This window comes from Synechococcus sp. RS9909, assembly GCF_014279595.1.
Lineage (GTDB): Bacteria > Cyanobacteriota > Cyanobacteriia > PCC-6307 > Cyanobiaceae > Synechococcus_C.
Window position 1 is genome coordinate 603168 of sequence record NZ_CP047943.1, and the last position, 56207, is coordinate 659374.

48 protein-coding genes, 4 tRNA genes and 3 rRNA genes (1 of these 55 only partly in view) are annotated in these 56207 nt (G+C 63.7%); 30 read left to right on the forward strand and 25 right to left on the reverse strand.

The features are described from left to right. The first annotated feature begins 36 nt into the window (after window positions 1-36). Together petB and petD are read left to right on the forward strand one after the other, a co-directional pair. Window positions 37-693, forward strand: coding sequence for a cytochrome b6 (petB, locus tag SynRS9909_RS03040; protein ID WP_007100534.1), 657 nt, complete (start codon window positions 37-39; stop codon window positions 691-693). 77 nt (window positions 694-770) lie between these two features. Next, window positions 771-1253: a cytochrome b6-f complex subunit IV gene (gene petD / locus SynRS9909_RS03045; RefSeq protein ID WP_007100533.1), complete on the forward strand. Its 483-nt coding sequence runs from the start codon at window positions 771-773 to the stop codon at window positions 1251-1253. A 47-nt stretch (window positions 1254-1300) separates the two neighbouring features. On the opposite strand, the gene SynRS9909_RS03050 is transcribed toward petD, so the two are convergent. Next, window positions 1301-2770 carry a glycoside hydrolase 100 family protein gene (locus tag SynRS9909_RS03050; RefSeq protein WP_007100532.1) on the reverse strand — a complete coding sequence of 490 codons (1470 nt, stop codon included), beginning with the start codon at window positions 2768-2770 and terminating at the stop codon, window positions 1301-1303. A gap of 694 nt (window positions 2771-3464) precedes the next feature. Between SynRS9909_RS03050 and SynRS9909_RS03055 the strand changes: the two genes are divergently transcribed. The 5 genes from SynRS9909_RS03055 (at window position 3465) to rrf (ending at window position 8826) form a co-directional block, all read left to right on the forward strand. Next, a 16S ribosomal RNA gene (locus tag SynRS9909_RS03055) occupies window positions 3465-4949 on the forward strand. A 185-nt stretch (window positions 4950-5134) separates the two neighbouring features. Further along, window positions 5135-5208: transfer RNA gene (locus tag SynRS9909_RS03060), tRNA-Ile, on the forward strand. A gap of 9 nt (window positions 5209-5217) precedes the next feature. Continuing rightward, window positions 5218-5290: transfer RNA gene (locus SynRS9909_RS03065), tRNA-Ala, on the forward strand. Between the two features lie 445 nt (window positions 5291-5735). Further along, window positions 5736-8601, forward strand: a 23S ribosomal RNA gene (locus SynRS9909_RS03070). A 108-nt stretch (window positions 8602-8709) separates the two neighbouring features. Next, a 5S ribosomal RNA gene (rrf, locus tag SynRS9909_RS03075) occupies window positions 8710-8826 on the forward strand. Together the 16S, 23S and 5S rRNA genes with 2 tRNA genes alongside form the textbook arrangement of a ribosomal RNA operon. 103 nt (window positions 8827-8929) lie before the next feature. On the opposite strand, the gene mtnC is transcribed toward rrf, so the two are convergent. The 4 genes from mtnC to SynRS9909_RS03095 are packed head-to-tail and all read right to left on the reverse strand — an operon-like array spanning window position 8930 to window position 11437. Continuing rightward, a complete protein-coding gene (gene mtnC / locus SynRS9909_RS03080; protein WP_007100531.1) occupies window positions 8930-9682 on the reverse strand; it encodes an acireductone synthase in 753 nt (250 codons plus the stop codon). Beyond that, the gene (gene mtnB / locus SynRS9909_RS03085; RefSeq protein ID WP_007100530.1) at window positions 9679-10308 is read right to left on the reverse strand and encodes a methylthioribulose 1-phosphate dehydratase; all 630 of its coding nucleotides are present in this window, start codon (window positions 10306-10308) and stop codon (window positions 9679-9681) included. The genes mtnC and mtnB overlap by 4 nt, the downstream gene beginning before the upstream one ends. A 41-nt stretch (window positions 10309-10349) precedes the next feature. Continuing rightward, entirely contained in the window at window positions 10350-11222 is an 873-nt protein-coding gene (locus SynRS9909_RS03090) for a DNA-formamidopyrimidine glycosylase (RefSeq protein WP_038000817.1), read from the reverse strand. A 5-nt stretch (window positions 11223-11227) separates the two neighbouring features. Continuing rightward, window positions 11228-11437, reverse strand: coding sequence for a photosystem I reaction center subunit IV (locus tag SynRS9909_RS03095; protein WP_007100528.1), 210 nt, complete (start codon window positions 11435-11437; stop codon window positions 11228-11230). Between the two features lie 116 nt (window positions 11438-11553). Between SynRS9909_RS03095 and SynRS9909_RS03100 the strand changes: the two genes are divergently transcribed. Both SynRS9909_RS03100 and SynRS9909_RS03105 read left to right on the forward strand, forming a co-directional pair. Further along, window positions 11554-12594, forward strand: coding sequence for a hypothetical protein (locus SynRS9909_RS03100; protein ID WP_007100527.1), 1041 nt, complete (start codon window positions 11554-11556; stop codon window positions 12592-12594). Between the two features lie 54 nt (window positions 12595-12648). Continuing rightward, a complete protein-coding gene (locus tag SynRS9909_RS03105) occupies window positions 12649-14148 on the forward strand; it encodes an ATP-dependent DNA helicase RecQ (RefSeq protein ID WP_007100526.1) in 1500 nt (499 codons plus the stop codon). Between the two features lie 2 nt (window positions 14149-14150). Here SynRS9909_RS03105 and SynRS9909_RS03110 read toward each other — a convergent pair whose 3' ends face one another. Together SynRS9909_RS03110 and SynRS9909_RS03115 are read right to left on the reverse strand one after the other, a co-directional pair. Beyond that, window positions 14151-15152 carry a LysM peptidoglycan-binding domain-containing protein gene (locus SynRS9909_RS03110; protein ID WP_007100525.1) on the reverse strand — a complete coding sequence of 334 codons (1002 nt, stop codon included), beginning with the start codon at window positions 15150-15152 and terminating at the stop codon, window positions 14151-14153. Between the two features lie 57 nt (window positions 15153-15209). Continuing rightward, on the reverse strand, window positions 15210-16610 hold the full coding sequence (locus SynRS9909_RS03115) for an aldehyde dehydrogenase family protein (protein ID WP_007100524.1): 1401 nt from the start codon (window positions 16608-16610) through the stop codon (window positions 15210-15212). 113 nt (window positions 16611-16723) lie between these two features. On the opposite strand from SynRS9909_RS03115, the gene SynRS9909_RS03120 reads away from it, so the two are divergent. Continuing rightward, the gene (locus SynRS9909_RS03120; RefSeq protein WP_007100523.1) at window positions 16724-18427 is read left to right on the forward strand and encodes an alpha-amylase family protein; all 1704 of its coding nucleotides are present in this window, start codon (window positions 16724-16726) and stop codon (window positions 18425-18427) included. On the opposite strand, the gene SynRS9909_RS03125 is transcribed toward SynRS9909_RS03120, so the two are convergent. Beyond that, window positions 18424-20010: a glycerol-3-phosphate dehydrogenase/oxidase gene (locus tag SynRS9909_RS03125; protein WP_007100522.1), complete on the reverse strand. Its 1587-nt coding sequence runs from the start codon at window positions 20008-20010 to the stop codon at window positions 18424-18426. The genes SynRS9909_RS03120 and SynRS9909_RS03125 overlap by 4 nt on opposite strands. 14 nt (window positions 20011-20024) lie before the next feature. Further along, complete coding sequence (glpK, locus tag SynRS9909_RS03130; protein WP_038001565.1) at window positions 20025-21557, reverse strand: glycerol kinase GlpK; 1533 nt, start codon at window positions 21555-21557, stop codon at window positions 20025-20027. A 57-nt stretch (window positions 21558-21614) separates the two neighbouring features. Between glpK and SynRS9909_RS03135 the strand changes: the two genes are divergently transcribed. Further along, the gene (locus tag SynRS9909_RS03135; protein ID WP_007100520.1) at window positions 21615-23048 is read left to right on the forward strand and encodes a glycoside hydrolase family 13 protein; all 1434 of its coding nucleotides are present in this window, start codon (window positions 21615-21617) and stop codon (window positions 23046-23048) included. 583 nt (window positions 23049-23631) lie between these two features. On the opposite strand, the gene SynRS9909_RS03140 is transcribed toward SynRS9909_RS03135, so the two are convergent. The 5 genes from SynRS9909_RS03140 to SynRS9909_RS03160 all read right to left on the reverse strand — a co-directional run bounded on the left by SynRS9909_RS03140 (window position 23632) and on the right by SynRS9909_RS03160 (window position 27391). Continuing rightward, window positions 23632-25722, reverse strand: a complete 2091-nt coding sequence (locus SynRS9909_RS03140; protein WP_007100519.1) for an ATP-binding protein — start codon at window positions 25720-25722, stop codon at window positions 23632-23634. Continuing rightward, window positions 25719-26285, reverse strand: coding sequence for a response regulator (locus SynRS9909_RS03145; protein WP_007100518.1), 567 nt, complete (start codon window positions 26283-26285; stop codon window positions 25719-25721). The genes SynRS9909_RS03140 and SynRS9909_RS03145 overlap by 4 nt, the downstream gene beginning before the upstream one ends. A 38-nt stretch (window positions 26286-26323) precedes the next feature. Next, window positions 26324-27196 (reverse strand): LysR substrate-binding domain-containing protein, encoded by an 873-nt coding sequence (locus SynRS9909_RS03150; protein WP_007100517.1) that lies wholly within the window; start codon window positions 27194-27196, stop codon window positions 26324-26326. 31 nt (window positions 27197-27227) lie between these two features. Beyond that, window positions 27228-27299: transfer RNA gene (locus tag SynRS9909_RS03155), tRNA-Thr, on the reverse strand. A 10-nt stretch (window positions 27300-27309) separates the two neighbouring features. Then, window positions 27310-27391: transfer RNA gene (locus tag SynRS9909_RS03160), tRNA-Tyr, on the reverse strand. An 80-nt stretch (window positions 27392-27471) separates the two neighbouring features. On the opposite strand from SynRS9909_RS03160, the gene aroQ reads away from it, so the two are divergent. From aroQ to SynRS9909_RS03175, 3 genes are read left to right on the forward strand one after another with little or no spacing between them, the layout of a single operon-like run. After that, complete coding sequence (gene aroQ / locus SynRS9909_RS03165) at window positions 27472-27921, forward strand: type II 3-dehydroquinate dehydratase (RefSeq protein WP_007100516.1); 450 nt, start codon at window positions 27472-27474, stop codon at window positions 27919-27921. Between the two features lie 6 nt (window positions 27922-27927). After that, a complete protein-coding gene (locus SynRS9909_RS03170) occupies window positions 27928-28557 on the forward strand; it encodes a tRNA-(ms[2]io[6]A)-hydroxylase (RefSeq protein ID WP_007100515.1) in 630 nt (209 codons plus the stop codon). A 60-nt stretch (window positions 28558-28617) separates the two neighbouring features. Beyond that, window positions 28618-28872 (forward strand): hypothetical protein, encoded by a 255-nt coding sequence (locus SynRS9909_RS03175; RefSeq protein WP_007100514.1) that lies wholly within the window; start codon window positions 28618-28620, stop codon window positions 28870-28872. 8 nt (window positions 28873-28880) lie between these two features. Here the strand turns inward: SynRS9909_RS03175 and SynRS9909_RS03180 are convergent, their stop codons facing one another. Beyond that, on the reverse strand, window positions 28881-29438 hold the full coding sequence (locus SynRS9909_RS03180) for an acireductone dioxygenase (protein ID WP_007100513.1): 558 nt from the start codon (window positions 29436-29438) through the stop codon (window positions 28881-28883). Window positions 29439-29539: 101 nt separating this feature from the next. Here SynRS9909_RS03180 and SynRS9909_RS03185 point away from each other — a divergent pair, with 101 nt between their 5' ends. Genes SynRS9909_RS03185 through SynRS9909_RS03195 form a run of 3 tightly spaced genes read left to right on the forward strand, consistent with a single transcriptional unit; the run spans window position 29540 to window position 31769 of the window. After that, window positions 29540-30295, forward strand: a complete 756-nt coding sequence (locus SynRS9909_RS03185; RefSeq protein WP_007100512.1) for a phosphatase PAP2 family protein — start codon at window positions 29540-29542, stop codon at window positions 30293-30295. Between the two features lie 27 nt (window positions 30296-30322). Continuing rightward, a complete protein-coding gene (gene cobI, locus SynRS9909_RS03190) occupies window positions 30323-31105 on the forward strand; it encodes a precorrin-2 C(20)-methyltransferase (protein ID WP_007100511.1) in 783 nt (260 codons plus the stop codon). After that, window positions 31098-31769, forward strand: a complete 672-nt coding sequence (locus SynRS9909_RS03195) for a DUF4079 domain-containing protein (protein ID WP_007100510.1) — start codon at window positions 31098-31100, stop codon at window positions 31767-31769. The genes cobI and SynRS9909_RS03195 overlap by 8 nt, the downstream gene beginning before the upstream one ends. Here the strand turns inward: SynRS9909_RS03195 and SynRS9909_RS03200 are convergent. Genes SynRS9909_RS03200 through SynRS9909_RS03210 form a run of 3 tightly spaced genes read right to left on the reverse strand, consistent with a single transcriptional unit; the run spans window position 31738 to window position 35433 of the window. Continuing rightward, entirely contained in the window at window positions 31738-33765 is a 2028-nt protein-coding gene (locus SynRS9909_RS03200; protein ID WP_038001555.1) for a glycosyltransferase, read from the reverse strand. The genes SynRS9909_RS03195 and SynRS9909_RS03200 overlap by 32 nt on opposite strands. An 8-nt stretch (window positions 33766-33773) precedes the next feature. Beyond that, on the reverse strand, window positions 33774-34805 hold the full coding sequence (dusB, locus tag SynRS9909_RS03205; RefSeq protein ID WP_007100508.1) for a tRNA dihydrouridine synthase DusB: 1032 nt from the start codon (window positions 34803-34805) through the stop codon (window positions 33774-33776). A 46-nt stretch (window positions 34806-34851) separates the two neighbouring features. After that, entirely contained in the window at window positions 34852-35433 is a 582-nt protein-coding gene (locus SynRS9909_RS03210) for a hypothetical protein (protein WP_007100507.1), read from the reverse strand. Between the two features lie 52 nt (window positions 35434-35485). On the opposite strand from SynRS9909_RS03210, the gene SynRS9909_RS03215 reads away from it, so the two are divergent. Beyond that, entirely contained in the window at window positions 35486-35974 is a 489-nt protein-coding gene (locus SynRS9909_RS03215) for a DUF1823 family protein (protein ID WP_007100506.1), read from the forward strand. A gap of 30 nt (window positions 35975-36004) precedes the next feature. Here the strand turns inward: SynRS9909_RS03215 and SynRS9909_RS03220 are convergent, their stop codons facing one another. Beyond that, a complete protein-coding gene (locus tag SynRS9909_RS03220; RefSeq protein ID WP_007100505.1) occupies window positions 36005-36388 on the reverse strand; it encodes a L,D-transpeptidase in 384 nt (127 codons plus the stop codon). A gap of 130 nt (window positions 36389-36518) precedes the next feature. On the opposite strand from SynRS9909_RS03220, the gene der reads away from it, so the two are divergent. Genes der through proC form a run of 6 tightly spaced genes read left to right on the forward strand, consistent with a single transcriptional unit; the run spans window position 36519 to window position 41276 of the window. Next, window positions 36519-37886, forward strand: coding sequence for a ribosome biogenesis GTPase Der (gene der, locus SynRS9909_RS03225; protein ID WP_007100504.1), 1368 nt, complete (start codon window positions 36519-36521; stop codon window positions 37884-37886). Between the two features lie 3 nt (window positions 37887-37889). Further along, window positions 37890-38804, forward strand: coding sequence for a CbiQ family ECF transporter T component (locus SynRS9909_RS03230; RefSeq protein ID WP_007100503.1), 915 nt, complete (start codon window positions 37890-37892; stop codon window positions 38802-38804). A 17-nt stretch (window positions 38805-38821) separates the two neighbouring features. Further along, a complete protein-coding gene (locus SynRS9909_RS03235; protein ID WP_038001551.1) occupies window positions 38822-39088 on the forward strand; it encodes a PipX family protein in 267 nt (88 codons plus the stop codon). Window positions 39089-39145: 57 nt separating this feature from the next. Then, a complete protein-coding gene (locus tag SynRS9909_RS03240; RefSeq protein WP_007100501.1) occupies window positions 39146-39811 on the forward strand; it encodes a YggS family pyridoxal phosphate-dependent enzyme in 666 nt (221 codons plus the stop codon). 56 nt (window positions 39812-39867) lie between these two features. Beyond that, window positions 39868-40440 carry a cell division protein SepF gene (locus SynRS9909_RS03245; protein WP_007100500.1) on the forward strand — a complete coding sequence of 191 codons (573 nt, stop codon included), beginning with the start codon at window positions 39868-39870 and terminating at the stop codon, window positions 40438-40440. 53 nt (window positions 40441-40493) lie between these two features. Further along, window positions 40494-41276, forward strand: coding sequence for a pyrroline-5-carboxylate reductase (gene proC, locus SynRS9909_RS03250; RefSeq protein ID WP_007100499.1), 783 nt, complete (start codon window positions 40494-40496; stop codon window positions 41274-41276). Window positions 41277-41290: 14 nt separating this feature from the next. Here the strand turns inward: proC and SynRS9909_RS03255 are convergent, their stop codons facing one another. From SynRS9909_RS03255 to hpf, 5 genes are read right to left on the reverse strand one after another with little or no spacing between them, the layout of a single operon-like run. Further along, window positions 41291-42490, reverse strand: a complete 1200-nt coding sequence (locus SynRS9909_RS03255; RefSeq protein ID WP_186593783.1) for a glycosyltransferase family 4 protein — start codon at window positions 42488-42490, stop codon at window positions 41291-41293. A gap of 30 nt (window positions 42491-42520) precedes the next feature. Continuing rightward, window positions 42521-43900, reverse strand: coding sequence for an MFS transporter (locus SynRS9909_RS03260; protein WP_083774509.1), 1380 nt, complete (start codon window positions 43898-43900; stop codon window positions 42521-42523). A gap of 19 nt (window positions 43901-43919) precedes the next feature. Beyond that, window positions 43920-44705 carry a DNA repair protein RecO gene (locus SynRS9909_RS03265; RefSeq protein WP_007100496.1) on the reverse strand — a complete coding sequence of 262 codons (786 nt, stop codon included), beginning with the start codon at window positions 44703-44705 and terminating at the stop codon, window positions 43920-43922. After that, window positions 44695-45399, reverse strand: a complete 705-nt coding sequence (locus SynRS9909_RS03270) for a hypothetical protein (RefSeq protein WP_007100495.1) — start codon at window positions 45397-45399, stop codon at window positions 44695-44697. Before SynRS9909_RS03270 ends, SynRS9909_RS03265 begins: the two co-directional genes overlap by 11 nt. A 15-nt stretch (window positions 45400-45414) precedes the next feature. Continuing rightward, window positions 45415-46002 (reverse strand): ribosome hibernation-promoting factor, HPF/YfiA family, encoded by a 588-nt coding sequence (gene hpf, locus SynRS9909_RS03275; RefSeq protein ID WP_007100494.1) that lies wholly within the window; start codon window positions 46000-46002, stop codon window positions 45415-45417. A 12-nt stretch (window positions 46003-46014) separates the two neighbouring features. On the opposite strand from hpf, the gene lipB reads away from it, so the two are divergent. The 4 genes from lipB (at window position 46015) to SynRS9909_RS03295 (ending at window position 50613) form a co-directional block, all read left to right on the forward strand. Beyond that, window positions 46015-46740, forward strand: a complete 726-nt coding sequence (lipB, locus tag SynRS9909_RS03280; RefSeq protein ID WP_038000811.1) for a lipoyl(octanoyl) transferase LipB — start codon at window positions 46015-46017, stop codon at window positions 46738-46740. Between the two features lie 28 nt (window positions 46741-46768). Further along, window positions 46769-48715, forward strand: a complete 1947-nt coding sequence (locus SynRS9909_RS03285; protein ID WP_007100492.1) for an AMP-binding protein — start codon at window positions 46769-46771, stop codon at window positions 48713-48715. A 66-nt stretch (window positions 48716-48781) separates the two neighbouring features. Continuing rightward, window positions 48782-49225, forward strand: coding sequence for a YlqD family protein (locus SynRS9909_RS03290; RefSeq protein WP_007100491.1), 444 nt, complete (start codon window positions 48782-48784; stop codon window positions 49223-49225). 44 nt (window positions 49226-49269) lie between these two features. Next, window positions 49270-50613: a dihydrolipoamide acetyltransferase family protein gene (locus SynRS9909_RS03295; protein ID WP_083774428.1), complete on the forward strand. Its 1344-nt coding sequence runs from the start codon at window positions 49270-49272 to the stop codon at window positions 50611-50613. Between the two features lie 17 nt (window positions 50614-50630). Here the strand turns inward: SynRS9909_RS03295 and SynRS9909_RS03300 are convergent, their stop codons facing one another. Next, complete coding sequence (locus SynRS9909_RS03300) at window positions 50631-53480, reverse strand: DUF4114 domain-containing protein (protein ID WP_038000809.1); 2850 nt, start codon at window positions 53478-53480, stop codon at window positions 50631-50633. Between the two features lie 155 nt (window positions 53481-53635). Here SynRS9909_RS03300 and SynRS9909_RS03305 point away from each other — a divergent pair, with 155 nt between their 5' ends. Further along, entirely contained in the window at window positions 53636-55489 is a 1854-nt protein-coding gene (locus tag SynRS9909_RS03305; RefSeq protein ID WP_007100488.1) for an APC family permease, read from the forward strand. A gap of 7 nt (window positions 55490-55496) precedes the next feature. After that, window positions 55497-56207, forward strand: partial view of a tRNA preQ1(34) S-adenosylmethionine ribosyltransferase-isomerase QueA gene (queA, locus tag SynRS9909_RS03310; protein WP_007100487.1) — the 5' portion only. It continues 411 nt past the right edge of the window; only the first 711 of its 1122 coding nucleotides appear in the window; it begins with the start codon at window positions 55497-55499; the stop codon falls past the right edge of the window.

Sequence of the window (56207 nt, forward strand, 5' to 3'; positions counted from 1 at the left end):
GTTCAGTAGACTCTCGCAATCCAAGCCCACCTCTGCATGGCGAACTCCTCACCCGTCTACGACTGGTTCCAGGAACGTCTTGAAATCCAAGACATCGCTGATGACATCAGCAGCAAGTACGTACCTCCCCACGTCAACATCTTCTATTGCCTGGGCGGCATCACCCTGGTGTGCTTCCTGATCCAGTTTGCGACTGGATTTGCGATGACCTTCTATTACAAGCCCACGGTGGCTGAGGCTTACACCTCGGTTCAGTATCTGATGACCGACGTCAGCTTCGGTTGGCTGATCCGCTCCGTGCACCGCTGGAGCGCCTCCATGATGGTGCTGATGCTGATCCTCCACGTCTTCCGCGTGTATCTCACCGGTGGTTTCAAGCGTCCCCGCGAACTCACCTGGGTGACGGGCGTCACCATGGCCGTGATCACGGTGTCGTTCGGTGTGACCGGGTATTCCCTCCCTTGGGATCAGGTGGGTTACTGGGCCGTGAAGATTGTGTCGGGTGTGCCTGCTGCCATTCCTGTGGTGGGTGACTTCATGGTGGAACTGTTGCGTGGTGGCGAGAGTGTGGGTCAATCCACGCTGACGCGCTTCTACAGCCTGCACACTTTCGTGATGCCGTGGCTTCTGGCCGTGTTCATGCTCATGCACTTCCTGATGATTCGGAAGCAGGGCATCTCAGGTCCCTTGTGATCGATTGCATTCGCTTCACAGTCTGAAGCAGATTTCGAACAGCTGTCTCTACCGTTTGTACAACCCCGTCTTTCATCATGCACATCCTCAAGAAGCCGGATCTTACTGATCCCAAGCTGCGGGCCAAGTTGGCCAAGGGCATGGGCCACAACTATTACGGAGAACCTGCCTGGCCTAACGATCTGCTATACATCTTCCCTGTCGTCATCCTGGGAACGATCGCCTGCATCGTCGGTCTGGCCGTTCTCGATCCCGCCATGCTCGGCGACAAGGCTGATCCTTTCGCCACCCCTCTGGAAATTCTTCCCGAGTGGTATCTCTACCCGGTTTTCCAGATTCTGAGGGTTGTTCCGAACAAGCTGCTCGGCATCGCGCTCCAGACCCTGGTTCCTCTGGGCTTGATGTTGGTGCCTTTCATTGAGAGCTTCAACAAGTTCCAGAACCCGTTCCGTCGTCCGGTTGCCATGGCGGTCTTCCTCTTCGGAACGGTCACCACGATCTATCTCGGCATTGGTGCAGCCCTGCCGATCGACAAATCCCTCACCCTCGGTCTGTTCTGATCCAATCTCTCGATCGCTTCGTTGCCCGGCTGACAGCCGGGCTTTTTTTATGGCTGCGCGGTGCTCGGTTGCAGCTCATCGAGGTCGAGCAGCTCCACATCGTCGGGATTGACCCGGAGAAAGTGGTGAAGCAGCAGAAACCCCACGATGGTCCAGGTCTGGTAAGTGCGTGACTGCTGTCCAACCCAGGTGCCGGTGGGGCCATCGAAGTATTCGGCCCACTGCTGCCGGGGCAACTGATTGAGGTGGCTCCAATAGCTCTCCTCCAGGAGTGCTTTCATCTGGCCCATCAACAGCACATCCGCGTGAGGGTTGCGCCGTTCATGCAGCAGGATCGAGGCGCCGAAGAACCAGAGCAAACTCGGCCAGTGGCCGCCGTTGTGGTAGCTCCAGGGCCAGTTTTTCGGATCCGATCCGGTTTTGTTCTGCCACTCGAGCCCATCCATCGGTGGGTGACAGATCCGCATCGGCATCTGCGCCATCAGATGGTCGCGGTTGTGGAGCACCAGTCGGAACAGGGCGCGCTGCTGCGGACTGGTGAGCAGGCCGAAGAGGCAGCCGAGCGAGTTGCCCAGGCTGTAGAAGCGGAAATCGGGTCGGCCTGTCCGCATGTTGCCGATCAGGTAGCCGCCCCGGTTTTCCAGCCAATCCTGCAGCCAGTCGGGAATCACCTGAGGCTGCACGTTGAATTCATTCTGATGTTGGTTCTCGCCATACTGCTCGGTGGGTCGCCGGCGCAGCACCTGCATGGTTTTGCTGGTGACCCAGTAGTGCTTGAGCAGAAAGCGCCGCAGATCGTGCACCCATTGGCGCGTCAGCACCAGGCGTTGGTCCAGCAGGCGGCTGTTGTGCTGGCTCCGCGACAGTTCCATCAGCTGGATGCAGCTGCGTAGAGAGCCGAAGAGCAGCACCTCCACTTCCAGCGGCGCCCCCCACACGTCCATGGGACGGTCGATCATGAAGGCGCAATCGGGAACAAACAGCACCGGTGTGCCCTCGAAGGTGGGATGCAGCACCAGATCGAGCAGGAGTTGGATCCCGCGTTGCACCTTCTGGCTCGACCCGAAGGCGTGATCACCACTGTGTTTCACGTACAGCCAGCAGAGCACCGGCCACCAGAGGCTGGCGTCCACGGAGGTGATCCGCCCGATGGAGCGCTGGCCGTAATCGGCGATCAGCTCCTGGTTTTCTTCCACAAAGCTGGTCGGGAACACGCCACGGGTCTGGTACGTGGTGCTCTGAAGGTCCAGGCACACACTCAGGAACTGCCGCACCACGTCGAAGCGCCTCTGGGTGAGCAGGTAGACCATCACCGGCACGTTGTCGCGCAGGAAGATTTCGCCGTAATTGAGGGCGCCATCAAGGCTGGGGTGTTCCAGGGCAGCGACGCTTCCCGCCAGGGATCCCGCCACGGGCACCAGGGTGCGTTCGAAATGTTCCCGGGCTTTCTGCACCACCTGGTCTTCCTTGGAGCTTGGCCGTACCCGTTGGTGCTGCTGGCTGAAGCGTCCTGCCATGGCGTTTTCACTCACCTCTCCTGTCAGGACCCTAGTGATTGCAGGCGATCTGGCCAGTGGAAGCAAGTCTGGAGATCTGCCCCTTGGGTTGAGTTGTTGCGTGTGTGGCGGTTGATGGGTTATGTTTTTGGACTGCGCGGGGGGCTGAGGCCTGAAGCGCAGCCGAGAGGCGGAGGAAGCGAGAGCTGCTTGCGTCAATCGGTGCTTACGAGACCGAGAGGAGCGATCCGCCGGTGTTGTAAGTTTCACAAGCGGTCGCGAGAGACCGCACCGCCCACCGCTCCTGAGGAGGGAGCGCGACGGCAGAACCTGGACAATCAAAAAGTTTAGGAACTGACGCTTTCATTGCGTCTGATCCGCGAGAGGAGCTGAGAGGCTTGTCTGTGTGGATGAGATGAGAAGCGATGAAGGTGTGAGGTCCCGTCAAACATTTTATGTTGCGTTGAAGTCATTCGCTGCAACAGGGAAGTTTTCACGAGCTTCTGTGTTGCCGGTGTGCGAAATGATGGAGCGACAAACCGGATCTGAGATTCTGGAAAGTCACGAGGGAGAGATTCTAAGTGCACTCTTTGAACCCTTCTATCAAAAGAAGGAGGCTTCAACTGCGATTGTGCATTTTAGTGCATGATTGTGGGTGATGCAAATCATTTTGAGTGTGTTGCTCGAGAGAGCAGGACGCAAGAGGAAATGATCTACAACGGAGAGTTTGATCCTGGCTCAGGATGAACGCTGGCGGCGTGCTTAACACATGCAAGTCGAACGAACCTTCGGGTTAGTGGCGGACGGGTGAGTAACGCGTGAGAATCTGCCCTCAGGAGGGGGACAACAGCTGGAAACGGCTGCTAATACCCCATATGCCGCGAGGTGAAATGAAATTCGCCTGAGGATGAGCTCGCGTCTGATTAGCTAGTTGGTGGGGTAAGAGCCTACCAAGGCATCGATCAGTAGCTGGTCTGAGAGGATGATCAGCCACACTGGGACTGAGACACGGCCCAGACTCCTACGGGAGGCAGCAGTGGGGAATTTTCCGCAATGGGCGAAAGCCTGACGGAGCAACGCCGCGTGAGGGATGAAGGCCTCTGGGCTGTAAACCTCTTTTCTCAAGGAAGAAGAACTGACGGTACTTGAGGAATAAGCCACGGCTAATTCCGTGCCAGCAGCCGCGGTAATACGGGAGTGGCAAGCGTTATCCGGAATTATTGGGCGTAAAGCGTCCGCAGGCGGCCCTTCAAGTCTGCTGTTAAAAAGTGGAGCTTAACTCCATCGTGGCAGTGGAAACTGTTGGGCTAGAGTGTGGTAGGGGCAGAGGGAATTCCCGGTGTAGCGGTGAAATGCGTAGATATCGGGAAGAACACCAGTGGCGAAGGCGCTCTGCTGGGCCATAACTGACGCTCATGGACGAAAGCCAGGGGAGCGAAAGGGATTAGATACCCCTGTAGTCCTGGCCGTAAACGATGAACACTAGGTGTCGGGGGAATCGACCCCCTCGGTGTCGTAGCCAACGCGTTAAGTGTTCCGCCTGGGGAGTACGCACGCAAGTGTGAAACTCAAAGGAATTGACGGGGGCCCGCACAAGCGGTGGAGTATGTGGTTTAATTCGATGCAACGCGAAGAACCTTACCAGGGTTTGACATCCTGCGAATCTCCTGGAAACGGGAGAGTGCCTTCGGGAACGCAGTGACAGGTGGTGCATGGCTGTCGTCAGCTCGTGTCGTGAGATGTTGGGTTAAGTCCCGCAACGAGCGCAACCCACGTCTTTAGTTGCCAGCATTCAGTTGGGCACTCTAGAGAGACCGCCGGTGATAAACCGGAGGAAGGTGTGGATGACGTCAAGTCATCATGCCCCTTACATCCTGGGCTACACACGTACTACAATGCTACGGACAAAGGGCAGCAAACTCGCGAGAGCTAGCAAATCCCATAAACCGTAGCTCAGTTCAGATCGTAGGCTGCAACTCGCCTACGTGAAGGAGGAATCGCTAGTAATCGCAGGTCAGCATACTGCGGTGAATACGTTCCCGGGCCTTGTACACACCGCCCGTCACACCATGGAAGTTGGCCACGCCCGAAGCCGTTACTCCAACCCTTGTGGAGGAGGACGTCGAAGGTGGGGCTGATGACTGGGGTGAAGTCGTAACAAGGTAGCCGTACCGGAAGGTGCGGCTGGATCACCTCCTAACAGGGAGACACACAATGATTTTGATGCCTGAGTATTTTTATTCTTAGGTCAAAATCCTGTCACCTTAGGTCGATCGGTACCTCAGCTTTGAGTTCATCAAATTTGTAGCAATACAAGTGAGGATGGAATCAATTTTTAGTTCCTAAACTTTGTCTAGGTCACACCCCAAAAGGGATGAGACTCCTGGGCCATTAGCTCAGGTGGTTAGAGCGCACCCCTGATAAGGGTGAGGTCCCTGGTTCAAGTCCAGGATGGCCCATTCGGTGTTGGGGGTTTAGCTCAGTTGGTAGAGCGCCTGCTTTGCAAGCAGGATGTCAGGAGTTCGAGTCTCCTAACCTCCACTGACCGAACGTGATCCCCAGCTTCTTGATTTTAGGAGTTGAGTGATTTTGGCGTGTGATTTGGATGTGTCCGCTGGCGACCCCAGCTTCCTGTCATTCTGAGATTCAATGATGAATTGAATTTTAGTTGATAAGATGCTGGGCTCGGATCAAGTGTCAACGTTATCGCGAGATAGCTTTGATGATTTGATTTGATGTCTGGCAGAACCTTGACAACTGCATAGGTGAGTCTGGAAAGAATAAAGCATCTCATGGATGATGCATTCTTTCAGCCTTGTGACCCGCAAGGGTGGCAATGAAGAGAGGATGTGAATTCTAGAGCAAGAGCCGAGACTCCATGATGTTCTTCTGCTTGTGTCGAGCAAGTGGGAGTTTGATTGTTGATTCAGTGATGAATCAGCGAGAATCTGTTTTCAACAACAGCAAGCATGATGGAGATTAATTTGGTCAAGCTACAAAGGGCTCACGGTGGATACCTTGGCACACAGAGGCGATGAAGGACGTGGTTACCTGCGATAAGTCTCGGGGAGCTGGAAACACGCTTTGATCCGGGAATTTCCGAATGGGGCAACCCCTAGAACGGCTACCTGAATCCATAGGGTAGCGCGAGCCAACCCAGCGAACTGAAACATCTTAGTAGCTGGAGGAAAGGAAAGTAAAAACGACTCCCTCAGTAGCGGCGAGCGAACGGGGAAGAGCCTAAACCGATGGTTTCGACCATCGGGGTTGTGGGACAGCAACGTGGACCAACAAACCTAGAAGAAGCGTTTGAATGGCGCGCCACAGAGGGTGAAAGCCCCGTATTCGAAAGGAGCGTTGGCCTAGCTGTATCCCGAGTAGCACGGAGCACGTGAAATTCCGTGTGAATCCGCGAGGACCACCTCGTAAGGCTAAGTACTCCTGTGTGACCGATAGCGAAACAGTACCGCGAGGGAAAGGTGAAAAGAACCCCGGGAGGGGAGTGAAATAGAACATGAAACCGTGAGCTTACAAGCAATGGGAGCCCGACTGATCGGGTGACCGTGTGCCTGTTGAAGAATGAGCCGGCGACTTATAGGCACTGGCGGGTTAAACCGGAAATGGTGGAGCCATAGCGAAAGCGAGTCTGAATAGGGCGTTTGTCAGTGTTTATAGACCCGAACCCGGGTGATCTAACCATGGCCAGGATGAAGCTTGGGTGATACCAAGTGGAGGTCCGAACCGACTGATGTTGAAAAATCAGCGGATGAGCTGTGGTTAGGGGTGAAATGCCAATCGAACCCGGAGCTAGCTGGTTCTCCCCGAAATACGTTGAGGCGTAGCGTCTCGTGCTCCAGCAGGGGGGTAAAGCCACCATTTCGGTGCGGGCTGCGAGAGCGGTACCAAATCGAGATGAACTCTGAATACCCTGTGTGTAGCGAGGCAGTCAGACTGTGGGGGATAAGCTCCATGGTCGAGAGGGAAACAGCCCAGACCGCCAGCTAAGGTCCCCAAATCAACGCTAAGTGATAAAGGAGGTGGGATTGCCCAGACAACCAGGAGGTTTGCCTAGAAGCAGCCATCCTCAAAGGAGTGCGTAATAGCTCACTGGTCGAGCGATCCTGCGCCGAAAATGAACGGGGCTAAGCGTTGTACCGAAGCTGCGGATTTATGGTAGGGGAGCGTTCCATGTGGGGTGAAGCGTTAGCGTGAGCGGGCGTGGACTGCATGGAAGTGAGAATGTCGGCTTGAGTAGCGAAAACATGGGTGAGAATCCCATGCACCGAAACCCTAAGGGTTCCTCCGGCAGGCTCGTCCGCGGAGGGTTAGTCTGGACCTAAGGCGAGGCCGAAAGGCGTAGTCGATGGATAACAGGTCAACATTCCTGTACCGGTTATGTTTTGGGAAGAGGGACGGAGAAGGCTAGCCAAGCCAGATGTTGGTTACTGGTTCAAGCGTTCGAGGCGTTGAGGATCGGCGAAAACGATCCGAGCTGAGGCGTGAGTACGAGCTGCTACGGCAGCGAAGTTGGTGACGTCATGCTTCCAAGAAAAGCTCTATACCCGTTAAGGCATAACTGCCAGTACCCGAAACCGACACAGGTGGGGTGGTAGAGAATACCGAGGTGCGCGAGGTAACTCTCTCTAAGGAACTCGGCAAAATGGCCCCGTAACTTCGGGAGAAGGGGTGCCAGCGCGAGCTGGTCGCAGTGAAGAGTCCCAGGCGACTGTTTACCAAAAACACAGGTCTCCGCTAAGTCGCAAGACGATGTATGGGGGCTGACGCCTGCCCAGTGCCGGAAGGTTAAGGAAGCCGGTCAGCGTAAGCGAAGCTGGCGACTGAAGCCCCGGTGAACGGCGGCCGTAACTATAACGGTCCTAAGGTAGCGAAATTCCTTGTCGGGTAAGTTCCGACCCGCACGAAAGGCGTAACGATCTGGGAGCTGTCTCGGAGAGAGGCTCGGCGAAATAGAATTGTCTGTGAAGATGCGGACTACATACACCCGGACAGAAAGACCCTATGAAGCTTTACTGTAGCTTGGTATTGTGCCCGGGCTCTGAATGCGCAGGATAGGTGGGAGACGTTGATTGAGTGCTTGTGGGTGCTCAGGAGTCAATGGTGAGATACCACTCTTTCAGAGCTAGGGTTCTAACGTTCACCCGTTATCCGGGGAGCGGACAGTATCAGGTGGGCAGTTTGACTGGGGCGGTCGCCTCCTAAAAGGTAACGGAGGCGCGCAAAGGTTTGCTCAGGCTGGTTGGAAATCAGCCGACGAGTGCAAAAGCAGAAGCAAGCTTGACTGTGAGACCTACAAGTCGAACAGGGACGAAAGTCGGCTTTAGTGATCCGACGGTTCTGAGTGGAAGGGCCGTCGCTCAACGGATAAAAGTTACTCTAGGGATAACAGGCTGATCTCCCCCAAGAGTTCACATCGACGGGGAGGTTTGGCACCTCGATGTCGGCTCATCGCAACCTGGGGCTGAAGTCGGTCCCAAGGGTTGGGCTGTTCGCCCATTAAAGCGGTACGCGAGCTGGGTTCAGAACGTCGTGAGACAGTTCGGTCCATATCCGGTGTATGCGTAGGAACATTGAGAGGATTTCTCCCTAGTACGAGAGGACCGGGAGGAACGCACCTCTGGTGTACCAGTTATCGTGCCAACGGTAAACGCTGGGTAGCCATGTGCGGAGTGGATAACCGCTGAAAGCATCTAAGTGGGAAGCCCACCTCAAGATGAGTGTTCCCATGGGGTAACCCAGTAAGGTCACGGGAAGAACACCCGTTGATAGGCTCTACGTGGAAGTCCAGTAATGGATGCAGCGGAGGAGTACTAATAGACCGAGGGCTTGACCAAACCATTGGTTCTTGCCTGAGAGACTTTCAATTCAATTCAGATGACGCAACGTTTGTTGCGAGAGCCTATGCAGTTCTCAGGGTTTACTCCCTAGAGAATTGAAACTATCCTGGTGTCCATGGCGCTGTGGTCCCACTCCGATCCATCTCGAACTCGGTTGTGAAACGCAGCAGCGGCGACGATATTTGGGGGGTAGCCCCCTGAGAAAATAGCTCGATGCCAGGTAAAACAATTCTCACTTCAACGCAACTGGATCGGAGCATTCCATCCTGTTGCGCAAAAAGCCACCCCGTGCGGGTGGCTTTTTTGTTGCCGGCAGCTGCGAACGCTACCGTTGGAGGGTGGTGTTGATGGTGGCGATCACCTGATCGAGCGAGGTGATCACGGTGTGTTGGCCCGGATCCTGATCAGGATTGCCTGGGCGCAGGCTGAACAAAACGTGCAATCCTGCGCTTTCCGCCGCATCGCATTCAGCGCCGCTGTCACTGATGAAGGTGATGCATTGGGGTTTGCATTGGAGCTGACTGCTGATCGCTGTGTAACTCGACGCTTCTTTTTTGTTGCCTGTGCGGGTGTCAAACCAGCCGCAAAAGAGTCCTCTTAGGTCGCCTGCTTCCGTATGGCCATAGAGCAATTGTTGGGCCTGGATGCTCCCGGAGGAATACACCGCCAGCTGCAATCCGGCCTGGTGCCATTGCTGTAAGCAACGGATGGTTTCTGGGTAGAACTCGGCCTGAATGGCACCGCATTGAAAGCCCTGCTTCCAGAGGTGGCCCTGCAGATCTTTGAGAGCTGTCGACTTTCTGTCGGCATCGATGAGATCGTGCAAATAGTGTGTGATGGCCTGCAATGATCCCCGTTTCGGCTCCTCCAGCTCACGCAGCTTGTGCTGCTGGCTCGGATCCGGATCCTGGTCCCATTCCTGCCAGGCCGCTTCCAGGATTGCGGCAATCTCTGGCTCTTGTCCATGCTCCTGCAGGAAGGATGCCAGGTGTTGGGAGGCATAGGGAAACAACACCTCGGCCACGAAGCTGATTGGGCAGGTGGTTCCCTCGATGTCGAGGAGCAGGTAGTGCGTCATGCGTTGCTCAGGTGAAGAAGCTGTTGCCGCCAGTGCAGGTTCAGCAGGAATTCCAGGATCTCCACATGGCGTTGGGCTGCTTCCAGCGTTTCTCCCCAGGCATACAGGCCGTGGCCAGCCACCAGCAAGCCATGGGCAGCGTTGGGCAAATGTTCAGCGGCGTTCTGGCTGAGCAGCTCCAGATTCTGGTGATTGGCGATGATGGGGATCTGCACTGAGGTGGCATGGGTGGTCACGCCAGCCAGTCCCTTGAGCATTTCCCATCCCTCCAGATGGATGCCGCCAAGGCTCTGGTGTTGCCTTGAGAGCAGTGTGGCGGTGAGGGAGTGGGTGTGGAGCACCGCACCGGCCTGGCAGTCATGGATGATCCGCAGATGGAGCAGCGTTTCCGCGCTGGCGACACCGCTTCCATCTACCACCGCGCCGTCACGATTCACCTGAATCAATTGGTCGGCCTGCACCCTGCCCTTGTCCACTCCGCTGGGCGCCATCAACAAGCGCAGCGGCTCCCGTTCGAGCACCAGGCTGAAATTTCCACCCGTGCCATCACACCAGCCCCGGCGGTGAAGCCGTTGGATCACATCCACCAGCTGATCCGCTGCCGTTGACACCTGCTGTTGCACCACGTCCTTCTTCCTGTCTTAGCGGCGCAGCGCGGTGTGAGCCGTCATTGCGGCTGGCAAACCGGACACCAGTGGGTACTGCGTCCAACCAGTTTCTGCCGTTCGATCGCTGTCCCGCAGCGAGGACAGGGTTGGCCTGTGCGCCGGTACACCGACGCCTGGCCTCCATAGTTGCCATTCACCCCTTCGAGATCGCGGAAATCGCTGAAGGTGGTGCCCCCGGCGCCAATGCTCAGTTCCAGCACCCGCACCAGGGCATCGCGCAATCGCCCCAGTTGATCCAGGTTGAGGCTGCCCGCGCGGATCTGGGGAGCAATCCCCGCGGCATGCAGGCTTTCATCGGCATAGATGTTGCCGGTGCCAGCCACAAGGCTCTGGTCGAGCAGGGCCGCTTTGATCGAGCGGGTCGAACCCTTCAGCTGCGTCTGCAAATACTTTGCATTGAACTCTGCGCTGAAGGGTTCGGGTCCCAGGGCTTGAAGTCCGGTGATCACCGACTCTGCGGCTTCACCCGGTGGCACCCACCACATTTGCCCGAAGCTGCGGAGATCGACAAAGCGCAGTTCATCTCCTGCTTGGTTCCAGAAGCGCACCCGGGTGTGCCTGCAAGGCGGCGTTGGGACGTTGTGCCATTGGAACTGCCCTGTCATGCGCAGGTGCACGCCCCACAAGCCAGCATCACCGCTTTCGCCTGGAGGTACCCCTGCCTCAGTGGGATGGAGCTGGGCAATCAGATATTTCCCCCGCCGTTGCCAACGGCCGACGCGACAGCCCTGCAGTTGCTTGACAAAACAATCAGGTCCGCCGGAACTCGCAATCGCCCGGTCCCGACAGACTTCTACGCGGTGAATCACAAACGCGTTGAGACGGTTCGTCAAACCACGACGAACCGTCTCAACTTCTGGAAGTTCCGGCAAGGGCCTCAGGCGGGCTCCAGCTCGGCCTCGGCGAAATTGTTGGTGTTGATGCCGCCCTCGGAGCCGGAGATACCGTTGTAGTTCACCTTCTCGAAGCGAACGACCACGGGGTATCGGATGCCAGAGGTGTCAACGGAGGCCACAGTGCCCACGTCGTTGAACCAGTAGGACTCAGGGCGCTTGATGCGCACCTTGTCGCCGCGGGAGATCGCCATCGCTGCGCTGAAACGGGATGCACAGGGAGCGTATCGCTGTCCGGGCGGAGGGGTGCAGGGAGCGTCACAGAATGTCGTTCGGCGTGGCAGCATCCAGCCCCGCCCGTTGCGCTTCCGTGAGTTCCAGCGTTCTTTCCGATCCACCGCCTCTGGAGCTCGATCTTCCCGATCCGGAGCGCGATGACATCAGCACGATGGAGTTTCTCGCCCAGCTCGAGCAGGCCTGGGCGGTGTGCGACCGATTCGATCTGCAGACCGAGATCTGGCGTGGTCGCATTCTGCGTGCGGTGCGTGATCGTGAAAAACGGGGTGGTGAGGGGCGTGGTGCCGGCTTTCTCCAGTGGCTGCGGGAGCGCGAGATCAGCAAGACGCGCGCCTACGGCCTGATTCAGCTCGCCGAGTCGGCCGATGACCTTGTGGGTGGGGGCATGCTCGAGGCCACGAGCGTCAATCAGTTCTCCAAGCGGGCGTTTCTGGAGACGGCCCAGGCGGCTCCGGAGGTGCAGCTGATGATTTCGGAAGCGGCGAATGAGGGGCAGGAGATCACCCGGAAGCAGGTGAGGCGTCTCACCGATGAATTCACCGCGGCCACCAGTCCGCTTCTGCCCGAGGAGATTCGCCAGCGCACCCAGGAGAACCTGCTCCCCCCCAAAGTGGTGGCGCCGCTGGTGCGTGAACTGGCCAAGTTGCCGGAGCCCCAGCAGGAGGATCTGCGCCGCGCCCTCCGCGACGAACCGGAGCTCGATCGGGTCAAGGATGTGACCAGCACCGCCCGTTGGCTTTACAAAGCGACTGAATCTGGCGTGGCGGTTCGCGCGTTTCAGCAGGGCGAGCTCAACCTGGAGAAAGCCATGCAGGAGGCGCAGCGTCTCGATGCCCTCGGTTTGCTGGCCGATGCGGTGGGCCAGGCCCAGGCCCTGGAGTCGGCCGTTCTCAAACTGCATACCTCCTGGCGCCGCCTTGGTGGTCTCCAGGAGCGTCTTTGGGTGGAGAGCGGCAGCAGCACGCCCCACCTTCGCGAGGTGTTGTCTGCGTTGCAAAGCCTCAGCGGCGCCACCCTGCGGGTGTCGCTGGGTGAACTCGCCGGCGGCAAGCGGGTGCGTCTGCAATTGGTGGAGGAAGCGCCCGACCAGCTGGAATCCCCCCTGACGCTCTGATCCTTTCACCAGATCTGGTGCTCGTTAAGGTGGGTGCGCTATCCGTGGTGTGCTTTGGATCCCCTGCTGGTCATGCTGCAGGAGCAGTTCGGATGGGATCGTTTCCGCTCCGGTCAGCGCCCCGTGATTGAGGCGCTGCTCGAGGGGCGCGATGCCCTGGCGGTGTTGCCGACCGGCGGCGGCAAGTCGCTCTGCTATCAGCTGCCGGCCCTGGTGCGGCAGGGGCTGGTGCTGGTGGTGTCACCGCTGGTGGCCTTGATGGAAGACCAGGTGCGCCAGCTGCGTCAACGTCAGATCGCTGCCGCCTGTTTGCATGCGGGTCTGGCCCCGGATCAGCGTCAGGCGGTGTTCCGTGATCTCGCGTCCGGTGCCTTGCGCCTGCTCTATCTGGCTCCGGAGCGGTTGCAGAGCCCCACGATCAAGGGGGTGATCGCCAGCACAGCTCAGGCTGGCCATCTGGTGGCCCTGGCCGTGGATGAGGCCCACTGCATCAGCGCCTGGGGCCACGACTTCCGCCCCGACTACCGCCGGCTTGGTGAGATCCGCGCCCACTGCCCCGGGGTGCCGGTGGTGGCCCTCAGTGCCACGGCAGCGCCCCAGGTGCGGGCCGATATCCTGCGTTTGCTCGCTCTGCAGCAGCCGCTCGTGCAGGTGGGCTCCGCCCGCCGCGACAACCTGCACTACGCGATGCGACGGCGTGCCAAGGATCCTCTCCCCGATGTGTTGGCTGCTCTGAAGGCGACCCGTGGCGCCGCCCTGATCTATGCCCGCACCCGTCGTTCGGTGGAGCAGTGGGCCGAGCGGCTGTGCGCGCAGGGCATCGAAGCGATTCCTTATCACGCTGGACTGGAGCCGGAGGTGCGTCAGCAGGCTTTGCGTCATTTCCTTGAGACGGAGCACCCCGTTCTCGTGGCCACCGTGGCTTTCGGGATGGGCGTGGACCGGCCTGATGTGGGTCTTGTGCTCCATCTCAACCTGCCGGCCACGCCGGAGGGGTATCTGCAGGAATCGGGTCGCGCCGGCCGTGATGGCTTGCCAGCCCAGTGTCTGGTGCTGTTTTCCCCGGGCGATCGCACCAGTCTCGGTTGGGCGATGCAGACCTCCTGGCGCCGCTCTGGAGCCGTGCTTGGGGCCGCGTCACTCGACGACTCGGACGACCGCCGGCGCCTGGAGCAGGCCCAGCAGAAGCTGCGTCGGATGGAGGCGGTGGCGGAGGGGGAGCAGTGCCGTCAGCAGGCCCTGTTGCTGGCGGTGGGGGAGGTGTCGCTGCCCTGTGGGCGCTGCGATCGCTGTCTGGGTCAGGGGCAAGGCCAAGACTGGTCTGAGCAGGCTCTGATGTTGCTGCAAGCGCTCGATCAGGAGCAGGGCAAGGATGTGCGCTCCCTGACGGAGGTGCTGGCGGGGCAGGAACCCCATCGCTGGGGCTGGCTGACCCGGCGTCTTGTGCAGGAGGAGTTGATCCGGGAAAGCGATGACGGCGCCCAGCGGCTGTCGCTGCGCCCAAGCGGGCGACGCTATCTGCGTCAGCCCTGGCCCCTGCGGTATGTCGCCTGAGCTCAGCCGCCTTTGGCGGTGCAGCGATCCTTCACCAGATCGTCTTCAAAGCTGGTCTGGGGAGCGCTCCAGTTCTTCCAGCCGCCGTCGGCACCGGTCACGTTGATTTTCTTGGCGCCGCAGTTCACCGCCACGTAAAGCGGTTTGCCATCGGCATTGAGTGTGGGGGCGACGTCGCTACCGCCCATGGATTGCCAGTTGGCCCAGTCCACCTGGAGGGGGCCGTAGGTGCGCCAGTCAGCGTCTTTCGGTTGCACCGTCTGGGCGGCGGGCGTGGCGGACGCTTTGGCGGTTTGCACCGGCTGGGCTGTTTGCGCTGGCTTGGCTGTTTGCGCTGGCTTGGCTGTTTGAGCTGGCTTCGTTGTTGCAGCCGGCTGGGCCGCAGGCGCTGGCTTGGCTGTTTGTGTTGGTGTCGCCGTGCTCCGCAGCATCAGCTTGGTTCCCACTTCCACCTTGTCGGGGTTGGCGATGCTGTTGAGCGATATCAAGGAGGCCACGGGCACCTGATACGCCTTGGCGATCTGCGTCAGGGTCTGGCCCCGGGCCACGGTGTGGGCACTGGCCTTTGGGTCTGCCTTGATGGGCACGGGTTTCGTCTTGGCCACCGTCTTGGCTTTCGGCTTCGGCAGCACGGCATTGCTGGGCAGCTTCAGGGTGTCGCCGAGCTCCACATGGTCGGCGCTGGGCAGGTTGTTGAGGGCGATCAGATCCTGTTCACTCACCCGATAGCGCAGGGCGATGACGCTGAGGGTGTCGCCGCTCTGCACCTTGTGCCGCCCGGACCCTGCCACCAGCCGCGGCCCGGGAACCTGAAGTCTCTGACCCACCTCCACGTGGTCGGCATTGCGGATCCCGTTCATCCGCATCAGAGCAGCCACCGAGATGCCATAGCGGGCGGCGATATCGGAGAGGGTGTCACCGGGCTTCACGGTGACACTGGTTGCCATGGCCTGCAGCGGCAGCAGAGCCGTCAGGGCCAGGGCGGCAACGAAGGTGCGGCGCATGCGTCTCGGTCGGCTGCGCGAACCATAAGGTGGCTCGCCACGGATGCCAGTCCTGCCTCAGCCGAGCAGACGCTTGAGCCAATCTCGCTTCACCCGGTAGGGCGGGTAGCGCAGGCGGACATCAAGGGCGAAGGGGCGGCGCAGCACGGAGCGTTCGTGGGAGAAGGTGCGGAAGCCCGCTTCACCGTGATACGTGCCCATGCCGCTGGGGCCCACACCCCCGAACGGCAGGTCGGGAACGCCCACCTGCATCACCACATCGTTGAAGCACACCCCACCAGAGCTGGTGCCGTTGAGCAGGGCCTGCTGCTCCTGGGCATGGCCGCCGAACAGATAGAGCGCCAGGGGTTTGGCCTGGCGGCGAATCCGGGCGATCGCCTCCTCAAGTGAGGCAACGCTGAGCAGCGGCAGCAGCGGACCGAACAACTCCTCCGCCATCAGCGGGTCGTGGTCGTCGCTCACCTGCAACACGGTGGGGGCGATCCGGCGGCTGGCGGTGTCGCTTTCACCGCCGATCAGCACCTGGCCCGCTTCCTTGGCGCCATCGAGTAACCGCTCGAGCCGCTCGTACTGGCGCGGGTTGATGATCCGGGCCAGATCAGGGGATTGCAGCGGGGCGTCGCCGTAGAACTCGCGCCGAGCCTGAGCCAGGGCCTCCAGCAGCTCCTCCCGGATGCTGTCTTGCACCAAGAGGTGATCGGGGGCGATGCAGGTCTGCCCCGCATTCAGCCCTTTGCCCCAGATTAATCGCCGGGCCGTCACCGCCAGATCCGCCCCTTCCAGCACCACCGCCGGGCTCTTGCCTCCCAGCTCCAGGGTCACCGGCGTGAGATGGCGGGCCGCTCCTGCGAGCACCCTGGCGCCGATCGCACCGCCGCCGGTGAAAAAGATGTGGTCGTAGCCCTGGTCGATCAGAGCCGCCGCCACAGCGCCGTCGCCTTCCACCACCTGCACCACGTCGCCCGGCAGATGCAGCGGCAGCAGGCGGCTGATCAGGGCGGCCGTGGCTGGAGCTTGCTCCGAGGGTTTGACCACGGCGGTGTTGCCGGCGGCCAGAGCACTGATCAGCGGTTGCAGCGTGAGGTGGAAGGGATAGTTCCAGGGTCCGATGATCAGCACGCAGCCGAGCGGCTCGCGAATCACCTCGGCTCGCCCTGGCTGCTGGGCCAGGGGCACGGCCACTCGGCGTGGGCGCATCCAGCGGCGCAGCTGCCGGCGGCAGAGTTTCAGCTCCTGACGCAGGGCCAGGATCTCCACCATCCCCTCCAGTTCCGGTTTGCCCAGGTCGTCGGCCAGGGCCTGAAGAATCTCCTGCTCGTGCGTCTCGATCAGGTTGGCGATGGCCTCGAGCTGCTGGCGTCGCCAGGCCTCCGGGCGGGTGTCGCCCCGATCCACGGCCTGGCGCAGTGTGGTGAGATCCGGCAGGGGCCGGCTGATCGCTGCAGGCGGGCTGGTCATCGCGCTCTCTCCGATGCCGCCATGCTCGCAATCCCGCGGCCCTGTCGTTGGCGCCCGGGGGTGACGCCCTCGGCCAACACGCCTAGCAAGTGGAGGAGTGACAGGGGAATCGCATGCAGCAGCCCTGGTGGAGCGGCGCCGTCATCTATCAGCTGATCGTGCGCAGTTATGCCGATGGCAACGGCGATGGCACGGGGGATCTCCAGGGTCTGTCCTCCCGGCTTCCCTACCTGCGTTGGCTGGGGGTGGATGCGGTCTGGCTGACACCGATCTATCCCTCTCCCCTGCAGGACGGCGGTTACGACATCACCGATTTCAAGGCGGTGCATCCCGATCTCGGCGATCTGGCCGCCTTTCACCGCTTTCTCACCGAGGCCCATGGCCAGGGCATCCGGGTGATTCTCGATCTGGTGCTGAATCACACCAGCACCCTGCATCCCTGGTTTCAACGCGCCCGCTGGGCCCCCAAGGGCAGCCTCGAACGGGATGTGTATGTGTGGAGCGATGACCCCCAGCGCTATGCCGACGCGCCCGTGCTCTTCCGGCATTTCGAAGCGTCGAACTGGGAATGGGATTCCGTGGCGGAGCAGTATTACCTGCACCGTTTTCTGCGGCATCAACCCGACCTCAACTACGACAACCCCCTCGTGCAGGAGGAGATGCTCGCGGTGGTGGATTTCTGGGTGGAGCGGGGTGTGGATGGCTTCCGCCTCGATGCCGTGCCCTTCCTGTTTGAAGAGGAAGGCTCTCGCTGTGAGGGATTGCCCCAGACCCACGCGTTTCTTCAGGTGATCCGGGAGCGGCTGGAGCAACAGGGCCGTGAGGTGCTCCTGCTGGGCGAGGCGATTCAGCCGGTGGAGGAGGCTGCGCCCTACCTCGTGGATGAGGAGCTGCACGGTGCCTTCAATTTCGTGCTCACCGCCCATCTGTTCGCGGCGATCGCCAGTGGCAGCACCCGGGATTTACGCCAGTGTCTGCAGGCGTCGCATCAGGCTGTGCCGGGGTGCCGCTGGGCGCTGCCGCTGCGCAACCACGACGAGCTGTGGCTGGGGGATGGCCACCTCGTTCCCGAGGAGGTGATCCAGACCATCCGCACCGGCCTGCATCAGGGGCAGGGGCACTGGCTCAACTGGGGGATCAACCGACGCCTGGCTCCCCTCCTGAACGGCGATCCCGGCTCCAATCGGGTGCTTCATGCCCTGCTCTACAGCCTGCCGGGGATGCCCTGTGTGTATTACGGCGATGAGCTGGGGATGGGCGACTGGCCCGGCCTGCGCGATCGCGATCCCAACCGCACGCCGATGGCCTGGACCCCCGCCCGCAACGGCGGGTTTTCCACCGCCCCCGATCCCCTGCTGGTGCTGCCCCCGATCACCGCTCCCGGCTACGACTATCGGGTGGTGAATGTGGAGGTGCAGAAACAGCTGCCCGGATCCTTGTTGAACTGGCATCGGCGCATGCTCACCTGCCGGCGACTGCTGCCGGCGTTGCGCAGTGGCGACTTTGCCCTGCTGCACTGTGCCCATCCCGCCGTGATCGTTTACGTCCGCTGCAGTGAGGCGATGACGGTGCTGGTGGCGGCCAACCTGTCGGCAGCGGGTGCCTCCTTCCGGCTTGACCTCAGTCGCTGGCAGGGGCAGCGCACCCGGGAGGTGCTCTGGGGCTGTGAGTTTCCCCCCGCCAGCACCGACTGGTTCGTGTATCTGCCAGCCCACGGGTTCAGTTGGTGGCTCATCGGTGAAGTGGATGCCATCAGCGATGAGCCCGGGGCTGAGCCGGATCCGGCCGATGGAGGCGAGGCGGTGATGCCGGCTTAGTGCTGCAGGTTGAGGCTGCCTTCCCGCTCAGACAGGGGCTGATCGGGGCGCGAGCGCTCCAGCAGGGCGGTGACCTCGGGCCTGAGCCTCTGGGCTTCCTGCTCATCCACCATCGCCAGTCGGCAGCGCCGGGCCAGCACATCGGTCACGCTGCGGGCATGCTCCCGTTCGATCGCATGACGCAGCTCACCCCGGCAGATCGGCATCACCGCGCTGAGGGGCTCCCGGTCGGCCTCGGGCCACTCGCTCACCCGCGCCACTGCCTCCAGGCCATGGGCCGCCTGGAGATGGTCGATCTGTTGGGGCTGCAGCGCGGTGTCGGGCAGCAGTTCCTTGAGCTGCTGCCGTTGCTCCGTCAAGCGCTGCGGCGTGCGCGTCGGGTCGGTGTCGGCGCCGAGCAGGGGCAGGGTGTTGGCGGCGGCAAGGGGCTGGCCCAACTGCTTTTCCACCGCCGCCAGGGTGTCGAGCGCCATCGGCCGGCACGTCGTCCACTTGCCTCCCATCACGCTCACCAGGCCGCAGGCCAGGGTCTCCACCTCGTGCTCCCGCACCACCCGGCTGCTGCTGCGGGAGGCATCCGCAGGGCGCAGCAGGGGCCGTCCTCCCGCCCAGCGGCTGCTGACGCGCGGCTCCTGAAGACCGGGGAACCAGCGCCTCACATAGTCGAGCAGGTAAGCGGTTTCATCGGCTGATGGCGCCTGGGCCTGCTCCAGGGGGCAGGGGGTGTCGGTGGTGCCCACCAGCGTCCGCCCGAAGAACGGCAGCATGAAGAGCACCCGTCCGTCATCGGTGGCCGGCAGGAGCAGCCCCAGGCCCTGCGGACAGAGGTTGGCCTCAAGCACCAGATGCATGCCCCGGCTCGTGAGCATGCGTGGCGGCAGGTCGGGGTCGGCCATGTGGCGAATGGCATCCGCCTGGATGCCGGTGGCATTCACCACGGCGCGGGCCGTCCAGTGCTCCTCCTCGCCGGAGCTGTTGCAGCTGAGGGCACCGGTGATCCCGCCCTGGCTGTTGCGTTCCAGGGCGGTCACCCGGCAGCCGGTGCGCACCACCGCTCCGGCCCGTTCAGCGGTGAGGGCCAGCAGCAGATTGAGACGCGCATCATCAAATTGGCCATCGCTGTAGGCGACCCCACCGCTGCTCTGCGCTCGGATCTGGGGCAGGGCCTCGTGCAACTGGCGGGCGGACAGCAGCCGGCTGGAGCCGATGCCACTGCGGCCGGCGAGGGCGTCGTAGAGGCCGAGGCCGATCCGGTAATAGGCCTGGCTGAACCAGTGGTCGGTGGGGAGGGCGAGTTCGAGGCGATGGGCAAGAAACGGGGCCTGCTGCAACCAGTGGCCGCGCTCCAACAGCGCCTCGCGCACCAGGCGCAGCTGGGCGGTGTCAGCTGTTTTGAACGCCAGCTCCAGATAGCGCACCCCGCCATGGAGCAGCTTGGTGCTGCGGCAGCTGGTGCCACCGCCGATGTCGTTGGCCTCCAGCAGGGCGACGCGCAGGCCGCGGCGCACCGCTTCGTAGGCGACGCTGGCCCCACTGGCGCCGGCGCCGATCACCAGCAGATCAAAGCCGGTGTTGTTGGTCATGGTGTCTGCTGTGGTCATCCGATCGCCTCTCCGTTGTGGTGGCTGCCGCTCCAATGCAGGCTGCGGCGCACGGCGTCATCCCAGCGCTGCCGCCAGCGGTGCCGCTGCTCGCCGTCGAGGTGGGGCATGAACACGTTGGCCCCCTCCATGCGTTGCGTCTGCAGGGCCCGCAGATCGCTCACGGCGCCGCACTGCACGCCAGCCAGCAGGGCCACCCCCCGGGCGGTGCTCTCCAGGCTGGCCGGCCGGCGCACCCGCAGGCCTGTGCTGTCGGCCTGCGCCTGCAGCAGGGGATCGGAGGCTGCCGCCCCCCCGTCGACGGCCAGTTCCCCGAGCCCCTGCCCCAGGGCCGTTTCCGCCAGATGCACCAGGGTGGCCACCGACAGGGCGATCCCCTCGAGGGCGGCCCGGGCGATATGGCGACGGTCGCTGTCGCGCGTGAGGCCGATCAGCAGACCGCGGGCCTCCGGATCCCAGTGGGGTGTGCCCCAGCCGGTGAAGGCGGGCACCAGCATCACGCCGGCGGACGAGGTCACCTGGGCCGCCAGTGTGTTGATCGCTTCGGCACTCTCGATGATCCCGAGGCCATCGCGCAGCCATTGCACGACCGTGCCGGCATTGAAGAGGCTGCCCTCCAGGCAATAGGTGGGGGTGCCATCGGCATCGGTCCAGCCCAGGCTGGTGAGCAGGCCGTCATGGGAGCGACGGATCACCGAGCCGGTGTTCACCACCAGAAAGGCGCCGGTGCCGTAGGTGCACTTGGCCTCGCCGGGATCCAGGCACAGCTGGCCGAGGGTGGCGGCCTGCTGATCGCCGAGCAGGGCAAGGATCGGCACGCCGGCAAAGGGCAGACCGCTGGCGATGGCCCCGAAGTCGCCGCGGCAGGGAACGAGCTCGGGCAAGGCAGACAGGGGCAGGCTGGCCTGGTCGCAGAAGGCGTCCACCCAGTGCCGCTGCTCCAGATCCATCAGCAGGGTGCGGCTGGCGTTGCTCATGTCGGAGCAGTGCCGCGTGCCGCCACTCAGATGCCAGAGCAACCAGCTCTCCACGGTGCCGAAGCAGAGGTCGTGGCGGGCCGCTGCCGCATTGGCGGCCGCCTCATGCAGCATCAGCCAGCGGATCTTGCTGGCGCTGAAGTAGGGATCGAGCAGCAGGCCGGTGCGTTGGCACCACTCTGCCTCCAGTCCCTGTTGCTTCCACTGCCGGCACAGAGCGGCGGTGCGACCGTCCTGCCACACCAGGGCCGGTCCGCAGGGGGCGCCGTCGCTGCGTTGCCACAGCACCGTGGTTTCGCGCTGATTGGTGATGCCGCAACAGCGCACGGCCTGGCGTTGCTCGGGGCTGAGGGCCTTCTCCAGCGCCGCCATTGCCTGGAGTTGGCTCTGCCAGATCGCCGCTGGATCCTGTTCGACCCAACCATCCGCCGGATAGTGGATCGCCAGGGGGGCAGAGGTACTCGCGATCAGGTGGCCCCTCGGATCGAAAAGGGCAGCCCTGGAGCTGCTGGTGCCCTGATCCAGAGCCAGGAGGAGGGGCGGTGAAGCCATGGCCGTGCCGTTTTTCAAGTGCTAGCGGTGAGGCAGAGCGCTGCAAAGGGGGTGGCGATGGGCGAGGTGTCGGCAGCGCCGCCGGCCTGGGTGGCGGATGCGGTGGTGTATCAGGTGTTTCCCGATCGGTTCCGTCGCAGTGGTCGGGTGCCGATTCAGGAGAGCCTCGCTCTCCAGCCCTGGGGCAGCGATCCCCGGTTGCAGGGCTTTCATGGCGGCGATCTCTATGGGGTGATCGAGGCTCTGGATCACCTGCAGGGCATGGGCGTGACCTGTCTGTATCTGACGCCCGTGTTCAGCTCAGCGGCCAATCACCGCTATCACGCCTACGACTACCTGGAGATCGATCCCCTACTCGGTGGTGATCCAGCCTTCGAGGCCTTGATCGATGCCCTGCATGCCCGCGGCATGCGCCTGATCCTCGATGGGGTGTTCAACCATTGCGGGCGGGGGTTCTGGCCGTTCCACCACCTGCTCGAAAACGGTGCGGTGTCGCCCTATCGCCACTGGTTCCATGTGCACCACTGGCCGTTGCGTCCCTACGCCCGTGTCGGGGAGTCCTGTGGGTACAGCTGTTGGTGGAACGATCCGGCCCTGCCCAAGTTCAACCACCACCACCCCGCCGTTCAGGAGTATCTGCTGCGGGTGGGGCGTCACTGGCTGGAACGGGGCATCGACGGCTGGCGGCTGGATGTGCCTGATGAGGTGCCGCAGCCCTTCTGGCAACGCTTCCGGCGGATGGTGAAGGCCGTGAACGGCGATGCCTGGATCGTCGGTGAGATCTGGGGCGACGCCAGGCCCTGGTTGCAGGGGGATCAGTTCGATGGCGTGATGAACTACCGGATGGGCTGGAGTTCCCTGAGCTGGGCTGCGGCGGGGGAGCTGGCGTCCGATTTTGACCACCCCCTTTACCCCCTGCGCCCCCTGGACGGCCCGGGGTTACTGGAGATCTGGCAGCAGACGCTGAGCTGGTACCGGCCTGAGGTGCGTCGCGCCCAGCTCAATCTGCTCGACAGTCATGACGTGCCCCGGGCGCTCCACAGCCTGCGGGGCGATCGGGCGGCCCTGAAGCTGGCCCTGGTGCTGCTGTTTCTGCAGCCGGGAGCTCCCTGCGTTTATTACGGCACGGAAGCCGGTCTGGCGGGTGGTCCGGAGCCCGGCTGCCGCGAGGGGGTTCCCTGGGGCGAGGGCTGGCCCCAGGACCTGCAAGTGTTGCTGCGCGATCTGGCCGGCTTGCGCCACCGTTATTCGGCCCTTCGCGATGGCGTGCTGCGCTGGCGCCCGCTGGCGAACGACGGCCTTCAGGCCGAGGCCGATGCACTTTTGGTGGTGCTCAATCGCAGTCGTCACCGTGCGTTGACGCTCAACGCAGACTCTGGCCTGATAGCGAACGGACGCGCCCCGCACTGGCAGCTGGGGACCTGGGACCCTGACGAGCGGGCACTGGGCCCCCAATCCGTCGCCTTGTTTGCGGACGGGGGGAGTGCCTGAGGGCCTGCAGCAGGTCGCGGCTTGCTGGATGGGCCGTCACATCGCTTGGCAAGACCAGGGCCACGTCATCACCATCCGGCAGGGAACTGCTGTGGAGGGGGAAGGCAGCGAGGGTGGAGTCGTTGGCATCGACGTCCTGCAGCGGACAGAGCAGGGCGTCGATGATGCGCTGGCGCAGGAGCGCCAGGCTGCGCGTTGGCTCCTGCAGTCGCGACGCACCGGCCCACCAGCGTTCGGGAATGGAGCGGCCAGGACCATCGGCAAGCCAATGGCTCGTCTCCAGCCGCAACCGACCTTTCCCCTCCAGCCGTGCCCGTTGGTGCACCTGCCGTTCCATCTGCAGCAGGGTGGTGTCGCCACGAAGGCGCCAGCGTCCGCGCTCTTTCTCAATCGTGAGCCGAAAGGCCTGGGCGCATTTGCGCTGATTGCGGCTGACGGTGGTCTGATGCTGTTGCAGGGCGATGCCCACCTGTTGACCCGATTGCAGCCAGATCAGACCGTCCAGGCTGCTGAGCAGTTCGAGGCTGACCATGCGCTGATGTTTCAGCATCTGATCGGATCCTCCGGGTGCGGCTGTAACGGATCAATCCCCAGCTCTGGGTAGGGCGTCGCTGGCTGATGGGAACGGCAGGATCAGTCGGGCCAGCACGCCGCCTTCCTGTCGATTGCCGATCTGCAGCGCGCCGCCGTGATTGTCCATGGCACTGCGCACCAGGAACAGGCCCAGACCGCTGCCCTCCTGTTTGCTGCTGGTCAGCGGCTGCTCGATCAAGCGCTCCTGGGGAATGCCTGGGCCGTTGTCTTCCACGTCGATCTGCCAGGTGTTGTTCACCTGATCCAGGCGGAGGCTCACCCTGGGATGGGGATTGGGGGGGTGTTGACTCTTGATCGCTTCGATCGCATTTCTGATCAGATTGATCAGGGCGATCTGTAACTGGGTGGCATCTCCCTGGAGCAACGCCGTGCCATCCGGCATGGCATGGATCGACTCGATCTGGAGCCAGTGCGCAACGTCGGGGCTGTTGGATTGGACGTAGCGCACGCTGTTGCTGATCACCTGCTTCAGATCAACGCTTTGCTGCTCGCTGCTGGTGTTACGCAAAAGGGAGCGAATTTTTTCGCTGATGTCGGCAATGCGCTGGCTTTGGCTGTTGAGCAGTCTGAGCTGGCTGGTGAGTTGAGCGGAGCGGTCGTCATGTGGCTGGGTTGGTAATGATTGCAGGAGGTGCTCCGATGTGAGCCGAAGAATGCTGATGGGCTGGTTGATCTCGTGGGCAATCGATGCGGCTTCCAGGCTCACTCTCAATTTGTTGCTCATCTGGGTGAGCGCTTTTTCGTCTCTGCTGCGTTGTTGCTCGAACAGCTCAATGATCTGCCTTTCCTTGTCACGCAATTGGCTGGTGAGAGCGTTGAAGGCGTCGATCATGGCCCGGATCGCCTGGTTGAGATCCCAGACCTCTCGGGCGCTCTCTTGTTGCAGTTGGCATTGGAAGTGCAGCGGCTGTGGTTGATCACCCAGCGCAGCAATCTGGGCTTCCGTGTCTTGACTGGCCTGCTTGAGCGCCGTGAGTGGGGTGAGCAAGCCTCGGATCAGTCGCTGATTGATCACGAGCGCGAAGCCCAGGGCCGACAGGGTGGCCAGCAGGGTGATCAGCAGATCCCGTTGCAGGGTGGTCACCTCCGGGGTGGCGGCGATGGCGGTGAGCAGTATCCAGTCCAACCCCTCATGATCCCCCCAGGGTGTGGCTTTGACCAGAAAGGGCTGGCCCTTGAGCTGCACGAGTCGTGTGGCCCCGGGCTGGATCGTTGTGGCATCGGCCAGGAACTGCTCCTGCAGCTTGCGGGCCAGGGGGGAGGGCAGGTTGCGGAGGTTGCGTCGACGCGTTTCGGCTGCGGAGCGGATAAAGGTGAGTTCCGGTTTGGAACTGGCCACCAGATCACCGTTGCGTTCCACGATCAGGGCCAGCCCTGTGTTGTTGGTCCAGGCGTCCTGCAGCCAGGTGCTGAGTTTGTTGATGATCATGTCCACACCCACCACGCCGATCAGGGTGTTGGTTCGGTCGTAGACCGGCGCGTTGTAGGAGATCGAGTAGGTGTCGGGTTGATCTTCCCAGGCGTAGATCCGACTCCAGGTGGGTTGTCCTGCTTTGACGGTGTCGACATACCAGGCCTCTTCATGGGAGGTGCTCATGTCGGGGATGGTGTTGAGGTGTTGCTTGCGCTGTCCGGTTGCATCCATGCTGAACACGAGCATCTTGCCTCGGCCGAAGCGCTTGCTGTCTTCGTTGTGGTAATAGCGGTTGTCTTGGCTTTTCTCGATGCCGAGAAAGGTGCCATCAGTGGCACCGTAGTTGATGTAATCCACCGGAAATGATTTTAATTGCCGCCAGAAGCGCTGGCTGAGTTTGTCGAAGTTGTTCAGCAGCTCAGGCTCGCTGGCCAGGGCGGATTCATTCAGTTCATTGATGATCGTGGGATAGCTCAGTTTCTTGCTCAGGCGTTCCGAAACCTGCACGGCTGTGAGGTTGGCGCGTTGCGCTTCGCTCTGATGGATGCCGCTGTCGCGCCCGAGGAAATAGGTGAGCACGCTCAGGGAGCCCGCCACGAGAATCAGTTGCAGCCCGGTGGCGCGCGTCAGCGTGCCAGCCAGTGAGCGCGGCTTCCTGGTGGTCATTGGATCGCTTGTCGCTGGGTGGCAAGGGCGGCTGCTTTGACCAGTTCGGCGCCGCTCAGGCCCAGGGTGCGGGCAATCGCCTTGCGATGGGTTTCCACCGTGGCAACCGAGCATCCGAGCTGACGCGCGATCTCCTTGGTGCTTCGCCCAGCGCCGATCAGGGTGTAGATCTCCTGTTGCCGTTGTGTCAGCTGCTGTTCGGCCGGTTGCAGGATCGCGTTCAAGCTCTGGCGCAGGCTGGCGAAGGCGCTGGCTTTGTTGATCACTGCTTTCACCGCTGGCTCGAGCTCGGCCGGGCAGGCGAACTGTTCGGCGGCACCGGAGAGCACGATCAACTGAATGCCGGTATGGCGCTCCACCAGGTGGCGGGCGAGGTCGCCGCCTTGGCCATCGGGGAGTTGCAGGTCGAGCAAGGCGAGATCGAGGCCATGGCCGTGGCTGATCATTTCGGCGGCGGCGATGGTCTGCGCCTTGAACACGGTGCTGATTTCACTGAAGGATTCGACCACCGAACCGAGCAGATCCAGAAGGATGCGCTCGTCTTCCACCACGAGGCAGTGCAACGGCCTGCAGCCACTGTCTCCATCGTGCCATTGCCCAATCAGGCAGCCAGTGCGAGCTCGGGGAAGCGGGGCTGCAGATGGGCCAGGCGTTCTTTGAGCGTGTGGATCAGGGAGGCCACCGCCGGTTCATCGCGGAGGTCGCGCTGCAGCAGCAGGGCTTCGCCTGAGCGGAATGGCAGCGTGATCGGCAGAGGCACCAGCCCGTCTCCAGACACCGCCTGGCTCAGGCAGTGCCCGTAGGCGATGGTCACATCCTTGGCGCTGCGCCCCTCCCAGCGCTCCCTGCGATAGCGGTTCATGTGCACGGGTGTGTTCCAGAGGCCGAGCTTCTTCAGCTCCCGTTCGACGATCGGATAGGCGCCCTCGGGCAGGGCCAGGCTGGGGAACTGCTGCAGATCGTCCAGGCGGATGGGGTCTTGTTTCAGTAAGGGGTGATCCGCTTTCACCAGCAGGTGCAGTGGCATGCCACAGAGGGGAACGGCACAGAGGTCGGGGTCGTTCTCGTCGGGGAGGTCCGGCAGGCCGCAGATCCAGGCATCGCAGATCCTGCGACGCAACAGAGACAGGTTCGGCTCCATGCCGACCAGATTGGAGAGCCCGGCGATCCAGCCGCTGGGCTCGGGGTCGCAGAGCAGGGGCAGGCTCCAGTAGGTCGCCTCCAGGCGCAGGGGACGCAGGCCCGCCAGGCGGGCTTTCTGGTGCACCTCCCGTTCCAGGTTCAGCAGGGTCTGGTCGCCGCTCAGGCCCCACTCCTGATCGTTTTTCTCCAAGCTGATGCCGAAGCTTTTGGCGCAGATCCGCTGCCGGCGGCTCACCGATGACTGGTCGAGCTTCAACCGGGTGGCCACCTCTCGACCGGTGCGCAACCAGATCAAGCCGTCCAGGCAGGCCAGCGTGTCGAGGTCAACCATGGCTGTGGTGCAAAAGCCATCGTTGGATGGAAGCCCTTGACGAGACTTGAACTCGTGACCTCTCCCTTACCAAGGGAGTGCTCTACCGCTGAGCTACAAGGGCATGTGGAAGGTGGGCCGGGTTGGATTTGAACCAACGTAGGCAGAGCCAGCGGATTTACAGTCCGCCCCCATTAACCACTCGGGCACCGACCCGAACCACACCGCAAGAACTTACCAGCCCGAGGGGCCCGCACCCCTCGATACGATCGAGCCCACATGCACCGCATCGGGCCATGCGCCTTCTGCTGCTTAATGGCCCCAATCTCAACCTGCTCGGTCGGCGTGAGCCTGGGTTGTATGGCCAGCAGAGCCTGGCGGCGATCGAGCAGTCGCTCCAGGAGCGAGCAGCGGCGGCAGGGGTGGCACTCGACTGCTTCCAGAGCAATGTGGAAGGGGCCCTTGTGGAGCGGATCCACCAGGCCATGGGTCAGGCGGATGGAATCCTGATCAATGCGGGTGCTTACACCCACACCTCGATCGCTCTGCGCGATGCCCTGCTGGGGGTGGCCATCCCCTTCGTGGAGCTCCACCTGAGCAACACCCATGCCCGCGAACCGTTCCGTCATCACTCCTACCTGGCGGATCGCGCCGTTGGCGTGGTGAGTGGGTTCGGGGCCACCAGCTACACCCTCGCCTTCGATGGATTGCTGCTGCATCTGAGGGCTGCAGCGGCTGGGGGCTGAGCGGCGATGGTGGCGAGCATCCGTTGGTTGGCCGCGCCCACCAGTGAGGCCTGGGTGGAGCAGGCGATCGCGCGGCCGATCGAGGTCTTGATCGATCACGCCCATTGCGAACGCAAGGCGGCGGGAGCGGCGGTGCAGCTGATGTTCCGCTATCTCTGCGAGCCCGGTCTGGGCGAGGCGCTCAGTCCGCTGGCTCGCGAGGAGCTGGAGCATTTTGAGCAGGTGCTTGCGTTGCTGCAGGCGCGTGGACGCTATCTCGAGCCCTTGCCCTCACCGGGATACGGCGCCCAGCTGGCCAAGCAGGTGCGCCGGGGTGAGCCCGAGCGCATGCTTGATTCCTTCCTGGTTGCCGGCCTGATCGAGGCGCGCAGCCATGAGCGCATGGCGCTGCTGGCGCAGCACAGTCCGGATCCGGAGCTGCGCGATCTCTACGCCAGCCTGCTGCAGAGCGAGGCCCGCCATTTCGGTCTCTATTGGGTGCTGTGCGAGGAGCGCTGGCCACGCGAGCTGATCGTTCCCCGCTTGCAGGCATTGGCATTCGCTGAGGTGGCGGCCCTCTCGGGTGATCTGGAGCGCCCCGAGGATGTGCGCATGCATTCCGTTGGGATCCGCAAGCAAAGTCCAAAAGAAGCCTGAAGAGACGCGCCAGTCTTTGTGGGCGGTTTTAAGATTGACCCAGTTCTTGCGTGTTGCGTGATGACCGATTCGGCGGTGACGGTGAAGGCCACCGTGGCGGCGGCCGTGGCTGATTCCCTGCAGGCCCTGCGCAATGGCACCACCGATGAACAGTGGAATGGCCTCAAGGCCAATCCCCTCGTGCGTGATCTGATCGGTCGTTGCGCCGATCTCGAGGCCGCCCTGCTCCTCGATGACGCCCCCGCGACCGGCTGTCGGCGGCCGCCGCAACGGCTGCAGGCGCCGGTGGAGGCCCGGCTGCTTCTCGCAGCCTGAGGGGACGATCAGTCGAGGCGCGGGTACTGACGTGCGATCGGGTCGCCCGTGAACCGGGCGACCCAGCCTTCCGGGTTGTTGAAGAAGCGGATGGCACAGAACGAGGGGCGCGATCCCATGTCGAACCAGTGCTTGGTGCCAGCGGGAACGGTGATCCAGTCGCCGGCGCAGCACAGCACCTGAATCACCTCGTCGTTGATGTGGAGGCAGAACAACCCCTGGCCTTCCACGAAAAAGCGCACCTCATCTTCGGCATGGGTGTGTTCCTCGAGGAATTTCGCCCGGAGGGCGGTGCGATCAGGGTGGTCCGGGCTGATGCGGATCGCATCCACGGTGGCGTAGTCCCCGCCCGCCTGCACTGCGGTGATCTCGTCGCGGTAGGCGCGAAGAATGCTGTCCTGGTCGGCGCCCGGGGCTAAGGACTGCCGAGCCGGCCAGCGTTCGAAGCGAATGCCACGGCGCCGCAGTTCGGTCTGAATCAGGCTGACGTCTTCAGTCTCGAGGCTGGCCTTCGCGTGGCTGGACGTGGCCGGTGGCTCGATGGAATACAGGCGCAGGTGGCTCATGGGGCGTTGAGGCTGCTCGATGGCGTCATCCTGGCCCCATCGCGATTCTTAACGCGTGGCCATCACCCTGAAAGGGCTGTTGTCCTGCGCACCCCACGCCGATGCTTCGCTCGTTTCGTCTGCGCTCCCTTCCCGCTTCGATCGCCCCGCTCGCTGGCCTTGGGCTGGTGCTCATGGCTCCGGTCTCCCGGGCTGCGGATGCCAATCCGGCGGCGGGGCTGACCCTTCAGGTGGCGCCCCTCGCCAAGGCGGTCGGTCAGCCGCCGCGAGCGGGCAGTGCTGCTCTCGCCAGGGATCTTTCCGTGCTGCGTTGGATCCAGACCAGCCGTGATCCGCAGCAGGTGCGCCATGCCTGGACCTACCTCGATCGGGTGCCCACCGCCTTCGAGCCGGCGATCGGGGCCGACCTCAGTAAGACCGCCCCGCGCATCAAGGCCGGTGTGCCCGCCTTCGTGAAGGTGGTGGAGACGGTGAAAGACCAGCTCAAGGAGTCAATCGCCCGTCCGCGTCCGTTTCTGAGCCACGCCGACCTCCAACCCTGCCTGCCGCTGGAGCGCTCCAAGAGCTACCCCAGTGGCCATGCCACCTGGTACACAGCCACCAGCCTGCTGCTGGCCGATCTGTTGCCGCAGCGGCGCGAGCGATTACTGGCGGTGGGTGAGCAGGGGGTGGCCGCCCGGGTCACCTGCGGCGTGCACTACCCAAGCGATGTGGAGGCCGGACAACGGCTGGCCGCGGCTGGAGTGGCTCAGATCCTTGCCAGCGTCCAATGGCAGCGGTTCAAGGCGTCGGTGCAGGAGGAGGTGAAGGCCCTGATGGTGCCGCCGCCCGCTGGGCTGCCCCTGCTGTTCGACTGAACGGCGTGGTTTAGAACGTGCCCAGTCATGGTCATCGTTCTGAACAGCGCTGCAGCTCCCCCTGCCGCAGGGCCCGTGTCCACGCCCGGTCTGGTGTTGATCGGGGTTGGTCCGGGGGATCCCGAGTGGCTCACCCTCGCGGCCCATCAGGCCCTGCAGCAGGCGGAGGTGGTGGCTTATCCGGTGGCGAGACGCGACGCCACCGGCATGGCGGCCACGATCGTAAAGCGGTTTCTGCTGCCGGAGCAGCAACGGTTACCCCTGGTGTTTCCGATGGTGCGGGCGATGGAATCGCTGCGACCGGCCTGGATCGCTGCGGCCGATGCGCTGGCGGCGGCGGTAAGGGCCGGTCGGCGTGTGGTGTTTCTCTGCGAGGGGGATGTGTCGCTCTTCGCCACGGGCAGTTATGTGCTGCTCGCGTTGCGGCAGCACCACCCCGACTGTCCGGTGCGCCTGATCCCCGGCGTGTCCTCCGTGGCGGCGGCGGCAGCCCAGGGGGCCTGGCCCCTGGCCCTGCAGCAGGAGGGGTTATTGATTCGTCCCTGCCCCGACGATGCTGCGGCGCTCCAGCGCGTGCTGCGCTGGGCGAAGGAGGAGAGCACGGTGCTGGCCCTGCTCAAGCTGGGCCAGCGTTGGCGCTGGGTGCAGCCGTTGCTGGCGGAGCAACAGCTGCTTCACAACGCCCTGTTCGCTGAGCGGATCGGCTGGCCCGATCAGACGGTGCTGCCGGCGGCGGCGGTGCCGGCTGGGGAGCGGCCCTATTTCTCGCAGCTGCTGATCCGCCAGGGTGAGGGTTGGGCCGATGGCTGACATCCGTGCTCTGTTCCTGGCCTTGCCGGCACTCACCCCACTGCAGTGGTTCGCGCTGGTGCACCCGGTGCTGATCATCCTTTTCGTGTATCCCGTGGTGGGAGCGACGATCCGCTTGGGGATCCTGGCGCGGGAACGCCGGCTGCAGATCAATCCGATCGCCCCCACCGTGCCGATCGAACATGCCGACCATGGCCGCTGGGTGACCGGGGCGCTCGTGCTGGCGGTTCTGCTGGCCTTCTGCCAGGAGGTGGCGGCCGCCTGGATCGAGCAACCCCTCGATCCGGCCGAGGTCCCCGCCCGCTTGCTGGCGCTGGTGGCGGCCACGCTGGGCGTGCTGGCGGCCTTGGCCGCCCTGCTGCGGGCGTCACGCACCTCCCGTCGGCTTGGCTGGGGCCTGGCCTGCTGGTTGGGCCTGTTGCTGCTGGGCTCCCAGCCGGAGGTGGAGCGCCTGGCGGATTCTCCGCTGCAGGCCCTCTTCTGGCAGTCCCATTTCTGGGGTGGGGTGCTGCTGACAGGCTGTTTCCTGCTTTCGACGGCGCTGCAGGCGGAGATTGTGGCCAGGCCGCGGATCCGTCGTGTGCATGTGGCTCTCAACCTGCTGGTGGCGCTGCTGTTCGCCACCCAGGCGATCAGCGGGACCCGAACACTCCTGTTGGCTTGAGGGTCTGCGGGATCAGGCTGCGCCCGAATGGGGTAGGCCCGCGCCACGGTGGTGGAATCCGTGCGATCAGGGCCAGAAGCGCCCGCCATTCTCCCTGGGCCTGCCGGTCGACCCAGCATCCCGGTCGCGTGAACAGCCAACGCAGCAGGGCGCGCCGTTGGTGGCTGCTCAGCTCGCCCCAGTCGAGTGCCAGCCGACCGCGCTCCTGGGCGCGCAGCGTCACGCTGAGTGGGGGCACATCGGGGCTCCAGCGCAGGCAGGTGCTGCTCACCAGCGGCGGTGACGGCTCCGCCACAGTCAGTTCGGCGCCCCGTTCGCTGATCGCCATGATCCGGCAGGGATGGCTGTGCCCGCCACCATCCTCGAGGCGGGCTTCCAGAGCAATGGCCTGCCAGGGCGCCGGGTCGGTGGCGGCGGGATCCCAGCAGGCCCGCAGGGCCACCAGCAGACTCAGCAGGTTCAGCAGCGCCCAGACCAGGCCCACTGGTTGACCCTGCAGGGCCAGGCCCGAGAGCGTCGTCGTCGGCAGAAGCAGCCCCGCCAGGTTGAAGCCATTGAGCAGGATCAACAGCAGCAGGGGGGCTACCAGGGGCAGGCTCCAGCTGCCCCGGTCGCGGCGTTGATGTTTCGGGGTGACCCGGAAGCCACCCAGGCGACCCCAGAGCTGGCTGATCACCGTGATGGTGAGAGGCACGGTGAGCACCCATCCGGTCAGTTCACTGAGGAAGGCGGCGCGGGAGCCCCGGTTCAGCCAGCCCAGGCTGAGCAGCAGGGTGGCCCACAGCGGTAGCAGCAAGGCCACGGCCGCTTCGGCCGTCAGGCGGATCGGCACCACACCCAGCAGGCCATAGCTGAGCGGCATCAGCAGCAGCACAAGCCGCGGCAGGTTGTTGAACCAGTGCACGACCCCCTCCAGGTAGGCGAGCCGTTGCCCCGCCGACAGCCCCGTGCCCCCGAGCGGCCCCTCTGTCATGCGCAGGCTCTGCAGGGTGCCCGCCGCCCAGCGCTGCCGCTGCCGCACGAAGTCGGCCATGGATTCCGCGGCCAGGCCAGCGCTGAGCTTTTCCTGCAGATAGCGGAGGCGCCACCCCTGGCGACGGAGGGCGATCCCGGTGACGAAATCCTCCGAAATCGCCTGCTCCACGAAGCCACCCACGCTGTTGAGCGCCTCGCGGCGCACCAGAAAGGCTGTGCCGGCGCACACCACCGCCCCCCAGCCGTCGCGAACGGGCTCGATCCAGCGGTAAAAGCTCTCCTCGTCGGAGAGCAGCCAGTGCTCCATGCGCAGATTGCGCATCACCGGATCGGCGTTGATGAAGGTCTGGGGGGTCTGCACCAGCGCCACATCGGGCTCCTGCAGGAAGCCGATGCAGCGCTCCAGGAAATGGCGCTGGGGGATGAAATCGGCATCGAACACGGCCACCAGTTCGCCATGGCCATGGCGCAGACCGTGGTTGAGATTGCCCGCCTTGGCGCCATGGAGCTCCGGGCGGTGCAGATAGCGACAGCCAAGGGAGCTGGCCAGTTGCCGCACCTCCGGCCGGCCGCTGTCATCGAGAACCCAAACAGTGGTGCGGGGGTAGGTCTGGGCGCAGCAGCCCACCAGGCTGCGCTCAAGCACGGCAAGTGGCTCGCCCCGGGTGGGCACCAGGATGTCGACGCTGGGTCGCCAGTTGCTCTGCTGCCATTGCCGCCAGCGCATGTCGGCTTCTTGGCGACGGTCTGGGAAAGGCCGCCAGGCCAGCCAGAGGGGGATCAGGCCCGTGAGCAGCAGCCATCCCTCCGCCAGAAGCAGCACCAGGCTGAGGGCCGTGCTCAGCGTGCTGCTGAGGTTGAGGCTGTCGCTGACGCGCCAGACCAGATAGCGCAGGGTGAGCAGGTTGATCAGCAGGATCAGGCTGCGGCGTGCCCACAGGGGTGACTGTTGCTCAGGGCGTCGCTGCAGCCAGAGCGGCCAGATCAGCACCAGCAGGGGCAGCCAGACGGCTGCACTCATCGATCCGCTCATGGATCGGTGCCATCGAGTGTCTGCCTGGCGGAGTCCAGCAGCTCCAGCGCGGCCGCAGGCGTGGGGGCCCGCATCAGGGCATGGCGCAGCTGGGGAGCGCCGGGGAAGCCGGTGCAGGTCCAGCTCATGTGCTTGCGGGCGATCAGCAGGCCGTGGTCGCCGCGGCTGGCGACGAGGGCCAGCAGCTGATCGCGGGCCAGCTCCAGGCGTTCGGGCCCACCCGGCGTGGCGGGAATGGGCCGTCCGCAGAGGGCGGCATCGATCTGCCCCACCAGCCAGGGGGCGCCCATGCTGCCCCGGCCCACCATCACGCCAGCCGCACCGGTGATGGTCAGGCAGCGCCGCGCATCCTCGGGGCTGTTCACATCACCGTTGGCGATCACAGGAATCGTCAGCGCCTCTTGCACCGCGGCGATCGCCTGCCAGTCGGCCGCGCCCTTGAAGCCCTGGCTGCGGCTGCGTCCATGCAGGGTGAGCAGCTGGGCTCCGGCTCGCTCCAGTTGCCGGCACCAGTGCACAGCGGCGGCGGACCCAGTCTCACGCTCACTCCAGCCCAGGCGGGTTTTCACAGTGACGGGGATCGACACGGCTGCGGCCACCGTCTCGACGATGCTGCAGGCCAGCTCCGGGGTCTGGATCAGGCCGCTGCCGCCTCCCTTGCGAGCGATCTTGCGCACGGGGCAGCCCATGTTGATGTCGATCAGAAAGGCGCCTGCCGCTTCGGCGCGCCGGGCCGCCTCCGCCATCGCCGCTGGGCGGTGATCGAACAGTTGCACCCCGATCGGCCCGGATTCCTCGGCCAGTTCCTCCACCTTGCGGCGTCCATGGCCCAGTTCCAGGCTGGTGGCATTCACCATTTCCGTGAACAGCAGCGCATCGGGCGCCCAGCGCCGCACCAGGGAGCGGAACACTCGGTCGCTCACGCCCGCCAGGGGAGATTGCAACACCCGGCAGCGCAGCTGACGGCAGGTGCCCGAACCCGTTAATCGCAGATCGCCCTGAGGGCGTGAGAGGGCGATGACCACCATCGATGCAGGCCGTCAGCTGATGTTGGACCTCCCTCCATCCTGACCGTCAGGCGACGGACTGTCGGTGGGGCAGGCGGGCTTGCTGCAGGGTCACCTGCTGCTCGATCGCATTGCGCAGCCAGGCGGTGGTCGACCAGTCTTCGGCTTGGGCCAACCGCTCCACCTCCTGGGCGAGATCCACCGGCAACTGCAGCGCGTAGCTCTGGATGCTGTGGGGCGCTGCGGGGCCGCCGGGCAGCGGGGCATCCAGGTGAAGCAGCTGCACTTTGAGCACCTCCAACCGGGTGTTGGCGCGGTGGCCGCCGCGGCGCACCTGGCGCAGGGTGAGTCGCACGGGCTGGCCTGGCCGCACCTGCCGCAGGCTGCGTGCTGGCAGGGGGTGATCGCGACGGTCGCAGAACACAGGACGGCTCCGTTCGGAGCTGGTGGTGTAGGTGAAGGTGACCAGGCCATCGCCGCTCCATGTGGGTGACGGGCCGTCGTGGTCGCTCAGGTGGGTCAGCAATCGGCGGCGATCGTGCCGTGCCCGGCGCAGCACGGGCCGGGGCAAGCGGAAGACGAGTCGCTGGGTGGGGCGATCGGGATCGATCCGGCTGGCCGGTTCGAGGCTGGTGTCGAACACATACATCCCATGAACGTAATGGCCGGATTAAGAACCCGACACTGGCTGTCGTGAAACGATGGCCTTGGTTGCTGCGGATCCGATGTCGGCATCACCCTGGCCACTGAGTGTGGAGCTGCTGGAGTGGATCCTTGAGGATCGCCTCTCCGATCGCTTTGTGGCAGAACGGATCTGGGAGCGGCTGGGGTACCAGCCGGCGGCGGATGGGGGGGAGTGTTGGAGCGCCGGACCGGAGACGCCGGAAGCGTGGCGGCAGGCCTTCCCCCAGGCTCCGGAGGTGATCGCCACGCGGCCCGCGTCCGTGCAGCTCACCCGCTCGATTCCGCCGGAGCACAAGCAACTGCTGAAACAGCAGCTCGGTTTTCAGGGGTACCGCATCGGTGCCCTGTACCCCCGCCGCACCCGGCGCGCCACCGCGGTGAACTGGCTGCTGGCCTGGCTGGCGGAGCGGGGTGAGCCGCTGCCGCCGCAGGGACCCGTGCCGGAGCTGCTGCCGCCCCCCGAAGACCCGGTGCGAGGCCACCCCGGCGACCCACCGGTGGGGTGATCCGTTGGGCTGATCCGATCGCCCCGGTGCTCACACCTGAATGATCACCTTGGTGCCCTTGCGGGTGTTGTCGAAGAGCCAGCGGGCCTGGTGGGTGGGCATGCGCACGCACCCGTTACTGCGAGGAACCCCAAACGCCTCGCCCGCCTCTTCCTGCCAGGGGGCGCCGTGCATGCAGATGAGCTCATTGGCGGTGATGCACATGGCGTAGGGCACGCCAGGGGCAACGTAATTGCGCCCTTGCATGGTGACGGAGCGGTATTTGGTGAGTACGGAGGCGTGACCGGTGGGGGTGGGGGTGGAGGCCTTGCCGGTGCTGACGGGGATCACCCGCACCACCTGCTCATTCCGGTCGTAAACGGTGAGTTGCTGGTCGGAGAGGTCGACCACGAGCGTGGCGATGAGCTCGAGCATGACTGTGACACTGGCGACACTGCACCAGGCCTAGCGGTCTCACGCGCGTCTCATTAGTCTCTTCCCGGAAATTTTCCTATTCGCTGGATGGCAGCTCTGTACTGTCAGGATTGAATGTTGTGCTTCCGTTTTGGCACGTCCCGTCGTCGCGATCATCGGGCGTCCCAATGTCGGCAAGTCGACGCTGGTGAACCGCCTCTGCCGCAGTCGGGAGGCGATCGTGCATGACGAGCCCGGTGTGACCCGCGATCGCACTTACCAGGACGGCTACTGGGGCGATCGGGAGTTCAAGCTCGTTGACACCGGCGGCTTGGTGTTCGACGACGACAGCGAGTTTTTGCCTGAGATCCGCGAACAGGCGTCTCTGGCCATGGCCGAGGCCTCCGTGGCCGTCGTGATCGTGGATGGCCAGCAAGGGGTGACGGCGGCGGATGAATCGATCGCCGAGTGGCTCCGCAGTCAGGCCTGCCCCACGCTGCTGGCCGTCAATAAGTGCGAATCCCCCGAGCAGGGCTTGGCGATGGCGGCCGAGTTCTGGGGGCTCGGCCTGGGCGAGCCCTACCCGATCTCCGCCATTCATGGTGCCGGCACCGGGGAGCTGCTCGACCAGGTGCTCACCTTCCTGCCCCCCAAGGATCAGGAGGGAGACGAGGCGGAACCGATCCAGATGGCGATCATCGGGCGTCCCAATGTGGGCAAATCGAGCCTGTTGAATGCGATCTGCGGTGAGCCGCGCGCCATTGTCAGCCCGATTCGTGGCACCACCCGCGACACGATCGACACCCGGCTCGAGCGCAATGGCCTCAGCTGGCGGCTGGTGGACACCGCCGGGATTCGCCGGCGCCGCAGCGTTCATTACGGCCCGGAGTTTTTCGGCATCAACCGCAGCTTCAAGGCGATCGAGCGCAGCGATGTGTGCGTGTTGGTGATTGATGCGCTCGATGGCGTCACCGAGCAGGATCAGCGCCTCGCCGGTCGGATTGAAGAAGAGGGACGCGCCTGTGTGGTGGTGGTGAACAAATGGGATGCGGTGGAGAAAGACAGCCACACCATGCCGGCGATGGAGAAGGAGCTGCGCGCCAAGCTCTATTTCCTCGACTGGGCGCCGATGCTGTTCACCTCAGCTCTCACCGGTCAGCGGGTGGACAGTATTTTTGCGCTGGCGGCCCTGGCCGTGGAGCAGCACCGCCGCCGGGTCAGCACCTCGGTGGTCAATGAGGTGCTCAAGGAAGCCCTCAGCTGGCGTAGCCCCCCCACCACCCGCGGCGGCCGGCAGGGGCGGGTGTATTACGGCACCCAGGTGGCCGTCCGGCCTCCGAGCTTCACCCTGTTTGTGAATGAGCCCAAGTTGTTCGGCGACACCTACCGGCGCTACGTGGAACGACAGATTCGTGAAGGCTTGGGGTTTGACGGCACGCCTTTGAAACTCTTCTGGCGTGGCAAGCAGCAACGTGATGCAGAGCGCGATCTGGCCCGGCAGCAGCAACGTCAGGGCTGACGTATGGACTGGCTGCGGCAGATTCCGATCGGGCAGTACGTGGACGGCAGCAGCAGCTGGCTGCGGCGGCTTGATCCGCGTCTGAAGCTGGCCTGGGTGCTGCTGTTTCTGCTCACCCCCGTGCTGGCTGGACCGCTCTGGCGCCTGGGCCTGCTGGGCCTGTTGCTGTTGCTCACGCTGGTCAGTCGGCTGCCGCCGCGGCTGTGGTGGCGCTCCCTTTTGCTCCTGAGCCTGCTGGGTGTGGGTGTGGGCCTCCTGGCCGCCCTGCTGCCCACCGGTGATCCAGCCGCGACCCTGCCGTTGCGCTCACCACAGGAACTTCCCGATCTGACGATCCCTCCATCGGGCTGGGAGCTGTTGCGCCTCGGCCCCCTGAAGCTCGGACCCTTCACGCTGGGGCCCTTGGTGGTGGATCGGCGCTCGGCTGAGCTTGGACTCAGCAGCGCCACGCTGATTGTCACGGTGGTGCACAGCGTCAATCTGATGCTGCTCACCACGCCCAGTGAGGAGCTGGTGTGGGCCTTGAGTTGGTTGATGGCACCGCTGGCCGTGCTGGGCCTGCCCGTGGATCGCCTCAGCTTCCAGCTGTTGCTGGCGCTTCGATTTCTGCCGCTGGTGCAGGAGGAGTTGCAGAACCTGTTGCGAGCACTGGCCAGTCGGGCGGTCAATCTGAAGCGCCTCGGATTCAAGGCGTCTTTCGGCCTGGTGCTCGCCGTGGCTGAGCGCCTGCTTGCCAACATCCTGCTGCGCGCCGAGCAGGGCGCGGATGCCCTGCTGGTGCGAGGTGGGCGCTGGTGCCCTGCCGAGGCGTTTCGCCCGGCCGCGGCGGTGGCTTGGCGCGACCATCTGCGCAACGGTGCAGGGGTGGGACTGCTGCTGCTGTTGCTCGGACTGCGCGGGAAGTACGGTGCCCTGTGATCTGCATGACTGTCACCGTGGGTGCCGAGCGCTATCTCAATCACCCCACGTTTGGCATGCTCTATCGCGTGGCGCCGGCGGGCGAAGGCCGTGACATCTACGCCACGCTCTACGCGCAACGGATGTTTTTCCTGGTGACGCTGCAACCGCGGGGCGCTCAATTTGAGGTGATTCCTTACCAGGATGCGCGTCACCATGCTGAGCTCAACCTGGCCCGCAGTCGCCGGGATGCCTCCCCGGACCAGGAGCGCTGGAAGCAGCTGTTCGACCAGACCTTCATTTGAAATCGTGATCAGGTCGGCCTGTTCTCCAGGAACCGGTGCCGACCCAGGAGCCTGCCCATGGACCCACATGAACTTTCCCGGCGCTGGCAGAGCGTGATGGCAGCCCTGCCACCGTCAGCCCGGTTGTTGGCGGTGAGCAAAGGGCATCCAGCGGCGGCGATACGTGACCTTGCTGCCCTCGGTCAGGTGGCCTTCGGGGAGAGTCGTGTGCAGGAGGCGTTGCGGAAACAGGAGGAACTCGCGGATCTGACTCAGCTGCAGTGGCATTTCATCGGGCGCCTGCAGGCCAACAAGGTGCGCCAGGTGCTGCGCGCCTTCGGCACCATCCATTCCCTCGACAGCCTGGCCCTTTGTGAACGGGTCTCGCGCATTGCCGGAGAAGAAGGGTGCCAGCCGCGGGTGATGCTGCAGGTGAAGCTCCGTCCGGACCCGAAGAAGGGAGGCTGGGATCCCGAGGAGCTGCGCCAGGTCTGGCCGGATTTGCAGCGGTTGCCCCATTGCTCCATCGTCGGCCTGATGACCATCGCCCCCCTGGGGCTCGCGCCTGAGGAGCGTCTGGCCCTGTTTCGCGACTGTCGTCAGCTGGCGGATGACCTGGGCCTCAGCGAGTGCTCGATGGGGATGAGCGGCGATTGGGCTGAGGCGGTGAGCGCCGGGGCCACCTGGGTACGACTCGGGTCTGCGCTGTTCGGTGAACGCTCTGTGCAGCAATCGGTGGCTTGACGCTTGCTCTCGTTCCGTCGGAGCGCTATCTAGGGTCAAGGTTTTTCAGACGTCCGGTGTCGCTTATTTCCCGCCTTCGCGCCGTTGTTGCCGGTGATGATTATCTCGATGGCGAGTATGACGATCTCGACTACGACACCGGTGAGGAGCTGGATGCTGATGGCGGCGCCAGCCACGCCTCCGGAGGAGCTCTTGCCCCTCTCGGTTCCGCGAACCCTTTCGCCAGCGATGATGCCTTCACCAGTAGCTCCAATGTGATCGGCATGCCTGGAATCAGCACGGCGGCCACCGAAGTGATGCTGATGGAGCCCCGCAGTTTCGACGAAATGCCGCGGGCGATTCAGGCTCTGCGCGAGCGCAAGACGATCATCCTCAACCTCACGATGATGGAGCCCGATCAGGCGCAGCGGGCCGTTGATTTTGTGGCTGGAGGCACCTTTGCCATTGATGGTCATCAGGAACGCGTGGGTGAAAGCATTTTTCTCTTCGCCCCCAGCTGCGTCACCGTGACTAACGCCCATCAAGACGAAGCTTCCTCACCCACGTTGGTGACCAAAGATGTGGAGCAGGCTTCCGCTGAGGCCAGCGTCGCTCCCGCTCCCGCCTGGGGCGCTGCCTCAGCTCTTTGAGCCTGCAGTCGGCTCCGGTGCCACACACACTTGGGGTGATTGGCCTGGGTCGGATGGCCCAGGCTCTGCTCTGGCCGCTGCTGGATGAAGGTGTCATCGCTGCCAAGGACGTGCTGGCCGTGGTCGGTCACGACGCTTCGGTGCAGCGGTTGCGGGGGAGGTGTCCGGCCGAATTGACCCTCCTGGCTGCGACCGATCCGGCTGCCGCCGCCGTCTGGGCGTCTGCGATTCAGCTGCTGGCAATCAAGCCGCAGCAGCTCGATGCCGTTGCCGCTTCCGTTCCGGCGGTTGCACCAGAGGCCTCGCCCCTGCTGATTTCTGTGCTCGCGGGGGTCAGCCTCGAGCGCCTGCAAAGGGCGTTCCCCGGTCGCCGCTGTGTGCGCGCCGTTCCCAATACCCCCTGTTTGGTGCGCGCTGGCCTCACCGGTCTGGCCTGGGGGCAGGGCGTGACGGTCGCGGATCGCGAGCGGGTCAAGGCGTTCTTCTCGCCGGTGAGCGAAGTGCTGGAGCTGGCAGAGGATCGGTTGGATGCCTTTCTGGCCCTCACCTCATCCGGCCCGGCCTACGTGGCGCTGGTGGTCGAGGCGATGGCGGATGGGGCGGTGGCGGCCGGTCTGCCGAGGGATCTCTCCCATCACCTCGCCCACCGCACCCTGGCGGGAACCGCAGCGCTCCTGCAGGAGCAGGAGCTCCATCCCAGTCAGCTCAAAGACATGGTCGCCTCTCCTGGTGGCACGACGATGGCGGCCCTGCGCCGGCTGGAGCAGGCGGGGGTGCGATCAGCCCTGATCGAGGCGGTGGTGGCGGCCGCTGAACATGGACGGCAATTGCGCTGAAACGGCTCGAGATTTCAGGCCGCCGTGCGGCTGGTGCTGCTCAGCAGGTCGGCATAGAGGGATTCGATCGCATCGATATTGCGGCTCAGCGTGTAGCGCTCCAGCACGCGCTGGCGGGCGCGGCGTCCGAGTTCGGCCGTGAGCACCGGTTGATCGCGCAACACCGGCAGCAGGGTGCGCAGCTGGGTGGTGACCCCCTGGGTGCTGAGCACGATGCCAGCCCCGTCGGCGAGCACCTCACCATCGGCTCCCGCGTCGGTGGCCACACAGGCACAGCCGCTGGCCATCGCTTCCAGCAGGGCCAGCGACAACCCCTCCACCAGGCTGGGCAGCACGAACACCTCGGCGCATTGCATCAGGGCCACGCGGGTGTTCAGGTCGGATTCGTAGCCCCACCAGCTCACGGAGCTGTGGCCATGGGCGTTCTGCAGGGTGGCCCGCAGGGGACCATCCCCCACGATCACCAGCCGGCATCCCTTCGGGCTCACCAGACGCCACGCCTTCAGCAGCGCCTCCACATTCTTCTCGGTGGCGATCCGTCCCATGTAGAGGAAGATCCGCTCGGAGCCGAGGCGATCACGCACCGCCTGCTGCGCCATCGCGTCCAGCGCCTGTCGCGCTGATGATTCCGTCTCGCCGGCTGTGGACGGGGACCAGCACAGCGGATCGACACCATTGGGAATCACCGCCAAGCGGCTGTCACGCACCCCGAGGCGGGCGAGCACCTCCGCCTGGCGCTCTGAAAACACAATCACCCGGTCGTAACGGGCCAGGGCTGGTGCATAGAGCTGATAGGTGAGCTGCTGGGTGCCGGCGGTGAGATTGCGCAGTCCGGCGTCGAAGGGAGGGTGGAAGGTGGCCACCAGGGGCACGCCCAGTTGCTGACAGAGGTCGGGAAGCCGGAAGTCGAGGGGCGAGAGGGTGAGGCTGGCGTGCACCAGATCGGGCTTGAGGCGCTCCAGTGATTCCCTCAGCTCCCTTTGGGCGCCGGGAGAGGGAATCGTGTACACCTGCGACTTCACCAGGTAGGGCAGGCTCACATCCGGATCGTTGGCCAGCAGTGATGTGGTGCCGCTGCCGGGAACGCCGGGATTATCGAAATGAATGAAGCTGGTCTGATGGCCCCGTGCTCTCAGGGCCTCGGTCGTGCTCAGCCCGTAGGTGACGTTGCCGCAGAACGGTGATTTTTTGCCCAGCCAGGCAATATGCGCCACCTGCCGCTTCCCTTCTGCTGAACCAGAAAGTTAGCAGCGTTGCCAGGGGCGCTCGATCAGTGCAGCGATCAGGGCAAGGATCGCCAGCAGCCCCAGCACGGGCGACAGGCCGATGCTGCTCACCAGGGTGCCCGCCAGCACCAGGGGGAGGCTGAGGGCGATGTTGATCAGGTTGTTCTGCAGGCCGAACACCCGCCCCCGCTGCTGTTCCGGAGTGTCTTCCTGGATGGTGGTCTGCGCCGGAATCGCCACCAGGGCGGCACCGACGCCGAGAATGCCGCAAAGGGTGAGCGTGGCGGCCAGCGAGCCCTTGAACTGGCTCAGCAGCAGCAGGGTCCAGGTGATCGTGCCGAGGCCGGTGGCCGTGAGGCGGCGGCGGTTGAAGTGGTGACCCAACTGGGCCACCACCACAGCACCCACCGCCATCCCAAGCCCGCTCATCGCCAGCAGGGTGCCGAAGCCCGAGGGGCCGAGACTGCTGATCAGGGCTGCCAGCTGCAGGGCGAGCACATAGAGGGCCGCCAGCAGGCTGTAGAGGAACACAAGATGCACCATGGCACTGCGCACGGTGGGGAAGCGTTGCAGCACCTGCAGCCCTTCCTTGATTTCGTGCCACACGGAGCGACCGGAGAGGTTGCGGGGTGGTTCGGCGCGATCGATGGCCAGCAGGCACAGCGCGGCCATGCCGTAGCAGAAGGGCAAAAGAACGAATTCGCCGCCTTCCAGGCCGATCCGTTCGGAGAGATGGTTCAGCCCGCGCAGGATCGGTTCGCCCAGGGCGAAGCCCACGATCGTGGCCCCCATGCTCGTGGTCTGATACAGGGAATTGGCGGCGAGCAGGTGCTCCCCCGGCACCAGCCAGGTGATCGCCGCCTGTTCAGCCGGGGCGAAGAACTGGGTGAGGATCGATTCCAGGAAGGTCATCAGCACCAGACCCCAATACCCCCAGGGCAAACCAAGGATCAGGGGCCCTGGAATCAGAAAGAGGGGGGTGAACAACACCAGCAGGGCCCGCAGCCCGTTGGAGGCCACCATCACCCGGCGCTTGGGCCAGCGGTCCACCCACACACCGGCCACGCTGCCCAACACCATCGCCGGAATGGTGTTGGCCACGAAAATACCGGTGGCCAGGAGGGTGATCACCTGGGTGCGGGTGCTGATGTCGAAGCCGATATCCGAGGCCACCTCCGCCAGAACGCCGTTCTGCTCCGAGGTGAGCAGCAGGTGCTGATCGATCAGAAACACCATCAGCACGATGTAGAACTTGTCGGCCAGCTGGGAGAAGATCTGACCGATCCAGAGCTTGCGAAAGTCCACGAGGCGGAGCACCGCCTGCAGGCCTCGCCCGCCCTCAGGGTTTTCACTGGTCGGCAGGGCCGGCTCCGGAGTGTTCAGGGATGGACCGCTCAAGATGGCTGGCACGACCGGCTCATGATCGCCCAGCCTCACGCACCATGGCGAGCGCGCGGACGGGCCGGGGCAGATGGCTGCGGATCCAGCACTCCACCACGGTGAGCAGGCGCAGCCACACCTCGGGAGGTCCCATCAGGGCACCGTCCCGCCGCCGGGGCAGCTCGGCCCGTGGCAGCCGTTGCAGCAGGGCCAGTTCGGAAGGGTTGAGCTGAATCGCAGCCCCTGCTTGCGAGCCGATGGCGAAGCCTTCATCTGCGAGCAGACTGCAGCGCCATTCCCACTGGCCGATGGGCGGCAGCAGGGGGGCTCCGCTGCGGCAGCAGCTCTGCAGGGGAAGCCCGTAGCCGCCCAGGGCGAGCAGGTGCACGGCAGCCTGCACCGTGGTGGCCAGGGCGAGGCCTGGTTCCGGTGCGGATGTCCGGCTGCAGGTTTCCAGCCGCTCCAGATGCATCAGCACGGTGTCGAGCAGGCCTGGAATCGGGTCATCGCCCGCCACCAGGGCGATGCAGAGTTCGGCCAGGGCCTGGGCTCCGGCCAAGGTGTCGAGCCGTTGGCCAACGGCGATGAAACTGTGCTGCACCCGCAGTTGCCGGAGGCGCGGTAACCCACGCTGGCCCACCACCTGGAGCTCCAGCAGGGTGAGTGGAACGGCGGCGGCCAGGCTGCTGCGGGGCCGGCGTGCGCCGGGCACGGCCAGCCGGATCACCCCGGTCTCAGCGCTCAGCACCGTGAGCAAGCGGTCGTGCTCCCCGAGGGGGCCTGCCTTGAGGGCGAGGGCCTCGAGGCGCCGGTCAGTCCCCACCGGCGTCGCGCGACTGGGGGCGGCGCAGTTCCTGCAGCAGCGAGGGACCGCGGCTGGTGCCGATGGCCGTGGCACCGGCCTCCACCAGGGTGATGCAGTGGTCGAGCCGATGCACCCCCCCCACGGCTTTGATGCCGCAGCGGCCGCGGCAGAGCGAGCGCAGCCGGCTGATCTGCTCCGCCGTGGCGGGTCCGCCGAAACCGTGGCCGCTCTGCACGGCGGCAGCACCGGCATCGATCGCAGCCTCCACGGCCAGCTGCAGAGGGTCGTCTTCCCAGCGGCTCAGGTCGAGGATCACCGTGAGCGGCAGGCCGATGCCGGCAAGAGCGGCCAGTTCTTCGGCGAAATGGTTGGCGTCACCAGCGGCGAGTGCGGCCAGATCCGGGGCCACATCGAGGGCCTCGGCGCCCTGTTCGGCGGCCCATTCCGCCTCCGCCTGCTTGAGCTCGGCCGGCAAGGCGCCGAACGGGAAAGCGATTGAGGCGATCAGGCGTGTTGGGCCCGGTGGGCCCAGACGCTCGCGCGCTGTTGGCAACCGGCGCAGGCTGGTGCAGATCCCACCCATGCCCAGATGCCTGGCCGCATCACAACCCTCTAAAAACTGGTCGGGCGTCAGATGGGGGTCGAGCAGGGCGTGGTGGATCAGGGGGGCCAGCTCCGGCAGCTCCTGCCGTCGTCTGGGCGTCATGGTCATCGCTGCGGTGCCGGTTCAGGTCCGAGCCTGGATCACGCCGTAGCCGCCGTGGTTCCGGCGGTAGATCACCTGCAGGTCGCCCGTGCTGGCATCGCGGAACAGGTAGAAGTCATGATCGATCACGTCGAGTTGGTGCCGCGCTTCCTCCAGGCTCATCGGTGGCATGGCGAAATACTTGCGGCGCACGCCTGGGTCGGGGAGCTGCACCTCCTTGCCATCGAGCAGAGACCCATCGATTGGAGCCGCATCAGCGATCGCGTCCGTTGGCGGCGTTTCGCTGGCCCGATGGCCGTTGCTGTGGTGGTGATCGCTGTGGCGTTCCTTGAAGCGACGCAGCTGGCGGCAGAGCTTGCTCGCCACCAGATCAATGCTGGCGTAAAGGTTTTCACTGCGCTCCTGGGCCCGGATCACCGTGCCGTTCGCGAACACCGTCACCTCGGCGGTCTGTTGCGGCACCCGCGGGTTGCGGGCCACCGAAAGATGCACATCCGCTTCCTTCACCATGTCGTCGAAATGCTGCACCGCCCGCTCGAGTTTTGACTGGGTGTAGTCGCGCAGGGCAGGGGTCAGCTCGAGATTGCGACCATGGATCAGCAGCTTCATGGCATCCCTCCGGTGCCGGTTGATATCCGCAACCTAGAGACGCCATCCCCGTCAGCCCAGAGGGCTGCGGCATTTCTTTTTGAGCCCCCCTCGCCGGTGGCGTTTCCTCAAGCCTGGGTCTGGCAGCGCCGCTGGCAGGAACGGCTGCTGGCGGCGCAGGGTGCTGCTGTGCCGGAGGCGGTGTGGTTGCTGCAGCATTCCCCCTGCTACACCCTCGGCCGCGGCGCCAGCGAGGAGCATCTGCGCTTTGAGCCCTCCACCCCTCCGGCGCCTCTGCATCGGATTGATCGGGGCGGTGAGGTGACCCATCACGCACCGGGGCAGCTGGTGGCTTACCCGGTGCTGGACCTGCGCCGGCATCAGCCCGACCTGCACTGGTATCTGCGCCAGCTGGAGCAGGTGGTGCTCGATGTGTTGCTGGCGCTGGAGCTGCGGGGGGAGCGCCTCAATGGCCTGACCGGCATCTGGCTGGAGGGGCGCAAGCTGGCGGCGATCGGCGTGGGCTGCCGTCGCTGGGTGACCCAGCACGGCCTGGCGCTCAACGTGAGCTGCGATCTGCGTGGCTTCGAGGCCGTCGTGCCCTGTGGCCTCGCGGGCCGGGCGGTGGGGAACCTGAATGCATGGATCCCGGGTCTGACGGTGGCGCAGGTGCAGCCGCTGTTGCGTCAGGCCCTGGCGGAACGCTTCCAGTTGCGCTGGCTTGCCGGCGAGGCCATTGCCGAACCGGAGCCGGGGTGATAGCCCTGGGCGACCCTGTTGCACCGTCGTGACCTCGTCTGCTGCGCAAGCCACCTGGACGCCCACCGCCCGAGAGCGCAGCGCCCTGGCCCGTCAGGAACATGTGCAGGCCCTGGGCCGGGTGGATCAGATCTGGCCCTGGCTGAAGCGGCATCACGGTGAGGTGATGGCGGTGGAGGCCCCCCATGCCACCCACGCGGAGCGGTTCAGTTATCGGGAGCTGGCGGATCGGATCGAGCGGGCGGCCGCAGCCTTTGCCGCATTGGGTCTCCGCAGCGGCGATGTGGTGGGGCTGTTCGCGGAGAACAGTCCCCGCTGGTTGGTGGCGGATCAAGGCCTGATGCGCGCCGGTGCCGTGGCTGCGGTGCGTGGCGCGGCCGCTCCCGTGGAGGAGCTGCGCTACATCCTTGACGACTGCGGCGCTGTCGCCCTGGTGGTGCAGAACGCTGAGATCTGGCGCCGGCTCGCGTTGCCGCCGCAGCTGCACGCCCGCCTGCGTTTCGTGCTGCAGCTGGAGGGTGAAGCCCCTGAGGGTGTGCTCGACTTCGACACCTTTCTCGCCCATGCCGATGGCCAGCGGCCCCCGGATCCCGATCAGGGGCGCGGGCGGGAGTCGGCGGCCACCACCACCGCCACGATCCTCTACACGAGTGGAACCACCGGGCAGCCCAAGGGTGTACCCCTGAGCCACGGCAACCTGCTGCACCAGATGCGCAGTCTCGCCTGCGTCGCCCGCCCGGAGCCCGGCACACCGGTGCTGAGCGTGCTGCCGATCTGGCATGCCTATGAACGCAGCGCTGAGTATTACTTCTTTTCCTGCGCCTGCTCGCAGAGCTACACCACGATCAAGCAGCTGAAGCGGGATCTGCCCCGGGTGAAACCGGTGGTGATGGTGACGGTGCCGCGCCTGTGGGAAGCGGTGCAGGCCGGTTTTGAGGATGTGCTGAAAACCTTCCCCGCCTCCCGCCAGCGTCTGTTGCGGGCGGCGCTCGCCAATAGCAGTGCCTATGGCCTCGCCCGCCGGCGTAGCCGCAATCTGATGCTGGAGCCGGTGCGTCGACGCGACCGGCTCGCGGCCCGGGCCGAAGCGCTGCGGCGCTGGCCTGCCCATGCACTCGCCTCGCGCCTGATCTGGCCGAAGCTGCGGCTCCAGCTCAGTGGCGGCCAGCTGCGTTATCCGATCAATGGCGGTGGGGCGATCGCCCCCCACGTGGATGCCTTTTTTGAAGCCGTCGGGATCGAACTGCTGGTGGGCTATGGCCTCACGGAAACCAGTCCGGTGGTGAGCTGCCGCCGCCCCTGGCACAACATCCGCGGCAGTTCCGGTCTGCCGATGCCCGACACGGAATTCCGGATCGTCGATCCCGACAGCCGCGCCCCTCTGGGATTTCCCCAGCGGGGGGTGGTGCTGGTGCGCGGCCCTCAGGTGATGGCGGGGTATCTCGGCAAGCCGGAGGCGACGGCCAAGGTGCTCGACGCTGACGGCTGGTTTGACACCGGCGATCTGGGCATGCTGCTGCCGGATGGCTCCGTGGTGCTCACCGGCCGTGCCAAAGACACCATCGTGCTCAGCAGCGGCGAGAACATTGAACCGGGCCCCCTGGAGGAGGCCCTGGTGGCCAGTGATCTGATCGAGCAGGTGATGCTCGTGGGGCAGGACGAGCGTCAGCTCGGTGCCCTGGTGGTGCCGCGTGCCGAAGCGATGCGGGCCTGGGCGGCGGATCAGGGGCTGCAGCTGGCGGAGGATCTGGGCGGCAGCCCCGGGGATGACAACCTGCTGCGCCTGTTGCGCGGTGAACTGAACCGCCTGCTCAGCCAGCGCCCCGGATCAAGGGCCGATGAGCGCCTGGCGGGTATCGCCCTGGTGGAACCGTTTTCGATTGAGAACGGTCTGCTCACCCAGACGCTCAAACAACGTCGCGATCGGATCGGCCAGCGTGATGTCGCGGCGATCCGGTCGATCTACGGCCGCTGAGGGCAGGCCCGCTGGCTTGACCAGCGGGCGCCGGGCTGAGACGCTTGGCGCTTCTTCCCAACATCCATGTCTGACGGCACCACCCTGTCGATCAAACGGTCCATCACGGTGCGCGCCGTGGTGACGCCGGCCTGGAAAGAGGAGGCCGAGCGTGAGCTGAGCAACGCCATTGCCACCAGCGATCAGCAGCTGGCCCAGCTGGAGCAGGAGGGACAGCAGGTGGTGGAGGAGATCCGCCGGCAGAGCGCCAACCCGCTCGATCCCCGTGTGCAGGAGCAGGTGGCCCAGGTGCAGCAGCAGGTGGCCGCCAAGCGGGCCGAGCTGGAGGAGCAGAAGCGGAACGTGCTCCAGCAGCAGGCCCAGGTGCGGGAGCTGGAGATGGAGCAGATCGTGGAGCAGGGCCAGATCGAGAGCTTCTGCGACCTCAAGGTGGGCGACAACCTTGTGACCAAGATGCAGGTTGCTGTGGTGGTGCGCGACGGCGTGGTCGAGTCGATCGAGCAGGGCTGAGCGGACCCGTAAAATCCCCCTACTCAGCCCTTCTGGAGACGGTTTTGGCGACCCACGACATCTTTATGCCTGCCCTCAGCTCCACCATGACTGAGGGCAAGATCGTGGAGTGGTTGAAGCAGCCTGGCGACAAGGTGGCCAGGGGGGAATCGGTGTTGGTGGTCGAGTCGGACAAGGCCGACATGGACGTGGAGTCGTTCAACGAGGGCTATCTGGCGGCCGTGTTGATGCCCGCCGGCAGCACCGCACCGGTGGGCGAAACGATCGGCCTGATCGTGGAAAGCGAAGCGGAGATTGCTGCGGCCCAGGCCAAAGCTGGTGGTGGAGGTGGCGCTGCGACCCCGGCTGCCGCACCAGCCCCCGCAACGGCCCATGCAACGGCCCCCACACCTGCGCCCCCGGCGGCTCCAGCGCCTGCTCCTGCAGCTGCCGTTGTGCCGCCGGCCCTTGAGCAGCCTGCCGCGCTGGCGAATGGCCGGATTGTGGCCAGCCCCCGGGCCAAGAAATTGGCGGCCCAGATGGGCGTTGAGCTCACCAAAGTGCGGGGCAGTGGTCCGAATGGCCGGATTCAGGCTGAGGATGTGGAGCGGGCGGCCGGTCGTCCGGTGACGCCACCGCGGGTGGGCGAAGGCACGGCCGTGGCGATCGTGGCTGGGGCTGCTTCGGCCGCTCCCACGGCGCCAGCCTCACCCGCGGGCAACAGCTTTGGGGCCCCCGGCGAGACCGTGGCCTTCAACACGCTGCAGCAGGCCGTCAATCGCAACATGGAAGCGAGCCTGGCGGTGCCTTGTTTCCGCGTGGGGTACACCATCACCACCGACAAGTTCGACGCCTTCTACAAGCAGGTGAAGCCCAAGGGCGTCACGATGACGGCGCTGCTGGCCAAGGCCGTGGCGGTGACCCTGGCCCGGCACCCCCAGGTGAATGCCGCCACCACGGCTGCGGGGATGGCCTACCCCGCCGATGTGAATGTGGCGATCGCTGTGGCGATGGAAGGCGGTGGCCTGATCACACCGGTGCTGCGCCAGGCCGATCGCACCGATCTCTACGCGATGTCGCGTCAGTGGGCCGATCTGGTGAAGCGCTCCCGCAGCAAGCAGCTGCAACCTGAGGACTACAGCACCGGCACCTTCACCCTGTCGAACCTGGGCATGTTCGGTGTGGATCGTTTTGATGCGATCTTGCCTCCGGGCACCGGCGCGATTCTGGCGGTGGCCGCCTCCCGTCCCACGGTGGTGGCCGGCAACGATGGCTCGATTGCTGTGAAGCGGCAGATGCAGGTGAACCTCACGGCCGACCATCGAGTGATCTATGGCGCTGATGGCGCCGCCTTCCTCAAGGATCTGGCCGAACTAATTGAAACCAGGCCGGAAAGCCTGGCGATGTGATTAGGGGGTAGTGATAATCAAGCGATCGCTTCGAACTTGATGATGGCGTCGTTGTAGTCGTAGTCAGAGTTGCGATCGTATTGATCTTCAAATCCCACGGTGTAGTCACCAAGGATGCGGGTGTGGGTTGATTCTCCGATCAGATCGTGCCCCAGTGCGAAGATACCCCCTTCTTCTGTGAGGAGAACAGGTGCGAAGTAGCCTGTTTCTTCTACGGTCCAAGTGAATTCGCGCTGGGAATAGGGATTCAGTGTTTTTGAGCCGAATTGCGTACCGCTTTGCTCCTGGCCAAAAGTGCTGATCAAGAGATCATTCATTTCTGCGCTGTCGATGGCGCTGCCGAGGTAGCTGGCCTCGCCCGTGATTGGATCTCGGTCGATTTTGATGATGGAGAAGCGATTGGTCATGGCGGCAATCGCATTTACGGCAATGTTGAGACGCGTCCCCTCTGCAAATGAGAAGAAAGTATCGTCAGAACTGTCGCGCGTTGTGTCGTCATCGCTGACGGATTCCTTGCCATCAATGACCGGAGCAAAGCTTGCGGTCGCTGAGAAAAGACTGTCACCATTATTGAGTCCCAAAAGCTGATAGCCGTTATCCACCTCCTGTAGCTGAATGGAGCCCTTGATGGGATCAGACGAGCTTTTCGTTTGCATCTCAAACTCGAGCGAGTCACCCGCATTCATTATCAAGGCTTGTGGCCCGTTGTCGTATTCAAAGGGAGCTTCTTCATCGGATCCACCCAAGGAGCCGCTGTAGATACGCTGACCGTCTGCTGTGAGTTTGTAGATATCGATCAAGCTCAGATAGTCGGTATCGACTTGATCCAGATCAATCTGGACCAAGTGATTCAAGCCTTCATCGGAAGCAAAGGTGAGTTGCCCCTGCTCATTGGTTTCCAGATTCATCACGTTCATGGCTGAGAGCAGGTGAACGTATCCGCCCTGATTGATGATGCCTTCTCGTGTGGCTTGATAGATATTCTCGTAGAGGTTGAAGAAGCTTGGATCGTAGGGACCTGGGCCCGAGCTCAGGTTGTAACTCGTGAAAATATTAAGTTCGCCTTTCTGCTTTTCTTTGATAGTAAAATAGGGATTGTCAATGGTTTCGACGTCGAGCTTATAATAGGCAAGGTAGGTGGCTTTTTCTTTCTCATCCTTCCATTTATCACTGTTGTCCCATTGCCAGACGGGCTTTTCTCCCTGCCATGCGGATTGATCGAAGATGTAGGGGAAAGCGGCTGGTGTGTTGAATGGGGCGAAGTCTCGTATTTGACTGTCGGATTGCCAGGAGGCGAGAGATCCTTCTCCGCCAAACAGCTTGGCCAGGTCTATCGGCACAGTGAAATCGTTGTCGAGACCCGTAACTTCTTTGGGGATGATCCCCGGGTCGGTATTGTTGACAAAAAAGGTCAGGTCAAAGGCTTGGTTAACCCCATGTTCGCTTTGAATTTCGCTAACGATAGTGGCAACCGTGGTGTTATCAACGTAGCCACCGTCGATGAAGCGATAGTTTTGTGCGTTGGTCAGGTCAGTGAGGTTGTTGAAGGTTTCTGGGTTTTCATAGCGGGCGACCCCTCCTGAGAGACTCACGGGAACGGCTAAATTTGACAATTCCCTGCTAATTGTTGAAGAGAACCCCGTGACAATCGGTTTTAGAGTTGCATCGTAAATGCCGTCTAGGACGCCATTGAGCCCATTGATTACGGGGTCTCGAAGAAATTTGGGAATCCAAGACAGGAGATTTCCTGTTGTGGAGTTTAGTTGAGACTTGATGCTCTCGGGGTCAAGTTCGACGCCCAGCTTGTCTCTAATTAGCCTGTTAAACGAGTTGATGGAAGAAATGTCGCCCGCGAAAGCTCCCGACAGGGTGGCTGCCTCTATGATAGAGAGATTGAGATTGAGTTCATTGCTAAGAGCTGCGCTCTCGGAACTGGTTTGGTTGCCAAGAAAATTAAATCGATTAAATTGTTGCTCGAAGCTTCCACTCAGGGACTTGAATTGATTGGTTGGATTAACTCCGCCTCCGATCACCATGCTCATGGGCGTGATCAGCTGTCCTTCGCGAAGCTCCGGGTTGTTTAGCGTGGCGCTTGTTGTGTAGTGCCGAATAAGATTTCCGAACGAGGAAACGCTTGTGTTATTAATGGCTCCAGGAAGAATCAGTTGAAGGTTTGTAGCCCATGGATTGCGGTTGATTTCGTTGAACCCTCTGGACATGAGGGTGCTCATTCCGTAGGGGGAATAGGCGGTATTTTTGACGAGGTCGAGCCAGTTGAAATTGTTTTGTGAGGCAAGATATAGAAGCGTCGGGTAAAGACCATATGCGTTCCATGCTGTTTGTAGGGCCTGGATGGACCCAAGGTTGTCGACGATGAGATCGACAACACCATTGTTGATTGTGGTGACGATGTCGGCAATGATGTCACTCTTTCTGAGGAACAGTCCTGCTGCATTGGCTGGAATGGCGACGAGAGGATTGCTGTTTAGCGCTTGATAGAGAGATGTTGACCTGACATTTTTATTGAGTTCTTCTTTAAGGATTCTTTTGATCAGCTCGGCGGCTTCTGTGGCATTCGGCTGGAAAATCTGCCGTTGCTGGCCCATATAGCCCGTGGTGAACCAGTCGTCGGCTTGGTTGGCCAGGGCGTCGGCGAAGCCGGGCGAGTAGCTGAGCATGGTGAGAAACCAGCTACCACCCGAGTTGCCTGCCGCCCCATTGAAGTTGTTGAGCAGCAGTCCAAAATCGCCATCGGCTGCGCCTCGTTCGCGCGCCATCTGCAGCGCTGCGCTCATCATTCCCGACGACACCGTATGGGTGTTCCATCCGCCACCGGAGAAGCCGAGATAGCGCAGGGGAGTGGCCATGTACAGCGTTGTTAATGCGTTTTCTGCATCACATTTTAGGATGCGCTCGAAGGTGCCGATCAATAGATCGGATGTCTTGGCCTGGTCTCATTCCGGGGCTGTCGACGTCCAGTGCCCTTGGCATGATTTCAGCGTGGTGACGCCCGCTTCCTCGCATGTCTCGGCTCTTGTCCCTGTTGGGACGCCCCCTCCCGCGCTCGGCGGCAGCCGATGAGCGTCTGCCCAATGTGCAGGCCCTGCCGATTCTCTCGTCGGATGCGCTCTCCTCGGTGGCCTATGCCACAGAAGCGGCCCTGGGGGTGTTGATTCTCGGGGGCAGTGCCGCTCTGGGGCTGTCGGTGCCGATCACCCTGGCGATCATCGCCTTGATCGCGATCGTGGTGTTGTCGTATCGCCAGGCGATTGCGGCGTACCCAAATGGCGGCGGCTCCTATGTGGTGGCACGCGACAACCTGGGCCGCAATGTGGGCCTGGTGGCTGCCGCCGCTCTGTTGATCGACTACACGCTCACGGCTGCGGTGAGCCTGATGGCCGGCACCCAGGCGCTCTCCTCTTTGGTGCCGGAGCTGTTGCCCCATGAGGTGTCGCTGTCGCTGCTTTTGTTGGCGCTGGTGGGCTGGGCGAATCTCCGCGGGGTGAAGGAGGCCGGGCGCGTGTTTGCGATCCCCACCTATGCCTTCGTGGTGATGGTGGTGCTCCTCACCTTGGCGGGCCTCAAAGACCTCACCTTCCATCACGGTTGGGCGCCGGACGCCCCGCCGCTCGTGCAGGGGCTGGAGCCGATCGGCCTGTTTCTGATCCTGCGCGCCTTCAGTTCGGGGTGTTCGGCGATGACCGGCATCGAGGCGATCGCTAATGGCGTGAAGGTGTTCAAGGAACCCGCCCCCGCCAATGCCCGCAAGACGCTGCTGGTGATGGGGGTGCTGCTGTCGGCGATGTTTCTGGCGGTGAGTGGGATGGGGTTCATGTATGGCATCGCCCCCAACCCCCACGTCACCGTGCTGGCGCAGATCGGCATGCGGGTGTTTGGTGAAAACAGCGTGCTGCTCTGGGCCCTGCAGATCACCACCCTGTTGATCCTGGTGCTGGCCGCCAACACGGCGTTTGCTGGCTTTCCTCGCCTGGCCGCCATGCTGGCGGAAGATCGCTGCCTGCCGCGCCAGATGAGCTGGCTGGGTGATCGGCTGGTGTATCAGAACGGCATCGGCGTGCTGCTCGCCTTCACCGCCGTGATCATCCTGATCTGCCGGGGTGACACCACCGTGGCGGTGAATCTCTATGCCCTCGGGGTGTTCACCGCCTTCACCCTTTCCCAGCTGGGCTTGGTGCGGCGCTGGTGGCTGCTCAAGGGGGAGGGATGGCAAGGGCGGATGTGGATGAACGCTCTCGGCGCTCTGGCCACCTTTCTGGTGTTGGTGGTGATTGTGGTGAGCAAGTTTGAGGAGGGGGCCTGGACGGTGGTGATCGCGATCCCTCTTCTGGTGGCGGGATTGGCGCGGATCCGTCGCCGCTATCGCCAGGTGTATGCAGCGATTGCTCCCAGCGCCACCATGGAGCCGCTCTGCTGCCCGCCGCGAGCGACCGCGATGGGCCATCACTGCATCGTCTGGATCGCCGGCCTCACCATGCCGTCGTTTGAAGCGGTGCGGTATGCCTGTTCCTTCGCCGACTCGGTCACGGCCGTGATGGTGCTGGAGGAGGCGGATGAGGCTGGCTTGATCAGCGCGGAATGGGATCGCTTGGTTGGAACGCAGACGGGCAATCTTGAGTTCAAGCTGCTCGACAGCCCGTTCAGTTCGCTTTTGGATCCGTTCTGTGACTATGTGGAACAGGAGGAGAAGCAGCACCCGGAACGCACCACCACGGTGGTGATGCCGATGGCGATTCCGCGCGATCGGCTCGATATGACCCTGCTCAATCAACGCGCCCTCAACCTGTTCCGGGCTCTGTCGACCGACGGCAGCCGGGTGTTTTCGATCGTGCGCTACTACGTGGAGGAACCCGCCTGACGCTTCAGTGCCTGATCCCAGGGATCGTCTGCTCAGTTCCTACGACTACCAGCTTCCCGAGGAGCGCATTGCCCAGGCGCCGGTGGAGCCGCGCCATGCGGCCCGGTTGTTGATGGTGCCGCCGGTTGATGCGCCCGTGGAGGAGGCGCGGCACCGGCAGGTGTGGGATTGGCAGAACGCACTCCAGCCCAAGGATCTGCTCGTGGTGAATGACACCCGGGTGCTGCGGGCGAGGCTACGGGTGCGCCGCAGTGGTGGGGGAATGGCGGAGCTTTTGGTGCTGGAGCCCCGCGGTGAGGGGCAATGGCTCTGTTTGGCCAAGCCGGGCAAGAAGCTCAATCCCGGTGATCAGGTGTGGCTCGAGGCCCAGGTGCAGGAGCCGCTGCCGTTGCAGGTGCTCGCCAGCGATGCGGCCAGCGGCGGTCGCATCGTGCAATTCCCCCCCGGCTGTGAAGACGCGATCGCGATCGAAGCGCTGCTGGAGCGCTACGGGGAGGTGCCGTTGCCTCCCTACATCGATCGCCATGACGCCAGCGACCAGGAGCGTTATCAAACCCGTTATGCCGCCCGCCCCGGAGCCGTGGCGGCTCCCACCGCCGGCCTGCATCTCAGTGATGAGCTGCTGGAGGCCCTGCGCGGTCGTGGCATTGCGCTGGCCACCGTGACCCTGCACGTGGGGTTGGGCACGTTCCGTCCTGTTGAAACGGAAGATCTCTCT

What these genes read in the sequence shown, in the direction of transcription:
- SynRS9909_RS03175 (WP_007100514.1), top strand. Translation starts at nt 28,618, where the DNA reads ATGACCGATTCGGCGGTGACGGTGAAGGCCACCGTGGCGGCGGCCGTG.
- SynRS9909_RS03050 (WP_007100532.1), bottom strand. Translation starts at nt 2,770, where the DNA reads ATGGCAGGACGCTTCAGCCAGCAGCACCAACGGGTACGGCCAAGCTCC.
- glpK (WP_038001565.1), bottom strand. Translation starts at nt 21,557, where the DNA reads ATGGCTTCACCGCCCCTCCTCCTGGCTCTGGATCAGGGCACCAGCAGC.
- SynRS9909_RS03290 (WP_007100491.1), top strand. Translation starts at nt 48,782, where the DNA reads ATGTCTGACGGCACCACCCTGTCGATCAAACGGTCCATCACGGTGCGC.
- SynRS9909_RS03180 (WP_007100513.1), bottom strand. Translation starts at nt 29,438, where the DNA reads ATGAGCCACCTGCGCCTGTATTCCATCGAGCCACCGGCCACGTCCAGC.
- SynRS9909_RS03140 (WP_007100519.1), bottom strand. Translation starts at nt 25,722, where the DNA reads ATGACCACCAGGAAGCCGCGCTCACTGGCTGGCACGCTGACGCGCGCC.
- SynRS9909_RS03115 (WP_007100524.1), bottom strand. Translation starts at nt 16,610, where the DNA reads ATGACCAGCCCGCCTGCAGCGATCAGCCGGCCCCTGCCGGATCTCACC.
- SynRS9909_RS03200 (WP_038001555.1), bottom strand. Translation starts at nt 33,765, where the DNA reads ATGAGTGCAGCCGTCTGGCTGCCCCTGCTGGTGCTGATCTGGCCGCTC.
- petB (WP_007100534.1), top strand. Translation starts at nt 37, where the DNA reads ATGGCGAACTCCTCACCCGTCTACGACTGGTTCCAGGAACGTCTTGAA.
- SynRS9909_RS03120 (WP_007100523.1), top strand. Translation starts at nt 16,724, where the DNA reads ATGCAGCAGCCCTGGTGGAGCGGCGCCGTCATCTATCAGCTGATCGTG.
- SynRS9909_RS03110 (WP_007100525.1), bottom strand. Translation starts at nt 15,152, where the DNA reads ATGCGCCGCACCTTCGTTGCCGCCCTGGCCCTGACGGCTCTGCTGCCG.
- SynRS9909_RS03240 (WP_007100501.1), top strand. Translation starts at nt 39,146, where the DNA reads ATGGACCCACATGAACTTTCCCGGCGCTGGCAGAGCGTGATGGCAGCC.
- cobI (WP_007100511.1), top strand. Translation starts at nt 30,323, where the DNA reads ATGGTCATCGTTCTGAACAGCGCTGCAGCTCCCCCTGCCGCAGGGCCC.
- SynRS9909_RS03220 (WP_007100505.1), bottom strand. Translation starts at nt 36,388, where the DNA reads ATGCTCGAGCTCATCGCCACGCTCGTGGTCGACCTCTCCGACCAGCAA.
- SynRS9909_RS03095 (WP_007100528.1), bottom strand. Translation starts at nt 11,437, where the DNA reads ATGGCGATCTCCCGCGGCGACAAGGTGCGCATCAAGCGCCCTGAGTCC.
- SynRS9909_RS03125 (WP_007100522.1), bottom strand. Translation starts at nt 20,010, where the DNA reads ATGACCAACAACACCGGCTTTGATCTGCTGGTGATCGGCGCCGGCGCC.
- SynRS9909_RS03195 (WP_007100510.1), top strand. Translation starts at nt 31,098, where the DNA reads ATGGCTGACATCCGTGCTCTGTTCCTGGCCTTGCCGGCACTCACCCCA.
- proC (WP_007100499.1), top strand. Translation starts at nt 40,494, where the DNA reads ATGGCCCAGGCTCTGCTCTGGCCGCTGCTGGATGAAGGTGTCATCGCT.
- SynRS9909_RS03135 (WP_007100520.1), top strand. Translation starts at nt 21,615, where the DNA reads ATGGGCGAGGTGTCGGCAGCGCCGCCGGCCTGGGTGGCGGATGCGGTG.
- SynRS9909_RS03305 (WP_007100488.1), top strand. Translation starts at nt 53,636, where the DNA reads ATGTCTCGGCTCTTGTCCCTGTTGGGACGCCCCCTCCCGCGCTCGGCG.
- SynRS9909_RS03215 (WP_007100506.1), top strand. Translation starts at nt 35,486, where the DNA reads ATGGCCTTGGTTGCTGCGGATCCGATGTCGGCATCACCCTGGCCACTG.
- SynRS9909_RS03300 (WP_038000809.1), bottom strand. Translation starts at nt 53,480, where the DNA reads ATGGCCACTCCCCTGCGCTATCTCGGCTTCTCCGGTGGCGGATGGAAC.
- SynRS9909_RS03230 (WP_007100503.1), top strand. Translation starts at nt 37,890, where the DNA reads ATGGACTGGCTGCGGCAGATTCCGATCGGGCAGTACGTGGACGGCAGC.
- mtnC (WP_007100531.1), bottom strand. Translation starts at nt 9,682, where the DNA reads ATGACGCACTACCTGCTCCTCGACATCGAGGGAACCACCTGCCCAATC.
- aroQ (WP_007100516.1), top strand. Translation starts at nt 27,472, where the DNA reads ATGCGCCTTCTGCTGCTTAATGGCCCCAATCTCAACCTGCTCGGTCGG.
- hpf (WP_007100494.1), bottom strand. Translation starts at nt 46,002, where the DNA reads ATGAAGCTGCTGATCCATGGTCGCAATCTCGAGCTGACCCCTGCCCTG.
- SynRS9909_RS03150 (WP_007100517.1), bottom strand. Translation starts at nt 27,196, where the DNA reads ATGGTTGACCTCGACACGCTGGCCTGCCTGGACGGCTTGATCTGGTTG.
- SynRS9909_RS03170 (WP_007100515.1), top strand. Translation starts at nt 27,928, where the DNA reads ATGGTGGCGAGCATCCGTTGGTTGGCCGCGCCCACCAGTGAGGCCTGG.
- SynRS9909_RS03270 (WP_007100495.1), bottom strand. Translation starts at nt 45,399, where the DNA reads ATGACCATGACGCCCAGACGACGGCAGGAGCTGCCGGAGCTGGCCCCC.
- petD (WP_007100533.1), top strand. Translation starts at nt 771, where the DNA reads ATGCACATCCTCAAGAAGCCGGATCTTACTGATCCCAAGCTGCGGGCC.
- SynRS9909_RS03185 (WP_007100512.1), top strand. Translation starts at nt 29,540, where the DNA reads ATGCTTCGCTCGTTTCGTCTGCGCTCCCTTCCCGCTTCGATCGCCCCG.
- SynRS9909_RS03210 (WP_007100507.1), bottom strand. Translation starts at nt 35,433, where the DNA reads ATGTATGTGTTCGACACCAGCCTCGAACCGGCCAGCCGGATCGATCCC.
- dusB (WP_007100508.1), bottom strand. Translation starts at nt 34,805, where the DNA reads ATGGTGGTCATCGCCCTCTCACGCCCTCAGGGCGATCTGCGATTAACG.